The organism is Polynucleobacter necessarius, assembly GCF_900095205.1.
Lineage (GTDB): Bacteria > Pseudomonadota > Gammaproteobacteria > Burkholderiales > Burkholderiaceae > Polynucleobacter > Polynucleobacter necessarius_E.
This window is the reverse complement of record NZ_LT606951.1, coordinates 1,598,987-1,653,572: the sequence shown is the minus strand read 5'-3', so window position 1 is coordinate 1,653,572 and position 54,586 is coordinate 1,598,987. Positions and strand designations below refer to the sequence as shown.

Annotated in this window: 63 protein-coding genes and 18 pseudogenes; 40 read left to right on the top strand and 41 right to left on the bottom strand. The window is 43.9% G+C overall.

From position 1 onward, the window contains the following. Positions 1-523: 523 nt before the first annotated feature. Complete coding sequence (locus tag DXE37_RS09140; RefSeq protein WP_114637266.1) at positions 524-814, top strand: NAD-dependent epimerase/dehydratase family protein; 291 nt, start codon at positions 524-526, stop codon at positions 812-814. A 310-nt stretch (positions 815-1,124) separates the two neighbouring features. Here DXE37_RS09140 and DXE37_RS11800 read toward each other — a convergent pair whose 3' ends face one another. Together DXE37_RS11800 and DXE37_RS09135 are read right to left on the bottom strand one after the other, a co-directional pair. Beyond that, positions 1,125-1,367: a calcium:cation antiporter gene (locus DXE37_RS11800; protein ID WP_231971302.1), complete on the bottom strand. Its 243-nt coding sequence runs from the start codon at positions 1,365-1,367 to the stop codon at positions 1,125-1,127. A 31-nt stretch (positions 1,368-1,398) separates the two neighbouring features. Beyond that, on the bottom strand, positions 1,399-2,121 hold the full coding sequence (locus tag DXE37_RS09135) for a calcium:cation antiporter (RefSeq protein WP_197713196.1): 723 nt from the start codon (positions 2,119-2,121) through the stop codon (positions 1,399-1,401). Between the two features lie 149 nt (positions 2,122-2,270). On the opposite strand from DXE37_RS09135, the pseudogene DXE37_RS09130 reads away from it, so the two are divergent. Beyond that, positions 2,271-2,630: pseudogene (locus DXE37_RS09130) on the top strand (sirohydrochlorin chelatase); the annotation flags it as partial. Here DXE37_RS09130 and cobA read toward each other — a convergent pair. The 11 genes and pseudogenes from cobA to DXE37_RS13740 all read right to left on the bottom strand — a co-directional run bounded on the left by cobA (position 2,553) and on the right by DXE37_RS13740 (position 8,652). Then, a pseudogene (cobA, locus tag DXE37_RS09125) lies at positions 2,553-3,404 on the bottom strand (uroporphyrinogen-III C-methyltransferase). The pseudogenes DXE37_RS09130 and cobA sit on opposite strands and share 78 nt — an antisense overlap. Positions 3,405-3,429: 25 nt before the next feature. Continuing rightward, positions 3,430-3,645, bottom strand: coding sequence for a DUF934 domain-containing protein (locus DXE37_RS11795; protein WP_197713195.1), 216 nt, complete (start codon positions 3,643-3,645; stop codon positions 3,430-3,432). Then, positions 3,629-4,006, bottom strand: a complete 378-nt coding sequence (locus DXE37_RS09120) for a hypothetical protein (protein WP_197713194.1) — start codon at positions 4,004-4,006, stop codon at positions 3,629-3,631. The genes DXE37_RS11795 and DXE37_RS09120 overlap by 17 nt, the downstream gene beginning before the upstream one ends. Then, positions 4,003-5,716 (bottom strand): annotated as a pseudogene (locus DXE37_RS09115) (nitrite/sulfite reductase). The gene DXE37_RS09120 and the pseudogene DXE37_RS09115 overlap by 4 nt, the downstream one beginning before the upstream one ends. A gap of 432 nt (positions 5,717-6,148) precedes the next feature. Then, positions 6,149-6,520: a hypothetical protein gene (locus tag DXE37_RS09105; protein WP_114637265.1), complete on the bottom strand. Its 372-nt coding sequence runs from the start codon at positions 6,518-6,520 to the stop codon at positions 6,149-6,151. A gap of 20 nt (positions 6,521-6,540) precedes the next feature. Further along, positions 6,541-6,750 carry a hypothetical protein gene (locus DXE37_RS13045; protein ID WP_231971301.1) on the bottom strand — a complete coding sequence of 70 codons (210 nt, stop codon included), beginning with the start codon at positions 6,748-6,750 and terminating at the stop codon, positions 6,541-6,543. Positions 6,751-6,834: 84 nt separating this feature from the next. Further along, entirely contained in the window at positions 6,835-7,389 is a 555-nt protein-coding gene (locus DXE37_RS13755) for an amidohydrolase family protein (protein WP_114637264.1), read from the bottom strand. Further along, positions 7,347-7,745 (bottom strand): amidohydrolase family protein, encoded by a 399-nt coding sequence (locus DXE37_RS13750; RefSeq protein WP_162786256.1) that lies wholly within the window; start codon positions 7,743-7,745, stop codon positions 7,347-7,349. Before DXE37_RS13750 ends, DXE37_RS13755 begins: the two co-directional genes overlap by 43 nt. Further along, positions 7,732-8,097 (bottom strand): Bug family tripartite tricarboxylate transporter substrate binding protein, encoded by a 366-nt coding sequence (locus DXE37_RS09090; RefSeq protein WP_231971300.1) that lies wholly within the window; start codon positions 8,095-8,097, stop codon positions 7,732-7,734. Before DXE37_RS09090 ends, DXE37_RS13750 begins: the two co-directional genes overlap by 14 nt. Continuing rightward, positions 8,054-8,326, bottom strand: coding sequence for a tripartite tricarboxylate transporter substrate-binding protein (locus tag DXE37_RS13745; protein WP_269460336.1), 273 nt, complete (start codon positions 8,324-8,326; stop codon positions 8,054-8,056). The genes DXE37_RS09090 and DXE37_RS13745 overlap by 44 nt, the downstream gene beginning before the upstream one ends. A 32-nt stretch (positions 8,327-8,358) precedes the next feature. Then, positions 8,359-8,652, bottom strand: a complete 294-nt coding sequence (locus DXE37_RS13740) for a tripartite tricarboxylate transporter substrate-binding protein (protein ID WP_114637260.1) — start codon at positions 8,650-8,652, stop codon at positions 8,359-8,361. Positions 8,653-8,820: 168 nt separating this feature from the next. Between DXE37_RS13740 and DXE37_RS10905 the strand changes: the two genes are divergently transcribed. From DXE37_RS10905 to DXE37_RS10890, 7 genes are all read left to right on the top strand, one after another. Then, on the top strand, positions 8,821-9,063 hold the full coding sequence (locus DXE37_RS10905) for a hypothetical protein (protein ID WP_162786254.1): 243 nt from the start codon (positions 8,821-8,823) through the stop codon (positions 9,061-9,063). Beyond that, the gene (locus tag DXE37_RS09075) at positions 9,023-9,295 is read left to right on the top strand and encodes an alpha/beta fold hydrolase (protein WP_162786253.1); all 273 of its coding nucleotides are present in this window, start codon (positions 9,023-9,025) and stop codon (positions 9,293-9,295) included. The genes DXE37_RS10905 and DXE37_RS09075 overlap by 41 nt, the downstream gene beginning before the upstream one ends. A 206-nt stretch (positions 9,296-9,501) precedes the next feature. After that, positions 9,502-9,633 (top strand): alpha/beta fold hydrolase, encoded by a 132-nt coding sequence (locus DXE37_RS13735; protein ID WP_269460335.1) that lies wholly within the window; start codon positions 9,502-9,504, stop codon positions 9,631-9,633. Positions 9,634-9,690: 57 nt separating this feature from the next. Further along, complete coding sequence (locus tag DXE37_RS09070) at positions 9,691-10,272, top strand: HdeD family acid-resistance protein (RefSeq protein ID WP_114637258.1); 582 nt, start codon at positions 9,691-9,693, stop codon at positions 10,270-10,272. Positions 10,273-10,353: 81 nt separating this feature from the next. Beyond that, positions 10,354-10,491, top strand: coding sequence for a hypothetical protein (locus DXE37_RS10895; protein ID WP_162786251.1), 138 nt, complete (start codon positions 10,354-10,356; stop codon positions 10,489-10,491). Positions 10,492-10,786: 295 nt separating this feature from the next. Then, positions 10,787-11,344 carry a hypothetical protein gene (locus tag DXE37_RS09060; RefSeq protein ID WP_114637256.1) on the top strand — a complete coding sequence of 186 codons (558 nt, stop codon included), beginning with the start codon at positions 10,787-10,789 and terminating at the stop codon, positions 11,342-11,344. Positions 11,345-11,350: 6 nt separating this feature from the next. Next, positions 11,351-11,518 carry a hypothetical protein gene (locus DXE37_RS10890; RefSeq protein WP_162786250.1) on the top strand — a complete coding sequence of 56 codons (168 nt, stop codon included), beginning with the start codon at positions 11,351-11,353 and terminating at the stop codon, positions 11,516-11,518. 21 nt (positions 11,519-11,539) lie between these two features. On the opposite strand, the gene DXE37_RS13730 is transcribed toward DXE37_RS10890, so the two are convergent. From DXE37_RS13730 to DXE37_RS09045, 4 genes are read right to left on the bottom strand one after another with little or no spacing between them, the layout of a single operon-like run. After that, positions 11,540-11,707, bottom strand: a complete 168-nt coding sequence (locus DXE37_RS13730; protein ID WP_269460334.1) for a DUF615 domain-containing protein — start codon at positions 11,705-11,707, stop codon at positions 11,540-11,542. After that, positions 11,691-12,068, bottom strand: a complete 378-nt coding sequence (yjgA, locus tag DXE37_RS13725) for a ribosome biogenesis factor YjgA (RefSeq protein ID WP_197713193.1) — start codon at positions 12,066-12,068, stop codon at positions 11,691-11,693. The genes DXE37_RS13730 and yjgA overlap by 17 nt, the downstream gene beginning before the upstream one ends. A 32-nt stretch (positions 12,069-12,100) precedes the next feature. After that, positions 12,101-12,418 carry a helix-turn-helix domain-containing protein gene (locus DXE37_RS09050; RefSeq protein WP_114637255.1) on the bottom strand — a complete coding sequence of 106 codons (318 nt, stop codon included), beginning with the start codon at positions 12,416-12,418 and terminating at the stop codon, positions 12,101-12,103. Between the two features lie 39 nt (positions 12,419-12,457). Further along, positions 12,458-12,754 (bottom strand): type II toxin-antitoxin system RelE/ParE family toxin, encoded by a 297-nt coding sequence (locus DXE37_RS09045; protein ID WP_269460366.1) that lies wholly within the window; start codon positions 12,752-12,754, stop codon positions 12,458-12,460. A gap of 138 nt (positions 12,755-12,892) precedes the next feature. Here DXE37_RS09045 and DXE37_RS13720 point away from each other — a divergent pair. The 7 genes and pseudogenes from DXE37_RS13720 to DXE37_RS09015 all read left to right on the top strand — a co-directional run bounded on the left by DXE37_RS13720 (position 12,893) and on the right by DXE37_RS09015 (position 20,456). Next, positions 12,893-14,518: pseudogene (locus DXE37_RS13720) on the top strand (GMC family oxidoreductase). Next, positions 14,511-14,738 carry an EamA family transporter gene (locus tag DXE37_RS13010; protein ID WP_231971298.1) on the top strand — a complete coding sequence of 76 codons (228 nt, stop codon included), beginning with the start codon at positions 14,511-14,513 and terminating at the stop codon, positions 14,736-14,738. The pseudogene DXE37_RS13720 and the gene DXE37_RS13010 overlap by 8 nt, the downstream one beginning before the upstream one ends. Next, the gene (locus tag DXE37_RS09035) at positions 14,705-15,322 is read left to right on the top strand and encodes a DMT family transporter (protein ID WP_331852150.1); all 618 of its coding nucleotides are present in this window, start codon (positions 14,705-14,707) and stop codon (positions 15,320-15,322) included. Before DXE37_RS13010 ends, DXE37_RS09035 begins: the two co-directional genes overlap by 34 nt. A gap of 248 nt (positions 15,323-15,570) precedes the next feature. Continuing rightward, positions 15,571-16,755, top strand: a complete 1,185-nt coding sequence (locus tag DXE37_RS09030) for an ABC transporter substrate-binding protein (RefSeq protein WP_114637253.1) — start codon at positions 15,571-15,573, stop codon at positions 16,753-16,755. Positions 16,756-16,898: 143 nt separating this feature from the next. Continuing rightward, positions 16,899-17,783: pseudogene (locus tag DXE37_RS09025) on the top strand (branched-chain amino acid ABC transporter permease). Between the two features lie 2 nt (positions 17,784-17,785). Continuing rightward, positions 17,786-19,691: pseudogene (locus tag DXE37_RS09020) on the top strand (branched-chain amino acid ABC transporter ATP-binding protein/permease). 30 nt (positions 19,692-19,721) lie between these two features. After that, positions 19,722-20,456, top strand: a pseudogene (locus DXE37_RS09015) (ABC transporter ATP-binding protein). Positions 20,457-20,539: 83 nt separating this feature from the next. On the opposite strand, the gene DXE37_RS09010 reads toward DXE37_RS09015, so the two are convergent. The 8 genes from DXE37_RS09010 to DXE37_RS08985 all read right to left on the bottom strand — a co-directional run bounded on the left by DXE37_RS09010 (position 20,540) and on the right by DXE37_RS08985 (position 24,930). Continuing rightward, entirely contained in the window at positions 20,540-21,040 is a 501-nt protein-coding gene (locus DXE37_RS09010) for a hypothetical protein (RefSeq protein ID WP_114637584.1), read from the bottom strand. A 59-nt stretch (positions 21,041-21,099) separates the two neighbouring features. Further along, positions 21,100-21,384 carry a sulfite exporter TauE/SafE family protein gene (locus DXE37_RS13005; protein ID WP_231971297.1) on the bottom strand — a complete coding sequence of 95 codons (285 nt, stop codon included), beginning with the start codon at positions 21,382-21,384 and terminating at the stop codon, positions 21,100-21,102. Positions 21,385-21,605: 221 nt separating this feature from the next. Continuing rightward, a complete protein-coding gene (locus tag DXE37_RS13000; RefSeq protein ID WP_231971296.1) occupies positions 21,606-21,806 on the bottom strand; it encodes a hypothetical protein in 201 nt (66 codons plus the stop codon). A 140-nt stretch (positions 21,807-21,946) separates the two neighbouring features. Further along, entirely contained in the window at positions 21,947-22,390 is a 444-nt protein-coding gene (locus DXE37_RS09000; protein ID WP_197713192.1) for a hypothetical protein, read from the bottom strand. Then, the gene (locus tag DXE37_RS08995; RefSeq protein WP_114637252.1) at positions 22,387-23,208 is read right to left on the bottom strand and encodes an FAD:protein FMN transferase; all 822 of its coding nucleotides are present in this window, start codon (positions 23,206-23,208) and stop codon (positions 22,387-22,389) included. Before DXE37_RS08995 ends, DXE37_RS09000 begins: the two co-directional genes overlap by 4 nt. A 7-nt stretch (positions 23,209-23,215) precedes the next feature. Then, positions 23,216-23,773, bottom strand: a complete 558-nt coding sequence (locus tag DXE37_RS08990) for an FMN-binding protein (RefSeq protein ID WP_114637251.1) — start codon at positions 23,771-23,773, stop codon at positions 23,216-23,218. A gap of 70 nt (positions 23,774-23,843) precedes the next feature. Beyond that, positions 23,844-23,993, bottom strand: coding sequence for a hypothetical protein (locus DXE37_RS10885; RefSeq protein ID WP_162786249.1), 150 nt, complete (start codon positions 23,991-23,993; stop codon positions 23,844-23,846). A gap of 151 nt (positions 23,994-24,144) precedes the next feature. Then, a complete protein-coding gene (locus DXE37_RS08985) occupies positions 24,145-24,930 on the bottom strand; it encodes a DUF6662 family protein (RefSeq protein WP_231971295.1) in 786 nt (261 codons plus the stop codon). Between the two features lie 151 nt (positions 24,931-25,081). Between DXE37_RS08985 and DXE37_RS08980 the strand changes: the two genes are divergently transcribed. After that, the gene (locus tag DXE37_RS08980) at positions 25,082-25,324 is read left to right on the top strand and encodes a DUF3820 family protein (RefSeq protein WP_114637250.1); all 243 of its coding nucleotides are present in this window, start codon (positions 25,082-25,084) and stop codon (positions 25,322-25,324) included. On the opposite strand, the gene DXE37_RS08975 is transcribed toward DXE37_RS08980, so the two are convergent. Further along, entirely contained in the window at positions 25,316-26,341 is a 1,026-nt protein-coding gene (locus DXE37_RS08975; protein WP_114637249.1) for a DNA/RNA non-specific endonuclease, read from the bottom strand. The two genes, DXE37_RS08980 and DXE37_RS08975, sit on opposite strands and share 9 nt — an antisense overlap. 365 nt (positions 26,342-26,706) lie before the next feature. Here DXE37_RS08975 and DXE37_RS08970 point away from each other — a divergent pair, with 365 nt between their 5' ends. Beyond that, positions 26,707-27,699: a lytic transglycosylase domain-containing protein gene (locus DXE37_RS08970; RefSeq protein WP_114637248.1), complete on the top strand. Its 993-nt coding sequence runs from the start codon at positions 26,707-26,709 to the stop codon at positions 27,697-27,699. A gap of 79 nt (positions 27,700-27,778) precedes the next feature. Here DXE37_RS08970 and DXE37_RS08965 read toward each other — a convergent pair. Continuing rightward, positions 27,779-28,128 (bottom strand): annotated as a pseudogene (locus DXE37_RS08965) (FKBP-type peptidyl-prolyl cis-trans isomerase). A gap of 86 nt (positions 28,129-28,214) precedes the next feature. Between DXE37_RS08965 and DXE37_RS08960 the strand changes: the two are divergent. Both DXE37_RS08960 and DXE37_RS08955 read left to right on the top strand, forming a co-directional pair. Next, positions 28,215-28,565, top strand: coding sequence for a DUF6352 family protein (locus DXE37_RS08960; protein ID WP_114637247.1), 351 nt, complete (start codon positions 28,215-28,217; stop codon positions 28,563-28,565). Between the two features lie 198 nt (positions 28,566-28,763). Next, on the top strand, positions 28,764-29,171 hold the full coding sequence (locus tag DXE37_RS08955; protein WP_114637246.1) for a DUF6352 family protein: 408 nt from the start codon (positions 28,764-28,766) through the stop codon (positions 29,169-29,171). 59 nt (positions 29,172-29,230) lie between these two features. Here DXE37_RS08955 and DXE37_RS08950 read toward each other — a convergent pair whose 3' ends face one another. Next, on the bottom strand, positions 29,231-30,421 hold the full coding sequence (locus DXE37_RS08950; protein WP_114637245.1) for an MFS transporter: 1,191 nt from the start codon (positions 30,419-30,421) through the stop codon (positions 29,231-29,233). A 234-nt stretch (positions 30,422-30,655) separates the two neighbouring features. Here DXE37_RS08950 and DXE37_RS08945 point away from each other — a divergent pair, with 234 nt between their 5' ends. From DXE37_RS08945 to DXE37_RS08930, 4 genes and pseudogenes are all read left to right on the top strand, one after another. Next, positions 30,656-32,890, top strand: coding sequence for an NADP-dependent isocitrate dehydrogenase (locus DXE37_RS08945; protein WP_114637244.1), 2,235 nt, complete (start codon positions 30,656-30,658; stop codon positions 32,888-32,890). A gap of 76 nt (positions 32,891-32,966) precedes the next feature. Beyond that, positions 32,967-33,209: a BLUF domain-containing protein gene (locus tag DXE37_RS12995; RefSeq protein WP_231971294.1), complete on the top strand. Its 243-nt coding sequence runs from the start codon at positions 32,967-32,969 to the stop codon at positions 33,207-33,209. A gap of 225 nt (positions 33,210-33,434) precedes the next feature. Beyond that, a pseudogene (msrP, locus tag DXE37_RS08935) lies at positions 33,435-34,394 on the top strand (protein-methionine-sulfoxide reductase catalytic subunit MsrP). Between the two features lie 2 nt (positions 34,395-34,396). Beyond that, a complete protein-coding gene (locus DXE37_RS08930; RefSeq protein WP_114637243.1) occupies positions 34,397-34,954 on the top strand; it encodes a lipocalin family protein in 558 nt (185 codons plus the stop codon). Here DXE37_RS08930 and DXE37_RS08925 read toward each other — a convergent pair. Beyond that, positions 34,951-36,541 (bottom strand): annotated as a pseudogene (locus DXE37_RS08925) (4-hydroxyphenylacetate 3-hydroxylase family protein). The gene DXE37_RS08930 and the pseudogene DXE37_RS08925 overlap by 4 nt on opposite strands. Before the next feature lie 102 nt (positions 36,542-36,643). On the opposite strand from DXE37_RS08925, the gene DXE37_RS08920 reads away from it, so the two are divergent. The 3 genes and pseudogenes from DXE37_RS08920 (at position 36,644) to DXE37_RS08910 (ending at position 38,721) form a co-directional block, all read left to right on the top strand. Then, positions 36,644-37,318, top strand: coding sequence for a TetR/AcrR family transcriptional regulator (locus tag DXE37_RS08920; RefSeq protein WP_231971293.1), 675 nt, complete (start codon positions 36,644-36,646; stop codon positions 37,316-37,318). 7 nt (positions 37,319-37,325) lie between these two features. Beyond that, positions 37,326-37,925, top strand: coding sequence for an isochorismatase family protein (locus tag DXE37_RS08915; RefSeq protein ID WP_114637241.1), 600 nt, complete (start codon positions 37,326-37,328; stop codon positions 37,923-37,925). A gap of 23 nt (positions 37,926-37,948) precedes the next feature. Continuing rightward, positions 37,949-38,721, top strand: a pseudogene (locus DXE37_RS08910) (SDR family NAD(P)-dependent oxidoreductase). A gap of 117 nt (positions 38,722-38,838) precedes the next feature. Here DXE37_RS08910 and DXE37_RS08905 read toward each other — a convergent pair. Then, entirely contained in the window at positions 38,839-39,264 is a 426-nt protein-coding gene (locus tag DXE37_RS08905; protein ID WP_231971292.1) for a DUF2889 domain-containing protein, read from the bottom strand. A 102-nt stretch (positions 39,265-39,366) separates the two neighbouring features. Here DXE37_RS08905 and DXE37_RS08900 point away from each other — a divergent pair. Further along, a pseudogene (locus tag DXE37_RS08900) lies at positions 39,367-40,093 on the top strand (pseudouridine synthase). An 11-nt stretch (positions 40,094-40,104) separates the two neighbouring features. Next, positions 40,105-40,398 (top strand): 4a-hydroxytetrahydrobiopterin dehydratase, encoded by a 294-nt coding sequence (locus DXE37_RS08895; protein ID WP_114637240.1) that lies wholly within the window; start codon positions 40,105-40,107, stop codon positions 40,396-40,398. Here DXE37_RS08895 and DXE37_RS08890 read toward each other — a convergent pair. Further along, positions 40,395-40,610: a hypothetical protein gene (locus DXE37_RS08890; RefSeq protein ID WP_114637239.1), complete on the bottom strand. Its 216-nt coding sequence runs from the start codon at positions 40,608-40,610 to the stop codon at positions 40,395-40,397. The two genes, DXE37_RS08895 and DXE37_RS08890, sit on opposite strands and share 4 nt — an antisense overlap. Before the next feature lie 143 nt (positions 40,611-40,753). On the opposite strand from DXE37_RS08890, the pseudogene DXE37_RS08885 reads away from it, so the two are divergent. From DXE37_RS08885 to DXE37_RS08875, 8 genes and pseudogenes are all read left to right on the top strand, one after another. Further along, positions 40,754-41,253: pseudogene (locus DXE37_RS08885) on the top strand ((2Fe-2S)-binding protein). A 10-nt stretch (positions 41,254-41,263) separates the two neighbouring features. Further along, a complete protein-coding gene (locus tag DXE37_RS11785) occupies positions 41,264-41,401 on the top strand; it encodes a hypothetical protein (protein WP_197713190.1) in 138 nt (45 codons plus the stop codon). Then, entirely contained in the window at positions 41,371-42,291 is a 921-nt protein-coding gene (locus DXE37_RS11780) for a molybdopterin cofactor-binding domain-containing protein (protein WP_197713189.1), read from the top strand. The genes DXE37_RS11785 and DXE37_RS11780 overlap by 31 nt, the downstream gene beginning before the upstream one ends. Then, positions 42,272-42,754 (top strand): molybdopterin cofactor-binding domain-containing protein, encoded by a 483-nt coding sequence (locus DXE37_RS13715; protein WP_197713188.1) that lies wholly within the window; start codon positions 42,272-42,274, stop codon positions 42,752-42,754. The genes DXE37_RS11780 and DXE37_RS13715 overlap by 20 nt, the downstream gene beginning before the upstream one ends. Next, positions 42,702-43,112, top strand: coding sequence for a molybdopterin cofactor-binding domain-containing protein (locus DXE37_RS13710; RefSeq protein ID WP_197713187.1), 411 nt, complete (start codon positions 42,702-42,704; stop codon positions 43,110-43,112). The genes DXE37_RS13715 and DXE37_RS13710 overlap by 53 nt, the downstream gene beginning before the upstream one ends. Then, complete coding sequence (locus DXE37_RS11765; protein WP_231971291.1) at positions 43,082-43,297, top strand: molybdopterin cofactor-binding domain-containing protein; 216 nt, start codon at positions 43,082-43,084, stop codon at positions 43,295-43,297. The genes DXE37_RS13710 and DXE37_RS11765 overlap by 31 nt, the downstream gene beginning before the upstream one ends. Further along, positions 43,249-43,494, top strand: a complete 246-nt coding sequence (locus DXE37_RS11760) for a hypothetical protein (protein ID WP_197713241.1) — start codon at positions 43,249-43,251, stop codon at positions 43,492-43,494. Before DXE37_RS11765 ends, DXE37_RS11760 begins: the two co-directional genes overlap by 49 nt. 73 nt (positions 43,495-43,567) lie before the next feature. After that, complete coding sequence (locus DXE37_RS08875) at positions 43,568-44,161, top strand: protein-methionine-sulfoxide reductase heme-binding subunit MsrQ (protein WP_114637238.1); 594 nt, start codon at positions 43,568-43,570, stop codon at positions 44,159-44,161. A gap of 5 nt (positions 44,162-44,166) precedes the next feature. Here DXE37_RS08875 and DXE37_RS08870 read toward each other — a convergent pair whose 3' ends face one another. Both DXE37_RS08870 and DXE37_RS08860 read right to left on the bottom strand, forming a co-directional pair. Further along, positions 44,167-45,057: a transporter gene (locus DXE37_RS08870; RefSeq protein ID WP_114637237.1), complete on the bottom strand. Its 891-nt coding sequence runs from the start codon at positions 45,055-45,057 to the stop codon at positions 44,167-44,169. Positions 45,058-45,466: 409 nt separating this feature from the next. After that, positions 45,467-46,096 carry an SOS response-associated peptidase gene (locus tag DXE37_RS08860; protein WP_231971290.1) on the bottom strand — a complete coding sequence of 210 codons (630 nt, stop codon included), beginning with the start codon at positions 46,094-46,096 and terminating at the stop codon, positions 45,467-45,469. 91 nt (positions 46,097-46,187) lie between these two features. On the opposite strand from DXE37_RS08860, the gene DXE37_RS08855 reads away from it, so the two are divergent. Together DXE37_RS08855 and DXE37_RS12985 are read left to right on the top strand one after the other, a co-directional pair. Then, a complete protein-coding gene (locus DXE37_RS08855) occupies positions 46,188-46,715 on the top strand; it encodes a SurA N-terminal domain-containing protein (protein ID WP_231971289.1) in 528 nt (175 codons plus the stop codon). Between the two features lie 38 nt (positions 46,716-46,753). Next, positions 46,754-46,870 (top strand): annotated as a pseudogene (locus tag DXE37_RS12985) (peptidylprolyl isomerase); the annotation flags it as partial. A 183-nt stretch (positions 46,871-47,053) separates the two neighbouring features. Here the strand turns inward: DXE37_RS12985 and DXE37_RS08850 are convergent. From DXE37_RS08850 to fdxA, 4 genes are read right to left on the bottom strand one after another with little or no spacing between them, the layout of a single operon-like run. Then, positions 47,054-47,542 carry a dihydrofolate reductase gene (locus DXE37_RS08850; protein WP_114637235.1) on the bottom strand — a complete coding sequence of 163 codons (489 nt, stop codon included), beginning with the start codon at positions 47,540-47,542 and terminating at the stop codon, positions 47,054-47,056. A gap of 15 nt (positions 47,543-47,557) precedes the next feature. Continuing rightward, entirely contained in the window at positions 47,558-48,352 is a 795-nt protein-coding gene (locus DXE37_RS08845) for a thymidylate synthase (protein WP_114637234.1), read from the bottom strand. 43 nt (positions 48,353-48,395) lie between these two features. Then, positions 48,396-49,442: an NAD(P)/FAD-dependent oxidoreductase gene (locus DXE37_RS08840; protein ID WP_114637233.1), complete on the bottom strand. Its 1,047-nt coding sequence runs from the start codon at positions 49,440-49,442 to the stop codon at positions 48,396-48,398. Positions 49,443-49,462: 20 nt separating this feature from the next. Further along, the gene (fdxA, locus tag DXE37_RS08835) at positions 49,463-49,786 is read right to left on the bottom strand and encodes a ferredoxin FdxA (protein ID WP_068322070.1); all 324 of its coding nucleotides are present in this window, start codon (positions 49,784-49,786) and stop codon (positions 49,463-49,465) included. Between the two features lie 127 nt (positions 49,787-49,913). Between fdxA and DXE37_RS08830 the strand changes: the two are divergent. Continuing rightward, positions 49,914-50,907 (top strand): annotated as a pseudogene (locus DXE37_RS08830) (2-hydroxyacid dehydrogenase). 99 nt (positions 50,908-51,006) lie between these two features. On the opposite strand, the gene DXE37_RS08825 reads toward DXE37_RS08830, so the two are convergent. The 4 genes and pseudogenes from DXE37_RS08825 to moaA form a co-directional block, all read right to left on the bottom strand. Continuing rightward, positions 51,007-51,300, bottom strand: coding sequence for a hypothetical protein (locus DXE37_RS08825; protein ID WP_114637232.1), 294 nt, complete (start codon positions 51,298-51,300; stop codon positions 51,007-51,009). 12 nt (positions 51,301-51,312) lie between these two features. Further along, positions 51,313-52,624: pseudogene (gene moeA, locus DXE37_RS08820) on the bottom strand (molybdopterin molybdotransferase MoeA). Further along, positions 52,621-53,221 (bottom strand): annotated as a pseudogene (gene mobA / locus DXE37_RS08815) (molybdenum cofactor guanylyltransferase MobA). The pseudogenes moeA and mobA overlap by 4 nt, the downstream one beginning before the upstream one ends. Continuing rightward, positions 53,221-54,349: pseudogene (moaA, locus tag DXE37_RS08810) on the bottom strand (GTP 3',8-cyclase MoaA). The pseudogenes mobA and moaA overlap by 1 nt, the downstream one beginning before the upstream one ends. Positions 54,350-54,586: the final 237 nt, after the last annotated feature.

Below are 54,586 nucleotides of genomic sequence, written 5' to 3'. Positions count from 1 at the left end.
CTTTGGGTGTCCTCAGCGTGTAAACGGATTTCGATATATTCCCAGTATATTTTTGATAATTAATCACCGTACCCACTATGTTCAAAAAACTACTTAATAGCGTATAGATGTATGTCGATCAGATAGAAAAAATAGATTACATTAATACTTAATACTTAATGCGCCAAAATTTTTTATAGGCTTAAGCACTTTTATATTATCGGACCCATTGATGCTGTATTCTATGATTGCATTCTTGCCGTAATTATTTGCATTGGCTTACTTTATTGACTGCCTGCACTCATTTGCTAGATAGTAGGTTTAGTATTTAATAACCTCCCTGTAGACAATTGTTATGACTTTTTTCTTTTTTAACATGTCTATATTAATGCGTTCATTTGTGTTGAAGTACATTAATTGCATTACCTTAACAATTATCGGTAAGCTGATTTTCATGTGTATTAAACATCTACCCCATAATTTATTCAATGAAGGTATCATCCTAGTGTCAGGTAAAAAATAATTGTATGCATAGTCTAATTTTATGAATATCCTCTTAATAGGTGGCGGTGGTTTTTTAGGCTTGAATCTCGCCAAGACATTGTGTGGAGCGGAACACGTCGTTCATATTGCCGATCTCAATGACAATATTGTTTTTCAGTTAATTGGTGGTGATGGGGTATTAAGGGTCCATCAGTTAGACTGCGCTAATGTTGAATTAGTCCTTAGTCTTATTAAGGAATTTGAAATTGAATGCGTCATTAATCTTGCATCTAGCCTTATTCCATCAAGTTCTTATAATGCTTTTGTTCGGGAGAGAAATCTGGGTTGCTGAGCCAGCATTTCGGCTGATTAATGAGTTGGCCATCAAGAGGTATTAAATACATTTATTTTTCTTCTGGAGGCGAAATTTATTACGGTGAGAGCGCTCAAAATAGTGTTATTGAGACCAATCCAAAAACTTCTGTCCTCTAGCTTATCTCAAAAAGAAGGTGATTCTTTTCAAATAAATAGATTTTTTACTAAAAAATATAGCTATTTATTTACAAGATGTTATTAAAAAACTTATATTAATCAAATAGTTATAGATTAACGATCTCCGTCATTCGATTCACATCCATGAAGTTATCTTTGAATTAGTTACTTTAGGGCACTAAAGAAAGGAAAAGGTATTCAAAAAAGATAATTAAATGAACAACGCCTTGAAGTAGGGTGGTTCTACCAATGGCCAGGGTTAATGCGCCAATAAAGAAATTTAAATACATTAAGACTATATTTAAGTCGCTAATACCCAAGTTGAGGTGCAGATTGAAAAAGATCGCAATCGCAGCCACTGTGGGAATAGTTAATCCAATACTGGCCAATGTAGAACCTAAGGCTAAGTTCAAACTACTTTGCAGGCGATTGGCTTTTGCTGCTCTAGCAGCAGCAAATCCCTCGAGGCATCAATACCAAGAGTGCAATAGCGATACTAACAATCGTTTTGGGTGCACCAGCAGCATCTACCGCTTTCTCAATGGTGGGGCTTAGTAATTCTGCAAGACCTACAACAGTAATCAAGGAAAGAATCAACAGTACTGCGCTGACACCCGTTTTCAGATTGCTTGGCTTTAGAGCATGAACATTCTTATCCGTCTTCTTCTCTTTTGTTTTTGGAAGGTAATAGTCTCTGTGCGTGACAGTTTGAAAAAATAAAAATGCAATGTAGAGAGCAAATGAAGCAATGCCAGCAAAAGCTAATTGGCTTCTTGTAAAGTCAGGTCCGAGCGTACTCACGGTGACAGTTGGCATTACTAAAATAAATGTCGCTAGTGCAGTAAGTACGGCTAAAGCAGAGTTGGTTCCTTCATTGCGAAAACTCATTTCATGATGAGTGAGACCACCCAAAAAAATACATAAACCAATCACGCCATTAATCACAATCATGACGGTTGCAAACACGGCATCACGTGCAATAAATTCTGAACCTTCAGGGCCTGTAAGCATCATCGAGATAATTAATGACACTTTAATAATCGTGACGCTAATGGAAAGTACTAAAGTGCCATATGGCTCACCAGTTTTGTGGGCTATGACTTCAGCATGGTGAACGGCGGAAAGGACCCCCCAATAAGAGTTGCGCCCATCAGAATAATGAACCATGTTTGGCTAAGTAGAGTTGTCATATGTATGCTTAGAAGGGAAAGATCAGTGTGTACTAGGAATTCGGGTTAAGCTATTGTTAATCAGCACTAGGGGCAAATTTTAGCCTGTGCAAAATCTTCATAATGAGAGTGTATAGCTATCCATGAAAGCCATTATTTTTATTTGGTCACGGAGCGCGTGATCAGCGTTGGCGCGAGCCTTTTGATCGCCTAGGAGCGCTTTGGCAGGAGCAGTATCCAGATACTCCTGTGGAGTTAGCCTTTTTGGAGATGATGCAGCCTTCACTGGAGTAGGCAGTAGCAACTCTAAATACTAAAGGCGCTAGCGATGTGACGATCGCACCAGTGTTCTTTGGTCAGGGAGGACACTTAAGAAATGATTTTCCGGTGCTGCTCGAAGAGTGCCGAGCTAAGTTTCCCGGCGTGCAATTACGCGCGACGAGCGCTGTGGGCGACGACTTGGCTGTCCTGCAAGCTATTGTCGATTTCGGAGCTAGAGCTCTGTAAATTTGGTTCTTGCGTTCTGTTTCTTAAGGCTTCACCGATCATGATTAATGTGGGCGAGTTGCTATCAAACCATTGATCTGCTTGACCATTTGCCAACTCTTGTAATGTGCTCGTCCACAGGCGCTCACGTGGAGTACTTACAGCTTCCAAGATGTGTACAGGAGTGTTCTTCTTCTGATTGGGACTTTGTTTAATCAGTTGCTGGGCGATGCGGGCAGCATCTTTGCGGCCCATGTAGTAGACCAAGGTATCTGCACTAGGATGAGACAATGGCGTGCCTTGGTTTACATTCTCGGTGCCTTAAGCTAGCGTAATAAATGCCACGCTACGAGAAATGCCACGCAAGGTTAAAGATTGTTGCAAACTCGCTGCGCCTGCTAAGGCTGCAGTAATGCCAGGCACCACTTCTACTGCAATGCCATGTTGCTGAAGCGTGCTAATTTCTTCATCGGCACGCCTAAACAGTATTGGGTCACCACCTTTGAGGCGCACAATCACTTGATGTTTTTGGGCGGCATCTAATAGACGCTTATTAATGAACTGCTGGGCGGAAGAAAGTTTGCCGCAACGTTTGCCAACTTCAACCAGAATAGCCTGAGGACAGAGTGTCAGCATTTCTGGGTCAACTAAGGCGTCATAAAACACAATATCTGCTTGTCCTAAAAGCTCGGCACCACGCACAGTAATGAGATCTACCGCACCAGGACCAGCGCCTATCAAATACACTTTTCCAAGTGTAGGGTTAGTAGTAGAGTTGGCGGTGTTGTTATGAATCACGATGATAATTTGTGCTGACTTATTAGGCTGCTTCAGCACTTAAGGTGGTTCGTTTACCGCGCCAGCTGTTTTGGGTGGTGACGGTATATAGATCAAATTGCTTTAATGCCACATCGAGAAGTTGATCTGAACGTAGAGCAAAACTATCAAAGCCAACACGTGCGCCTTGCAATAGTTGATCGATCAAGACGTCACCGATTGCTCGGATTTCACCTTGCCAGTCAAAGCGGTCGCGCAAGAGGGCTTACTGTACTAAAGCTTCTACCATCTCTAAAGATTGGGAAATGGGCTGCCACCAATAGCCATATTGTTTTGCCAGCTTCAATCACATCTGCATGTTTTAGGATGTCATCATCGGCCGCAAACCAAACGCCAATCTGACCATTCTGAGCCTTGGTAATCACATCAGTTTCATGATGATGTTCCAGCCACCAAGTAAATAGCACCAAGACTTTATGAGCGCCATGATCTAAATCTGGCAATCCACCCTCATCTTGGCTACCGCTCCATGCTTGCCATGCATTGTCAGCAAGTGATGGCTTGCCATCTTTTGGAAAATGCAAAATGGATTGATGTGAAGTGGTGTTGGTTAAGCTCACGTCGTCTCTCTTTGGGCTTCTTTATCTTTTTTCTTGGCGTTCTTGTATGCCGCCTCTTTAAATGGAATAACGCCTAAGCGACGATATGCCTCAATAAAAGACTCTTCTGGATTGCGTTGTGAAACGTAAGTATTGATGATGTTGGTCATCACATCAGGAATTTCATCTGCATAGAAAGAAGGCCCAATGACTTTGCCAATCGACGCATCATTGCCTTGTTCGCCCCCGAGCGTAATTTGATACCACTCTTCACCGTCTTTATCGACTCCTAAAACACCAATATTGCCAACGTGGTGGTGACCACAAGAGTTAATGCAGCCAGAGATATTCAAGCTAATGTCGCCTAGATCAAATAAGTAATCGAGGTCATCAAAGCGCTCTTGAATAGCCTTAGCAATCGGCAATGATTTTGCATTCGCGAGTGAGCAGAAGTCACCACCTGGGCAAGCAATGATGTCGGTGAGTAGTCCGACATTGGGTAATGCAACTTTTTGCTTTTTGGCTTCTTGCCAAAGCTCATAAAGCTTTACTTGCTCAACATCAGCCAGTACTAAGCTTTGTTCGTGTGTGGCGCGTAATTCACCGAAACTATATTGATCTGCTAAGTCAGCTATGGCATACATCCGTGTAGTCGTGGCATCACCAGGGGCTACCGTACCATGAGGCTTGGGTGACAGAATGACGCTGGCATAGCCGGAAACTTGATGAGGTTTCACATTGCGTTCTAACCACCGTGTAAAAGCAGCTTTCTCAGTCTCATTTGCCTGGTTGATAACCTGCTTAGATGTGAGAGCCGGTAAATTTTTATAAGCTGGTTTTGTAAAGTGTTTTGCTACACGTTCCCACTCTGCTGGTATGAAATTGTCCTGATCATTTTTAATGTGAGCCCATTCACCTTCTACTTGGCGAGCAAACTCTTCTGGGCCTAATGCCTTTACCAAAATCTTGATACGAACCTTATAGAGATTGTCTCTCCTGCCAAAGCGGTTATAGACACGCAGTAATGCAGTGAGATAGCTTGGCAATACTTGCCAAGGTAAATCTTGCTTAATGAGTGCGCCTAGTATTGGTGTGCGACCCATGCCACCACCAGCATAGATATCCGCTGTGAGCTCGCCATTATTAATATTGGGGTTTTTCTTAAGCTCGATACCTACATCGTGACAGAGTAATACGGTGCGATCTTCTTTAGCGCCATTGACTACAAATTTAAATTTGCGTGGCAAGTGTGCGAATTCTGGATGCAAAGTAGACCATTGGCGTAACAGCTCGCAAATCGGATGTGTATCCACATATTCATCCGCAGCAACGCCTGCAAAGGCATCACTCGTAATATTGCGAATACAGTTGCCTGAAGTTTGAATTGCATGCATTTCTACTTTGGCAAGCTCAGCCAAAATATCGGGAGTGTCCTCGAGTATTACCCGGTTGTACTGAATGTTTTGACGCGTTGTGAAATGACCATAACCACGGTCATACTTTTCAGAAATGAGTGCGAGTGTGCGCAATTGTTTTGAATTAAACAATCCATAAGGAATGGCAACACGCAACATATACGCATGGCGTTAGGTGGTACAGACCATTTTGTAAACGTAATGGGCGGAATTCTTCTTCGGCTAAGCTGCCGTTCAAGCGTCTGGCAACTTGGTCCCGGAATTGGGCAACCCGTTGATCTACAAGGGTTTGGTCAATAGCATCGCATTTATACATAGTCCGCTATTGTCATATTTCGTAGATATTTCCACAAATAATTAAAAGTTGATTCTATATAGCTAAAAACATATATAGACATGAAAATCCCTGAATATGCCCAAAAATCTGCTTCAATAGCCTCAGAGGGGTAAAAGTCCCCCAGTATTGCAACAAATAAAACAATAAAACTACAGAGACCGGAGACACAAAATGAAAAAATTACAGGCGTTCAGCCTAATTGCGGGCTTTTTGACGAGCCCGACCTATTACCGCTGATACAGCATTGCGTTTAGGATTGTTTTTTCTATGGAGCCACGCTTTTGGCTTAATTTGCAATCAGAATTTGATATGCGTGTAGCTAAAAGAAATTGAGCCAAGGATACGAGTTTTTAAAATGGCAGCATGATGTGATAAAAAAGCCCCTTTTGTTGGGGCTTTTTTATTTGACGATTACAGTCCAAACTCTCGATAGTGCCTGTAAAGATTAGCAATAGAGGCAAAGCCTAGAATCACGATCAGCACTGCAAATACATATTCAGTGGTGAGATAAGTAAATACGCCCAACCGAATCAATATGGCCGTGCCAATAAAGGCGACAATCGATCCGAAAGCAACGAGTTTGAAATTCGGAATAAAAGCGCCCAAGGTGATCGCAATAAATACTATGTAAAGATCCGACACTAACTGATCAGCTGTTATAAAAATGCTATTGGTCAATTCTGGATTAATAAATTTACCCAGAACGGCAATGATCAGAATGGCTCCCAAAATCGCAAAGTTCAACTTTGCTTTGAGAAGCATTGTTTTTAATTGATCGTTCATGTGTTTACGAGCCGTTGCCGTTAAAAACTAGGCTCATACCAATCCAAAGAATAATGAAAGCAATTAAAACGGTGGAGCCAATTTTTTTCAGAAAGTATTCCAAGCGTATCCATATACGCTTCATCGTTTCTTCCAAAATAATGATCAAAGCATTTCCAAAAAAGGCGACCCACAATAAGGGGTAGCAACATGGCAACAATGCCTAAAATCACTGTGAGAGTGGTATCCATATCTTTTTCTACTCTGTTTTCTTAATCTTGATTGCTAAATTAATTGAATTGCGATCCGTAGCCCGTGATGTATTGATTCATTGGCTACTGATAAGCCGGAAAGTCATACAGAATACAGGGGTTATCAACCAGTATGGATTTTCGCAAATTGGCATCCTGTACCCATGCCCCTAGAAGGTCGCACAGATCCGCATCGTGTGGCATTTGCTTCTTCACCATGACATGAGGCCAATCGCTGCCCCAGATTAAACGATTGGGGTTTACCTTAAGAACGGCATCGTTGAATGGGTGCATATCTTGGTACGGAAGATTGCCATCACAAATACGATAAGGACCCGTCATTTTGACCCAAGCACGCTCGATTTTCATGAGCTCTAGTAGTCCCTGAAATCCTTTATCGGCAATCCCATGTTTGGCATGGCTATAGCCAAAGTGACCAAATACCAGTTCTACAGGAAAATCTTCAAAAGTCTTAGCAAGATTGAGGTATTCATTTACATGCATGAGTAGCTCGAGATGCCAACCGAATGGTTGAATACGCTTTGCTAAATTGCGTAGTTGCTCAAGCGGGAGTCCGGCGGATTTATTGGCGATATCTACAATATTGCAACGTAGCCCTCGAACACCTGCCGCATGCAAAAGTCGGCGAGCTCTTGATCGCTAGTTGCCTTGGGATCGTTAGAGATTACCGCTACACCCCGAAATTGCTGCGGACTTAAATGCAGTGCGGATAAGAGTGCTCGGTTATCAGTGCCGTATACGCTGGGTTGAACTAGGACCGCGCGATCAATTCCGAGCATCTGTAAGAGCGATTGATAGCTTTCGAGAGTGGCATCGGGTGGTGTATAGATGCGCTCTTGAGCGTAGGGAAATTGACTAGTGGGTCCGCATACGTGCGCATGACGGTCAACTGACCCTGCAGGAAGGGTCAGTAGTGGTGGGCGTACTTCAGCGTTCGGCGCTTGGCACAACGGTGCAAAGTTATTGCGGCTCAATCGCTGCTTCCTTGGCAATCTTCTGATATTTGCCCATTTCTTCACGAACAAATTTTGAGAATTCTGCAGGGCTCATGGGCGTTGTTTTGATCCCCTTGCCTTCATAGGCGGTTTTGACTTCAGGATCTTGCATTGCTTGATTAATATCTTGATTAATCTTTTTAACTATAGCGCTTGGAGTGGCGGCTGGAGCCCACACCCCAAACCACAAACCAATTTCAAAATTGGCATAGCCCTGTTCTGCAACGCTCGGAATCTCTGGAACAGCAGGGTTACGCATTTTGCTGGTTACTCCAAGGGCGCGCAATTTACCGCCTTTTAGTTGTCCAATAGCAGTATCTAAGGGCGCCATATAAAAAGCGGTGCGACCAAGACATAGCGTCCTGAATAGCTTCGGGTGATCCTTTATAGGGAACATGAATGAGCTTGATGCCCATCGTTTGATTAAAGTACTCAGTCGCAAGGTGAGTTGAGCTGCCAACACCAGCAGATGCAAAAGTAATTTCATCTGGCTTGGCTTTGGCGGCAATCACCAAATCCCGAATCGTTTGATAAGGACCATCGGCTGAAGTGACTATCACGTAAGGTGTTTGCCCCAATATGGCAACATCAACTAAGCTTTTGAGGGGGTCAAATAAGGCAGCTTCTTATAAATTGCAGGATTTGTTGCATATGAAGCTGACTGAACTAATAAGGTGTATCCATCAGGATCGGCGTTCACTACGACACCAGTGCCAATCAAGCCGCCAGCACCAGGACGGTTTTCAATAATGACCGATTGTTTCCAGGTTTCTGAAGGGCTTTTAGTCGCCACGCGTCCCGCAATATCAGCACCGGACCCAGTAGTTAAGGGAACAATCATTTTAACTGTGCGATTGGGATAGTTTTGCGCAAAACTACATGCCATGTCAAAAGATAGACCTACACGGCCAGAATAATTTTGCTGAGCTTGCGGCTAGGCAATCCCAAATTGAGGGATGTGAACATGGTGTCTCCTTAGTATTTTTATAGTTTCGTTAGATAATCTAACATGCTCTGAAAAATACATAAATAATGAGAAATAGGGTGGAGATTAATGACGCAATTGCATGACGTAAAGACGGTGAAGGTTAATGGGGTAGATGTTGCTTATCGTTTTGATGGTCCTGAAAACGGCCCTGTTTTATTGGTGGCAAACAGTTTGATGGCTAATGGCAGCATGTGGGATGGCAATGTGGCTGCACTAGCAGATCGTTACCGCATATTGCGCTATGACAAGAGGTCATGGTGCATCCGGCGTGAACGATGGTCCTTACACTATTGCTCAATTGACAGATGATGCGATTGGATTACTAGACGCCCTGAAGATTGAGAAGGTTCACTTTATGGGCTTATCTATTGGCGGTATGATTGGTCAGCAATTAGGTGCATGCTATCCCGAGCGTATCCTTTCTTTATCGCTTTGTAATACTGCTTCAGAAATGCCGCCACGAAGTTTATGGGAAGAGCGTTTTGAAATTGCCCGCGCCCAAGGCATTGCTGGTTTAGTCGACGGCACGATCAAGCGTTGATTTACTGCTGCTTTTATTGAGCGCGCTCCACAAGAGATCGAAAAAGTACGCCAAATGATCTTAGACACCAATCTCAATGGCTATATCGCTTATGGAAGGGCCGTCCGAGATATGGCGCAAAGTACAATGTTGTTAAAGATTAAGATGCCAACACTGGTCTTATCAGGATGCGATGATCCGCGTGTACCGTGGATCAAGGCATTGTTTTGCATCGCCTCATAGATCACTCCAAGATGGTGATTATTGAACAAGCTGCTCATTTATCGAATATTGAACAATCAGAAATATTTAATCGTACGGTACGTGAATTTATAGACTCCGTTGCTGACGCCTTGTAATCTGTCAGCAAGCATTAGATTTAATTAATTGCATTCATTAAACAAGAAAGTATTTTTATGACCGAATTATCAAATGCTCAAATCGAAGAGATCCGCACAAAAGTATTAGGTGCGGCCGCCAAAATTCCTGGAGCATTAATTGGTCTGGGAATTTTATTTATTGTGCTTGGCATGATTGGTATTGCAGGCCAAACTTTATTTTCTTTTATTTCTGTCAATGTCTTAGGTATCTTCTTATTCGCTGCCGGTGTATTGCAGGGCGCTCATGCGCTGAAATCTCAAGGTTGGAAAAGCATAGGTGTGCAATTGGCTTTAGCGGCTATTTATATCGTGGCTGCAATCTTTACTTGGGCATTTACAATACCGGCACTTGAAGCCATTACTTTGTGGCTGGCAGCGATCTTTTTTGTGACCGGAGTATTGCGCCTGATTTCCGCATTTCAGCATCGTCACTTTCGCGAATGGTTTTGGATGGTTTTATCATCAGCGATTTCTATCTTGATGGGTGTGCTGATCATGAATGGTTACCCAGAATCTAGCCTCTGGCTACTAGGCATGTTGATTGCGATCGAGCTATTGTTGCTGCAGGGTTGGTCATTGTTATTCATGGGCTTAGCAGTACGCTCATTGACTAAGTAATCCAGTCATTGAATTCGTAATATCAGAACAAAGAGCCTTCATCATGGCAATGAAAAAACCGATCTTTATAAGAATTTAGCTTTGAAAACTGCGCAGGGAATGAAAAATGCTGCAAAAGCGCCAAAGCTCGGAGTTGCTGAGAAGGCAAAATCCAAAAAAGAACTAGCAAGTGCCAACCCCTTGCTAGCATCTTTAATGGGCAAGACTAAATCGAAGTAATCAAAAACATTTTTTGAAGCAAGCACAGCCACTTTTTCTGATTGATTTTTTGAAGGTCCTAGCGGCCTTATTGATCATCCTGCATCATCTCTCCAGTTATGGGCAAATTGCTGAAGATGCCAGACTGGTCTTACCAAGCTTGATGACTTGGCTATTTGAATACGGCCGCTATGCGGTCCAGATTTTTTAGTCATGGCTGGATATCTCGCTGCACAGTCTTTGAGTCGATATGCTAATACTAAATTTAGTGCTCACGGCTTACTAAAGCTGATATTGAATCGTTACCTACGCTTATTTGGGCCCTTATGCTGCCGCACTTATTTTTACGATCGCGTGTGCTTATATTGCTCGTTTTTGGGTAAACGATGAATTTGTAGGCCAGTCAGAAACTCTCGGACAATTTTTAGCGCACCTCTTTTTTATTCAGGGGATTTTAGGTCTCGATTCGATTTCAGCGGGCGCTTGGTATGTAGCCATAGATTGGCAACTTTATTCAGTATTGGCCATCTTATTTATTTCTTTTCCAGGATATCAAGCATTGATTTGGCTGATTGGAATTTTGGTAGTGAGCTCCTTGTTATTTTTTAACCGCTTAAGTAGCTATGAGGCATATTTCATTTACTTTATTGGCTCTTGTGGTTTAGGTGTTTTAGCGTATTTAGCTAGCCAATTTGAGGATACAAGAGTGAAGCGTTTGGCAAAGGCTGCATTAATCTTGATTGGATTCGTGATTGCGGCTGCTTCACTTCAGCAAATTTGGTTAAGAAATTTCTTAGCTTGGTTTGTAGCGCTTGCCTTATTTTTATGGGGCAATACTCAATACCCGAAGGGCTTTGAACAGAAGAGCTTATAAAAGTCATTGCCTGGGGAAGTAAGCGATCATTTTGCCTTCATTCTGCTGGCAAACACACTCTATATTGCGTTTGGCTGGCGTGCCCACGAAAGTGGCCTATTGGCAATAGCGATCATGTGTGGTGTGGTAGTTAGCAGCATTATTGTTGCTAACTATTTTTCTATCGCTGGATAGAAATTCCTTCTAGCTCAAGGTTTATAGACCCATATCCTTCAGAACGCGGAAGATTTCTCGATAAGCTTTAGGCGGTTTGTTTTGTTCTTTTTCACGACGAGCATTTCGGATCAAAGTGCGCATATTCTGAATATCCATCTCTGGATACTGTTCAATCATCTTAGTAAATGCTTCATCGTTCGCAATCAAACGATCGCGATAGCTTTCTAGAAAATGGAGTTTGGTGGTCTCCGCTTTGCTGACACCCTGAAATAGTATCTAAGCGTTTCTGAATTGCCTCGAGTTCTTCTTCGTCTAAAAAGCGCATCAACTTGCCAAGGTATTGTTTACGGCGACGAATGGCTTCAAAACTTTTAATTTTGTTCGTTTCTGCAATAGCGGCTTTGATTGCCTCATCTAGCGGAATCGTTTTTAAGGCGTCGCTACTGAGAGCAGCTAAAACTTCTGCCAATTTCTGGCGTTCAGTCATTTGGCGCTTTAGCTCGGACTTGCTTGGCCCCTCATCAGCATCGACAAGCTTAGGAGTGCGATTCTTCTCATTAATATGCACTCCCTCATTTTAGAGGGTATTACATTAACAGGCTATTCCTTATTCAGTTTTTGCTTAAATAAACGCAACTCTGAGCTGGAGAATAGTTGGTTGCGCCCAATGATTGAGGAGGGCTTTAATCTTCCTGCTTGTACATGGCGTCGCAGAGTGGAAATAGAAATTTCTAAGTACTCAGCAGCTTCGTTTGCGGAGAAGGTATCCTCTTTCAAGTGCCCAAATACCTGCTCATGACCGAGGTCTGGTTCCTTAAATGCATTCATAGCAATGAGGGAGAAAAACTTCACCCTCTCCTTGGAAGACATTTTTTTAACTTGAGCAAATGCTTCCTCTGCTGTTATGGATTGATTCATGATTAGACTCTTATTTTTCTTTACGGTTATTGCAAAAACTCAACTAATTCGAATAAGTTTTTTAAGCTGTGTATAAAAATTTTCATGGCTGCCAATTTGATAAAAGTCAATCCAAACTAGTTTGAGCTCATTTGCATCGTATTCAAATTGGTAGGCCATCAAATATTGCTGCTTATTGAAGTAAAACTTATGTACGTAGACATCGTTTAAATCTCCTTCTTTTTTTACCCCTAGTTCCGGTGCGTTGCAAATTTCCTCAACTTTGTCTTCAATGGCCAGTTGAAGTGGTTTTCTAGATTTTTTAACAAACTGAGCAAATGGTCTTTTAAAGGTAATTCTTATAATCTAATATTAGATCAAATATGACTCTATAACAAATCAATAAAAATGACAAGAAATACCTGAAATTTTGTATTGGTAAATAATGGAGTGCAAATAAGCAATAACAAAGCGACAGATTTCTGGATGCAATATATGACTCAAGCAAACACTTACGACTACATCATCATTGGGGCAGGTAGCGCTGGCTGTATGTTGGCTAAGCGTTTAACAGAAAATCCCAAGAAGAAAGTCCTATTAATTGAGGCTGGCAAAAACGATAACTACATCTGGATTCATGTTCCAGTAGGATATTTATATTGCATAGATAACCCGAGAGCCGATTGGCGCTTTAAGACGGCAACTGAAAAAGGTCTGAATGGTCGTTCTTTGTTATATCCCCGTGGGCGCGTCCTAGGTGGATGTTCATCCATTAACGGCATGATTTATATGCGTGGCCAAGCAGGTGATTACGATTCTTGGGTTCAAGCTACTGGCGATGATTCTTGGTCTTGGGAAAACGCACTTAAACGTTACAAGACATTCGAGGACTATCACAGTGCTGCCAATGAGTGGCATAGCAAAGGTGGAGGGTGGGACGGTTTCAAAGTAGCGTCTTCGCTGGCCAATTATGGATCGCTTTAAAGAGGCTGCTGTTGAGGCGGGGATACCAGCTTCCGATGACTTTAATCGTGGAGATAACTTTGGAGTAGGGTATTTTGATGTGAGTCAGCGAGCAGGCTGACGCCTAAATACTTCTAAGGCATTTTTAAGGGATGCAGCTAAACGAGACAATCTCACTATTCCGACCGAAGCGATAGTGATCAAGCTAAAGATCGATCCACAAACTAAAAAATGTTTTGGTGTTGAGTACAAAAAAATGGCGTTGTAGCAGAAGCACTCTGTGCAGTTGAGCAAGGTGGAGAAGTTTTACTGTGCGCAGGTGCAATTGGTAGTGTGCAAATTTTAGAGCGTTCCGGTGTTGGATCTGCTGGACATTTAAATCGGCTCGGTATTCCAGTGATAGCTGATCTGCCTGGTATTGGCGAAAACCTGCAAGACCATTTACAACTCCGCATGGTTTATAAAGTCAGCGGCATTAAGACCTTAAATACCAAAGCCAATACGTTTTGGGGCAAGATGATGATTGGCTTGGAGTATGTATTGAAACGCTCTGGGCCCATGTCAATGGCGCCTTCACAGCTCGGAGCATTTGCATATAGCTCGCCAGAGCAAAAGAGCGCCAATGTGGAATATCACGTACAACCTTTGTCATTAGAAAAGTTTGGTGAAGACCTGCGTTCGTTTAATGCATTTACTGCAAGCGTTTGTAATTTGCGCCCCACTTCCCGTGGAAGTGTACACATTACCTCAACTGATCCAGAAGCGCCACCAGTCATTAGCCCAAATTATTTGTTAACCGATGAGGATCGGAGGGTTGCAGTAGAGTCCTTGCGTTTAACTCGTCGTATTGTGGATCAAGCTGCTCTGCAGTCATGCTCTCCTGAAGAATATAAGCCAGGCGTGCAATATCAAACAGATGATGAGTTAGTTAAAGCTGCGGGCGGTGTTGATACTACTATTTTCCACCCAGTAGGTACTTGTAAGATGGGTCGCGACGATGATCCGATGGCTGTGTTCGACTCTGAGTTGCGTGTGCGGGGCATACATCATTTGCGTGTGGTAGATGCATCTGCGATGCCAACCATTACATCGGGTAATAGCGCAGCTCCTACGATGATGATTGCTGAGCGCGTGGCGGAATTGCTCACCTGTGAATAAAGCGCCGCAGAAAAGTTACACATTACCTACTAGTCATTTATTGCTGGCACTAGCTATCGTGGCAGTGTGGGGTACAAACTTTGTAGTGATTAAGTTATCGCTTGAAGCTTTTCCGCCATTTTTATTTGCAGCGCTACGCTATACATTTACTTTGCTGCCATTGGTATTTTTTTACCAAAACCTAAAGTGTCCCGGGTCAATCTCTGCATTTATGGCCTAGCAGTGGGAGTGGGGCAGTTCGGGATTTTGTATTTTGCGATTAATGGACGCATCTCCCTTGGTCTAGCTTCTCTTGTGATTCAGACACAGGTGTTTTTCACGATTGGCTTTGCGATGCTGTTTGCTAAAGAGCGCTTGCGCCTCTATCAAGCTTTGGCAGTGTTGATTGCAATGGCTGGTTTAGTCATTATTGCGTTGCACACCAATGCGACAACTACTTTTATGGGCCTGATATTGGTCGTCTTTTGTGGTTTTTCTTGGGGGATTGCTAATACAGTTAGCCGCAGGGCCGATTTTATTAATATGCTTTCTTATGTGGTTTGGGCTAGTGCATTCGCCATTCCCCTTTTGTTTGCCATCTCTTTTGTGTTTGAGGGCGGTTTGGACAATATGAGTACCGCCATAACATCTGCGCCGGTAGGGGCATGGGCATGGGCAGGGGTTTTATGGCAATCATGGGCTAATACCATTTTTGGCTATGCAGCTTGGGCCTGGTTGCTTTCTAAGCATTCAGCAGCGGTAGTGGGGCCTGCACCATTACTAGTGCCCATTTTTGGTATGGGGGGGCAGCAGCCTATTTTTTAAGCGAGCCACTACCGCTTTGGAAGATTCTGGCAGCTAGTCTAGTGATTGCTGGGTTAATCATTAACCTTTTTTGGCCAAATATTGAGCGCAGTCTGAAAAGGTAGGCCCCCATGGTTTCCAGGCCTAATGTAAAATCCTAATATAAAGTCTTTTTTTTGCCTTTGTGTTAACAGTAAGATAACTGTTCGATTCAGTTTTACCTATAAAAAAGCATTTATTAATTAGTAATTTTTAGTCATGGAGACTTTATGAATATTCGTCGTCACATTTTTGCAGTAGCTGCTACTGCAATGCTCTCAACTGGCGCTTACGCTGCCGATATCAAACTTGGTGTTGCAGGCCCCTTCACTGGTGGATCATCCTCAATGGGCGTGAGTATGCGTGATGGTGTGCGTCTTGCTACAAAAGAAATCAATGCTGCCGGTGGTATTAATGGCAACAAGATTGTCTTGGTAGAGCTCGATGATGAAGCAAAAAATGAGCGTGGTGTGCAAATTGCGCAAGAGTTGATTAACAACGAAAAAGTGGTTGCAACTTTGGGTTACATCAATACTGGTGTTGCATTGGCATCCCAACGTTTCTATCAAGACGCAAAGATTCCAGTAATGAATAACGTTGCTACTGGTTCTATTTTGACTAAGCAGCTCCCAAATGCAGCTGAAAACTATGTTTTCCGTAATGCTGCGCCTGACAATATTCAAGCGCCATTGGTCGCTAAAGAAACGGTTGAGAAGCGCGGCTTGAAGAAGGTAGCCATTTTGGCTGACTCTACAAACTACGGCCAGTTGGGTCGTGAGGACTTAGAGAAGGCGCTTAAGACCTATGGCGTAACACCAGTAGCAGTTGAGAAATTCAACATTGGTGACGTTGATATGACTTCACAATTGCTTAAGGCAAAAAATGCTGGCGCTGAGGTAATTTTGACTTATGCAATTGGACCGGAGTTAGCTCAAATTGCTAACGGTATGGCTAAGTTAGGTTGGAAAAAACCTATGATCGGTAGCTGGACATTGTCTATGGCTAGCTTTATTGATACTGCAGGTAAGAACGGTGACGGCGCAACAATGCCACAAACTTACATTCAGTCTCCATCTACAACGCCAAAGCGTAAGGCTTTCCAAGAGGCTTACTTAAAAGAGTTCAAGCCAAAAAATAACAACATTGCTTCCCCAGTTTCTGCTGCTCAAGGTTACGACTCTGTTTACCTCTTGGCTGCAGCGATCAAGCAAGCAAACAGCACTGAAGGACCAAAGATCTTGGCTGCTTTGCAAGATCTGAAGACGCCAGTTGATGGCGTTGTTATTACCTATAACAAACCATTCTCTGCCTCTGATCACGACGCTATCAAAATGAAAGATGTGGTGATGGGCGTAGTTGAAAATGGTCGTGTTGAGTTCTTGAACGCTGAAGATGCAATAGCGAAAAAGAAGTAATTTAATTTAATTAAGCGGGCAAAATAATTATTTATTTTGCACTGCAACAATTGAAAAAACAAAGCGCCGCCCAAAAAGCGGCATTTTGCTTACAATGTTGGATTCGTTAATAAAACAGTTTTAAGAATAATTAGGCCAATAACATGGACATGTTTGCACAAATCCTCTCAAGCGGCATAGCGGTGGGGAGGGGATGATCTACGCGGTCATCGCTTTCGGCTTTCAGCTCACATTTGCTACATCTGGCACATTAAACTTCGGTCAAGGTGAGGGCCCTCATGTTAGGCGCGTTGGTCGGTCTGACCTGCGTGGATATCTTTGGTATGAACTATTGAGTAATGATTCCTGTAGTTTGTTTGTTCGGTATGTTGCAAGGAAGTTTCGTCGAGCTCATTGGCGTGCGTCCTGCAATCAAAATTAAATCTGAGTTCGGTTGGGTTATATCTACGATCGCTCTCGGCATTATCTTTAAGAACGTAGCTGAAAACATCTGGGGACGTGATGCTTTGCCATTCCCATCTCCATTACCAATGGAACTAATGAATTTCTTGGGCGCGAATATCCTGCCAATGGAAATCTTGGTGGTTGTTGGTGCATTAGTCATGATGTTATTGGTGGAATTTTTCAACCGTAAAACAATTTACGGCAAAGCAGTGGTTGCTACTGCAAATGATCGCGATGCTGCCGGTTTGATGGGTATTAATACCAGCGTAGTAATTACTTTCTCTTATGCACTTTCCTCTTTAACGGCTGCATTTGCGGGAGTTCTCATTGCGCCTTTGGCTTTGACTGGTGCAACGATGGGTGGCGCACTGGGCTTGAAAGCCTTTGCTGTAGCGATTATTGGCGGCCTTTCTAGCGATCTTGGAATTATTGTGGGTGATTTGATCCTGGGTATTGTCGAAACTGCTACCGGTTTCTATATCTCGACTGGTTACAAAGATGTGCCAGGTTTAATTTTGTTATTGTTCGTATTGGCATACAAACCCTCTGGTCTCTTTGGCAAATCTGCAATTAAGAAAGTTTAATGATGAAATTGAAGTCTCTATTACCTATATTAATTGCTATAGCGGCGCTTTTTTGCCTGCCGTTGTTTATTCATAACCCGTATTACATTCACTTAGTTGAAACGATTCTGATCTACACCATCTTGTTATGTGGTTTGGATATCGTGGTGGGTTATGTTGGTCAGGTTTCTTTAGGCCATGCCGCTCTTTTCGGAATTGGTTCCTACACAGCCGGTGTTTTGTATTTCCATTTCGGATGGACTATCTGGGGAACCATTCCTGCATCCATCATCGTGATCTTTATCTTCGGTGGCATCTTGGCCTTGCCTGCTCTAAAGGTTATCGGTCCTTATTTGGCGATGGTGACCTTGGCTTTTGGAACGATGCACAGATTCTGATTAATGAGATGACTTGGATGACCGAAGGTCCTTGGGTATTAAGATTCCAAAGTCAGACCTTATGGGCGTGCCAATGACTAAGGCAGAGTATTTCTGGATGGTATGCATCATCTTGATTCTTTCTTTGATTGTTGTTGATCGTTTTGTGAAGTCACAAATTGGTCGTGCGTTCGAAGCGTTGCGTGATAGCCCAATTGCTTGTGACTGTATGGGAGTCTCTGTTTATTGCTTTAAGGTCATTGCATTCGTGATCAGTGCTGGTTTTGCTGGTTTAGCGGGTTGCTTATATGCATACTCAGAGCAATATATTTCACCAAACACCTATAACAATGAATTAGCTGTGCTCTTCTTGCTCGGCATCATTATAGGTCCGCAAGTCACGTCTGGGCGCAGTGATTGGTGCGGCCATTATCGTGTTGTTACCAAAGCTTTTGGACGATATCAACCTGTTCCGAATCGTGGCTTCGATTATTGCAATCGTTGTGGTGGCTGGTGCCGCTCTAGCCCTTTCCAAGAAAATTACCACCCCAAGACGTGTGGCAATCCCTATTGCTAGCGTAGTTGGTTTAGCAGCATTTTCATTCTGGTTGAACACTGTCTCCCGACTGGCGCCTCAGTATTTTTAGCTTCATGATTTTGCTGGTGGTTTATTACTTGCAAAACGGTATTGTTGGTTTTGCGAAAAGCTAAAACAACCCGTGGTGGCGAGCATGAGGAAGTGGATAGCTCGATCAGCTTCATCAGCACCGTTGCCAATCAAAATACTGGCGAAGAACTCTTAAAAGTTGATTCCGTATTAATGCAGTTCGGTGGTTTGAAAGCCTTGAACAACGTTGATCTCAGCATTAAGCGTGGCACGATTCATGGCTTGATCGGTCCTAACGGTTCCGGTAAGAGCACCATGATGAACGTCTTGACAGGTATCTATGTGCCAACTGCTGGTAACGTTTTGTATTCTGGCGAAAGTGTTGTTGGCAAGACGTCTTCTGACATTGCTTTGTCTGGCATTGCGCGTACCTTCCAAAACGTACAACTTTTCGGCGAAATGACCGCCATCCAAAATATTTTAGTTGGTTTGCATCACACCTTCAAATCCAATATGTTGGAGATTGCTTTGCATCTTCCACGCTATAAGAAGGAAGAGGCTGATGCGCATGCGTATGCGCGTGCTTTGGCGCTTCTCAAATTCGTGGGTTTGGATGATTTGGCTAATGAAGAAGCGCGTAATTTGCCATATGATAAGCAACGTTTGCTCGAGATTGCACGTGCCTTGGCATTGGATCCCGAGTTGCTCTTATTGGACGAGCCGGCTGCAGGTTTAACGGCGCCCGATATCAAAGAGCTTTTGCGCATCATTCGTAAGATCCGCGATAGCGGTATTACTTTCATCCTGATTGAACACCATATGGATGTGGTGATGTCAGTTTGCGATACCGTTTCTGTATTGGACTTCGATCAAAAGATTGCAGAAGGTAAACCAGCTGAAGTTCAGGCAGACGAGAAGGTGATTCATGCCTACTTGGGTACTTAATCACTAGAACATATTGAATCGGTAAATACCATGTTATCTATTAAGAATTTTGAAGCAGGCTACGGTAAGGTAAAAGTCCTCCACGGCATCAATATTGATGTTCCTAAGGGTCAAGTCATTACCTTGATTGGTGCTCACAAACGGTGCAGGCAAAACGACTACTATGCGTGCCATCACTGGCATGATCAAGCCCACTGCGGGTGAAGTCACTCTAGGTGGCGAAAAAATTGATGGTTACGACTCTCATAAAATCGCTCGCTTGGGTTTAGCGCATAGTCCAGAAGGTCGCCGCGTATTTACGACGATGTCTGTGACCGACAATTTACTCTTGGGCGCGTTTCCGCGTTTTACGGGAAGTCGCTCTAAGGGCGACATCACAAGAATGACTTGGAAAAGTCTTTAGAAATGTTCCTGCGTCTTAAAGAGCGTCGCAATCAATTAGCTGGAACGCTATCTGGTGGTGAGCAGCAAATGTTGGCAATGGCCCGTGCTGTGATGTTAAATCCAGAGATTATTCTCTTGGATGAGCCATCAATGGGTCTCGCACCAATCTTGGTGGAGGAAGTATTTAAGATTATTTCCAATTTGAAGTCGCAAGGTGTAACTATGTTGTTGGTTGAGCAGTTTGCTGCTGCGGCGTTAAATGTGGCGGATTACGGCTATGTGCTTGAGAACGGCAAGATTGCTACTCATGGACCTGCGGATAAGTTGATGCACGACCCTGCTGTGAAAGCAGCATATTTGGGTGGTGCTACTGGTCACTAATTAGTGATCTGAGCGGTAGGTAATAAAAAAGCCCTAAGAAATAAGGGCTTTTTGCATATATGGGACTTTGATTACGATGCAGGCTAACTAGACAGGAGTTTGATTGCCTCACGAATCAGTAACGCACGGTAACCCATATACAGCGCAACTAGGGTGAATCCAAATAAAAAGAGTTTTGGAATGATTGCACCCTCAAGCACCAGTTCGCTATTGAGTAAGCCAATTGCTACTGCAAAGAAAAAGAGGGCGCCAAAACACAGAACGATCCAGCTTTCATTGTTGATGACGTCTTGTGTTTGGTTGCTGTAGGCTAGAACCTGAAAAGCGTTGTCCTTTTGATATCCCGATACCGTGATCTGGTCCCCTTCGGCAATCTTCATGGGGGATGAAAACTTCGCCTCAATGACTTTATTCTCTAAATTAAATTTTGAGATGAAAAAGCGTTTGTAATATACCGATGAATGATCGTGGGTTGGCTTTTCTGGATTGACGTATTCCAGAATTTCATTATTGAAATTGCTGACCGTTCCTGAGATAGCGCTGACAGAGCTAGAGAGAAAAGTATTTGGCTTGGTAATAGACATCAGCAGAACTCCTAAAAAACTGAATATAAGAATATAGACCAATGATGCTAAAGGCTTTTTCATAAGTTATTAAATCCTTTAATGATCAAGCTGATGGCAACGCTAAATGTCAGTACCGAGAAAATTTGTTGCAATCTTGGCCCACTTAATCTTTTACCTAAGCCTCTTCCTATGATTAAGCCAAATAAGAATCCTATTGCGTAAGGTGCTGCAATAGCGATATTCAGATTTCCTGAGATGGCAGAAAAAATAGTGCCTCCACCGGCAATAATGGTTAGAACGCCTAGAGAGGTGGCAATAATAGAGCTCACCGGTAAATCGGTGTAGCGCTTCAGTGCTGGCACGATCACAAAACCTCCACCCTACCCCCAGGAGTCCAGAAAGAAAACCCGCTAATCCGCCGGAGAGCATAAGCGCTCTGGCACAGGGGATATTCCAGGTGAGCTTATCTCTAGAAGCATCTAGCAAACACGGTGGTGGGGGCATATCTTCAAAATCGGATATGCCGCGCAATTCCTTGTACGCTTGTCGATATAAGCGAATAGACACATAAAAGAGGGTGAGGCTAAAGAGAATCAATAGAGGCGCATTTGGAATACATTGCGATACCCATAAGCCCAATTGGCGAGAGTACCAGCCCAAATATCGCCATGAGTACAGCTGCTTTATAGCGAAGAATCTTATTCTTTAACCCTAGCAATGCACCCACTCCTGATGCTAGGGTAATTGCTGCAAGAGAGATGGGGGCAGCTTCTGCAACATTCAAATGAAGAGCAAATACTAGAGCAGCACAGAAAGAATTCCGCCGCCAGCGCCAGTGAGCCCCATTACTAGGCCCACCATTAGTCCTAAAGAAGGGCTCAGCAATAATGAAAAATCCATTATTTATTTTATATTAAGACGGATTTAATAAGTTCTTTGACCTCTCCTTAGGGGAAGACTAGTTTCATCATTTTTCATTACATGAATTAAAAATATAACGAAGAAAATTAAACCTGCAATCCAGTGTGTGTCTATGACGCAATCGCGTATTTCTTCAGGGCCATAGTAAAGTAGGGTGCCTGAAATGAGCAACACAGCTAAAAAGCTTAGCTGACTAAAGCCGCTGATCCACCGGCGCTTTGACTGATATCCTGCTTTGATATGAAAAGTCAGGACCGAACCGAGTGCTAGGGAGGCAAGCATTACTGCAACACCATGTGCAACCAAAATGTGATGCTTACCAAGAATAGCTCGTTGAATATGAAATTGATGCCCTAGTAGATAGAGTAGCCCAGCAATGGAGCAGGTAAGCATGCCGCATATTACGAAGGATTTTTGCCAGTTGGACATTTTTCCAAGTCGGCTCACGCAGTAATCCTTAACGCTTGCGCTGAGAAGTATTTGAAGCAAGGGTGATGCGCATTGTTGGATAGAGCCAAAACCTTAGTAAGTGCATCAGCATAGACGCATTCTTTTGCAAGAATGGAAAAGGAACCATTCACATCAACGTGTATCCCGGTGGCGTCTTGCGCAAAGGGGTTAATGATGTGGCTTTGCAATCGATCTCTTTTTGCAAAGTAAAGACTGCTAGTTGCAATTGCACCATTTTTCAACGAACCAATTTCAAGCGTTGTATTTGGTAAGAAGGGGTTACGAATCTGAATGGGTCGAGAAGTATTGCCAAATACTCGTAGATCTCCACCTGCATTGACTATGCCTGACTGAACACCCTCTGATATCAGCACTCTGACGGCCATATCTACTGCAAAGCCCTTGGCAATTCCACCAAGGTCTAAGCAGACTGGACGCAAAGACCTTATCAGATCAGGCGCTAAAAATTGGATATCTGCAATGCCACCTAAATGATGATTTTGGAAAGTGATATGACTTGGCAATAGGCCTGCTGCAACTAAGCGATGTCCGATGTCGCAATCAAAGAGTCCTTGAGATTTCTGGTGGATTTTTTTAGCAATCTTTAGAACTTGCACAGTCCAGGCATGAATTTCTATTGCCTCAATATGAGCCTGGCGATTGATTCGGCTCAATTCGCTCTGTGGGTTACGAAACCCCATGAGCTCATGAACAATCTGAATAGCCCTAAAGGCGTTATCAACCGCCATCTGTCTATCGGATTCATCAATCGATACCTCTACGTAGGTGTCAAGCAATGGCTTGCAACGAACCATATAAAACTTATTTCCCGCCGATGAATTTGGTAGACATATTTTTTAGCGCCAAGTCATATAGGACTGTTACACGTTTCACGCCATCAGTAATGTGCTTGCAGGAGAGTGTTGCCCCACCAATATTTTGAATATCCTGATTGAGCTTAATGGGGTTGCTGACTGTTTTGCCAATAAATTGCCTACGCCACTGCGGTTCTGCGACCTCGTACCCATAAGATTCGACGTATTCCAGAATTTCAATTCCTAAGATGGCGCCAGTTGGGCTGAGAGCTACTGCATAAGTAACCATTTCATGCTTGCCAATGACTTCGTCAATGACGAGCCAGCTACCATCCGATGTTTTCCAGATGCGTTCACCTTGAAATGCATGGCGAATACTGGATGCAGCTCGCATTTTGTCTTGTAGATCTTCTGTAATGATGATGGGATTCTTGCTTAGGGTCTTATTTGGGAAAAGAATTTTTTGGGCCTGTTCCGCTGAAACATAAATTTTTGCTTGAGCAATGATGGGCGCGCTCATCATTGCCAGACCAAGAATGGCGAGTGGATTGGGTTTCCAGTTCATATTTTTAAAATAAAGTAATGAGTATCAATTGATGTGGCGAGTGTATTAGGTGGCGAGTAAGTCATTCGCCTCATAGCAAATTTTGAATATTGGGATCCAAGTCTTGTTGTTCAGCTAATACATCAAACATCAGCAATGCTCTTCCTCTTGCTGATGGACATTGCGTGGATTGAAACTTCACCAAATATAGGGCACCAACTAATAAATTTTGAATTTCCATAGTTGCTCTCCAATTAATTACTCTCCAATTAATTTAAGGGGCAGCCAACTTTGACAATAAATTCATTCACCGAGTGACTATCCCATACACGCGTGTTCGAGCACTCTGCTTCACCTCCGTCCATACAGGTTCCACCGGCAAGTTGGTAGCGTCAAGCACCAGTTACCCACCAATTTTTTGCAGCGTAGTGGATATTGAGGCCTACAAAGGTAGCTCGTTGAACCTGATTGCGTAAATTCAACTCGGAATAGTCGTTATGAAATCGAGCCTCCACCCCAGCAGACCATTTGGGAGCAAATCGATAACTTGCGCCTACTAGAAAATCCAGCATCGATTCAGGTACATTGTCGTTTTCAATAAACTTCAAACGCTCATTGGCGGCCACAACGTTACCCGCCAAAATGAGTCGATCATCAATAAAGTTTGACTGCAGTATAGCCTCAAGCTCATCCTTATTTCTTCCCCAGGTAGGCTCAAGATAGAGCCCTACTCCAACTGGTGAAGTCACCGGGTTAGTGATGCGATAGATTGCTTCTAGTGATCCACCCTCGATCCCACCCCTTTTATAGGCTGTAGCGGGATCATGAGAAGAGGGGACTCCATAGCCACCTGTACAGGTAGGAGCATCGCCACATGCCTCTTGGTTGGTGTAATTTTGATTTGCGCTGGTGTAGTAAGAGTTGATGTATCCAGCAATTTGTAAATCATTGGTCAATCCATATTCGAGCTCAGTTCGTGCCGTCCATGCGTCATATGATCCTGACGCCTGGATTTGGTTCAGTTGTAGGCGTTGCTCAAATTCAAGCTTACCTTTGGGTTGTAAGTCGAGGGTATAGATCCAGCCAAACACCCCTTCTCCAGCATGTGCAAAAGAGAGATGAAGGGCGGTAACAAGAAAGATGCTAAAGGCTACAAGTCTTTTAATAGTCAATTTCATAGTCATTTAAAATGGATTGAAAAAATCTCTAATTGAGAACGATTCTCAATATAACATCAAATGAGAATGATTCTCAATTGAAGAAAATGACCATTACTTAAATAATGGCGAAATTGGTAGGCCTTTTATTTTTTACTTGTAAGATTTCTAAATAGACCCCGAATCTTTAGAAAAACTAGTCTTAATGAAAATGCTCTTCGGGAAGCACGCAGGACGTGCATTAGCGGACTTACCGGGAAATTACTTGGCTTGGTTTGCTCGCGAAGGTTTTCCAAAGGGTGAGCTCGGCCAATTACTGGAGCTAATGCATACCCTTGATCACAATAGCTTGCGTGGCCTATTGGCACCGATACAGCATGCTCATGGATTGCAAGCGAAATCTAAATTACTTTGAGCGAACGATGAGAGTAACTCGATTGTGTTCGTAGCTTACCGTTGTAGATTCTGGCGGGCTACTTTGCAAGAGGTTTGCCTGAAGTTTGGTTTGAGATTCAATTTGTGACGCAATCTGTTTTGCCAAATTTTCATTACGGTCGTATTGAACCTGAATACTTTCGACTTTGCCTACTTTGATGTTACTGATGACGCTATTGAGCTTATTAGTGGAATGCTCATCAAAAAATACTGGGTACCAACCTCCTATCAGAGTCCTTGGCTCCTTTGATTTTGGGGGTTCTAATGTTTTGTTGAGCGCTACATTCGCTTCTTCGCCAACTAGCAGGTGGAAGTCGATCCCTGTTTTTTGGACTAATTTAGCGTAGGAAATCGGTGGCGACATCCTTGCTTCATTCGTATTTTCTATCCAATACGCCCAAGCATGATTCTTGATGGGGTCGTACACCAGCTTATATAGGTGGCTTGGAATGGTGACTTGACCTCTGCCTATGCTGCCACTTTTTCCGCTTGATCCAGTAAAGACATAAACATCACCGGTTGCTCTTTTGACATATGCCCGCGTTGGTTTTTCTACATTCTTCGCCCAGATACCCTGATTGTTTTGTCTTGCCTGAGGCATCATATTGGCCAAAGAGAATGATTGAGCCATTGAGCGTTCATTGCTCATGTCTCCAGCGGGCGCATTGTGGCCACGGTCATAGCCACTTCCTCGGTAATCGGAGAGTAGAGATCTTTCCGAAAAAGGAAGTCTGGCCTCTTCATAGAATTGATTGCTTCTGCGAGGGTGTGGGGCGGAAAGCTGATCTTTATTGAGCTTCTCAACTGTATATATTGGCTTCTTATCGTTCGGGGAGTAAAAGACAGCGAAGCCATCAAAGCAAAGGTCGCGACCTGCTTGGCTACTGCTAGGGATCGTCTGGCTGGGAAAGAGATTTTTGCAGTCATCAAAAAGTGCAAATGCATTTAAAGACAGTGTTAGTGCTACGAGAGCAAAGAGTTTGCGAAGGATTCTCATGGTTTTAGGGTAGGACTTGTCGGAGATATCTGGTACTACTAGTTAAAGCTCTTCAAAACACTAGATGTATGGTTGTTGAGACGCAATTTTTATTTCAAATCGTAAAAAAGTCATGTTTCAGGGATTTTTTTATAGAGTGAAATTAGTGGCTCTTAACCTCTATAAGTAATTGATTTAATTGAACTATATAGCAAGCAGGATGTCCATATTAGGGATCTCCCGAATTTATAGATTAAAAAGTTATGGATTTTTATTCTTATATTCTTGACTTGATATAAAAAACTTCTTAGGATGACCCATGTTTTTAAATATTGCGATGCAATATAGATCTAAATTTTAGTTATATGTGGTCTCGCAAAAAATGAATGAGTAAATGTCTATCTAACAATTTGAACGAAATGCAGGGCGTCCAGCCGAATGTGCTGACAGCCAAAGAACTGCTTTCTCACGCTATGGCTCCGATTTATCGAGTCATCAATGGCTTACTTGTTGTTACTGTTTTCATGGTGGTTGGACTTTGGTTGTCTGGCAATGGTACGGGTGCTGGGGCTTTTGATCTTGCTCGCATTTTGGTTCCTGATGAAGCGCGTCACATTGTTTGGAGTAATGGCTTTGGAATGCTCAATCAAACTATAGAAGCACACGAAGCGGTTGTAGCCCAAACTGCCGACAACAATATTGCTGCCGTCATCTACAACAAGTCTAAACCCGCTAATGCCCCAGGCTTTGAGAGGGCTAAGCCGCAAACGGTTGCCTTGTTAATGCCATCAGTTGCGCAATTGCAGGTTAAATCCATCTCGCATTTGTCTGATCGCATCCCGACTTCAAAGATAGATCCTCAAGCTTTGGATAGTAATTTAATGGGCTCTATTCAAAATCAACGCGCTGTCGCTGATTTCTACGAGAAAAAATACAACCTCGATCGCGCCAAGATAGAGGAATATGTTTCTAAAACTATCTTGATTGCTAAAGAAGTCAACATTGATCCAGTGCTTTTATTGGCGGTGATAGCGATAGAGTCAAATTTCAATCCGAATACCAAGAGCCATGCAGGTGCTGAAGGACTCATGCAAGTGATGACTTCTGTGCATAAAGATAAATATGCAATCTTTGGTGGAACTACTGAGGCTACTAAGCCTGAAGTGAATATTCGTGTTGGCGCTTATATCTTGAAATACCTGATTGCCACAGCCGGTTCTTTGCGCAATGGTTTGAAGTACTATGTTGGCGCAGCGAATGCAGATGATGATGGCGGCTATTCCGATAAGGTAATGGCTGAAAGAAATCGTCTGATTGGCTTATGTCAAAACCGTTCTACTAATCGTCTGACATTGAACGGCAAGGATTTGCGTTCTTAAGATTTAGTTCAGAGCTTACTTAGCTAATTGAAAAAGCCACCCAAGGGTGGCTTTTGTATCCCCGCCATCACTAGCGTGATTAGTTAACGCCGTATAACTCCACATCAAACACTAGAGTGGCATTAGGGGGAATTACGCCTCTAGCTCCACGTGGACCATAACCCATTTCTGAGGGGATAATGAGCGTACGCTTCCCACCAATCTTCATACCAGCTACGCCTTCGTCCCAGCCCTTGATAACATGTCCAGCGCCTAAGGGGAAGCTAAAGAGTTGGCCACGATCTAATGAGCTGTCAAACTTCTGGCCTTTGTGGTTAGGAGCGTTTTCGTCATAGAGCCACCCTGTGTGTAATGGACATCTACATGATTTCCGGCTGCCGCTTCTTTGCCATCACCTACAACGGTATCGATTTTCTTAAGTTCGCTCATGATGTTTTCCTATTTCACGCAAATTGAGAGGCTAGCATATTCTGAGCCCTGAAACACTGATGGCAATCTAACTGAAGCTAAAGCACATGACAAATTATTGGGTAAATTCTGGATTTAGCACTCTGGATGTAAGTCCTGACAACCAATTGTTGGTGACAGACGACTTTTTGCGAACCTATTTGTCAAGACCCGAGTTAAAGCTGGTGCCTGAGTCTTGTCCGGTGGAGCGTACCTTACACCAACGTCTAACTACAAATTCCCGATCTGATGTGACTGAGAGTGAGATTGTCACTATGGCTGACGAGGACATTCAGGAGAACTACCGCGTCTGGTTGCGTTATCGATCACGCTTGTTATCGGCGAGCTCATTGGAAGCTTTTTACATGAGCCTGTTTATAGGGGATGGTGTTGATGTCCCGCCATTATTTGTATCTTAGTTAGCCCAAATTTTTGTAAGGCATATCCTTGGGGATGAGGCACATCCCTTAGATGTCCATATGGGCGAGCTTTTTTAGAGCTCAGAAGATTAGTGTCATCGAAGATGGCATAGTGATGGGTGCAGATGATGAGGTGGTTGCGCGCAATGTGCAAGCTGGGGATACTGAAATATTATGGATTTGCTCAAGGGTAAACCTATGATGATGCGATCTGCTGATTTAGATGTCCTTCATGAGGACAATGCCAATGAGTATTGGAATCGAAACGAAGATTTTGATTTGGCTGTGCAATTGAATTTTGGCCATGAGCTCATTAATCGTTTTTGTCGCATCTTAGAGAAATGGATAAACCATTTTTTAGGTGTTGTCGTGCGCATTACGCCAATGCAGCAAATTACTGATCCTAAGTGGTCATGGCATGTCGGTCTTAATGCAGCTGCTACTGAAATACTGAATAAGCTATACAATAAAGAGCTAGTTGAGCAAGAAGAATTGGAAAAGGTGATTTGTTTATTTCGCTTAGACTTTGTTGATGAGGCGGCGGCGACACAATCGCAAAGCGGAAAGCCGGTATATATGGCAATCGCCATGAATGATCAAAACTAGCTGAAGTTAAAGCCTCAAAACATATTGTTTAACTTGCCGCTATCAAAAGCTTCTTAGTTCTATATTCGTGACTTTTTGCGCTGCTGTGCGAGCCAGAAAATGGCTATTCCACTGATTGCTACAGGAATGAGTGAGCCCCAATTTAGGATGCTCCAACCATGAGTAGTCACTAGTGCTCCTGAGCCAAAGGAGGTAAAGGCCATCGTTGCAAAGACGAAAAAGTTAATGGCAGCCTGTGCTTTATCGCGCTCATTCGGGTTATAGGCGGTGATTGCTAATGAAGTGGCTCCTGTAAACAAGAAGTTCCAGCCGACCCCGAGTAAAAATAGGGCCATAAAGAATTGATGCAGATCAGTACCAGTAAGTGCGATTGCAATACACATGAAGTTCAGCAAAACTCCGACGGACATGATTTTCAAGGCGCCAAACCTCTGAATCAATAATCCCGTAAAAAATCCTGGGGCAAACATCCCAATCACATGCCATTCGAGCACTAAGGCAGTATCGGAAAATGGTAGCCCACAAACCTGCATTGCTAGAGGTGTGGCGGCCATTAGAAGATTCATGACCCCGTACCCCAAGGCGGCACCAATAATCGCCACCATGAATACGGGCTGCTTCAGGATCTCCTTTAGAGGGCGCCCATCTGTCAGCGAGTGCTTCGTTTTTGACTCACGGGGAAAGTGGATGAACTGCATCACAAAGATACCAATCAATGCGGCAATCGATAGGGTGAGATAGGCCCCCAAAAAGGCGGTTTCGAATAGATTTCTTGTCCAGGACGCCAGATTGGGTCCAATTACCGCTCCTAAGATGCCTCCAGCTAAAACCCAAGATATGGCCTTATCGCTTTGCTTGAGCTCTGTGAGTTCCCCAGCAGCAAAGCGATAAAGCTGACCATTGGCGCTGTAATAGCCCGCAATGAAAGTGCCTGCAATCAAAAGCCAAAAGTTATGACTCACAGCAGCATATGCGCATAAGAGGGCAGAAAGCATTGCAACGACTAAGCCAAGCTGAAAAGAGATCTTGCGTCCAAAATAGTTTTGGGATTTAGCCACAATCGAGGTTGAAAAGGCACCTCCAACAACATAGCCCATCACGGGGAGGGTGGCCATCCAGCTGGCCGGTGCTAGGCTGAGACCCACCAAACCATTAATAGCAATAAATGTGACGTTATTGGTTAGGAATAGACCTTGGCAAACGATTAGCAGAACCAAATTTTTATTGAGTAAAGGATGTCTGCTAGTCATGACTTGCAGTTTACGGTGTATTTGTGAGTTCGGCTGTCTTGGTGGATTCCCTTAAATTGGCCTTTATTGGGGTCTTTCAGGTGCAAAACCATCATTTTTGCCAAGCTCGATGATTTAAAATGGTGGTCTCGCCATAGGCAATTGGTGCGCTAAAAGCGACTTGCTAAATGTGGATTTGAGAGCGACAGGGTAAAAACCTGACCCTGTAATTTTTTCAATATTGAGGAAACATTCATGGCTTCAGAGAAATCAAAGATTATTTACACGCTGACAGATGAAGCGCCGCTTTTGGCGACTTGCACATTTCTGCCAATCATTCGTACTTTTACGGCACCTGCCGGCGTAGAGATTGTGAAGAGTGACATTTCTGTTGCTGCACGTATCTTGGCTGAGTTTTCTGATTGCCTCACACCAGAGCAACAAGTTCCCGATAACTTGGCTGCACTCGGTAAGATGACCTTGTTGCCTGACACCAATATTATTAAATTGCCAAACATCAGTGTCTCCGTCCCACAGTTACTTGCAGCCATTAAAGAATTGCAAACTAAGGGCTATAAGATCCCGAATTTTCCTGAAGATCCAAAAACAGACGAAGAAAAATCTATTCGTGCCCGTTATTTCAATTGCTTAGGTAGTTCTGTAAACCCAGTATTGCGCGAAGGTAACTCTGACCGCCGAGTCCCTCCTGCAGTAAAGCGCTACGCTCGTAAAAACCCACACTCTATGGGTGAGTGGAGCCAGGCTTCCCGCACGCACGTATCTCACATGCATGGTGGCGACTTCTACTCTAGCGAAAAGTCGATGACGATGACTAAGGCTTGCGATGTGAAGATGGACTTGGTCACTAAGAGTGGCAAGACGATTGTCCTCAAGCCTAAGGTCTCATTGCTAGCTGGTGAAATTATCGACAGCATGTATATGAGTAAAAAAGCACTTTGTGAGTTCTACGAAAAAGAAATCGAAGACGCGTACAAAACCGGCATGATGTTGTCCTTGCACGTTAAGGCTACGATGATGAAGGTTTCTCATCCCATTGTATTTGGACACGCAGTTAAGATTTTCTACAAAGACGCTTTTGAAAAGCACGCAAAGTTGTTTAAAGAATTGGGTGTGAACGCCAATAACGGTATGAGTAGCCTGTATGAAAAAATCAAGACCTTGCCAGAATCTAAACGCGAAGAAATCATTCAAGATTTACATGCCTGCCATGAGCATCGCCCAGCATTGGCCATGGTTGACTCTGCCAAAGGTATTACCAATCTCCATTCACCAAGTGATGTGATTGTGGATGCTTCTATGCCAGCGATGATTCGTGTTGGCGGCAAGATGTGGGGGGCAGATGGTCGTTTGCATGACACCAAAGCAGTGATTCCAGAAAGTACTTTTGCTCGCATCTATCAAGAAATGATTAATTTCTGTAAGACTCACGGCAATTTTGATCCAACTACGATGGGTACAGTGCCTAACGTAGGTTTGATGGCTCAACAAGCTGAAGAGTATGGTTCACATGATAAGACTTTTGAGATTCCTGAGGCGGGTGCAGCTCGTATCGTTGCGGATGATGGCACGGTGTTACTCGAGCAAAATGTTGAAGAGGGTGATATCTGGCGTATGTGTCAATGTAAAGATGCTCCAATTCGTGACTGGGTGAAGTTGGCCGTCAATCGCGCGCGCCTCTCTAATACGCCAGCGGTATTTTGGCTTGATGAGTACCGTCCACACGAAGCTGAATTGATTAAGAAGGTGAAGACCTACCTCAAAGATTACGATCTTGAAGGTGTGGATATTCAGATCATGTCCCAGACTCGCGCAATGCGTTACACTTTAGAGCGTGTGATTCGCGGCAAAGATACGATCTCTGTGACAGGTAATATTTTGCGTGATTATCTCACTGACTTATTCCCAATCATGGAACTTGGTACTAGTGCGAAGATGCTCTCTATCGTTCCATTGATGGCTGGCGGCGGTCTATTTGAAACTGGTGCCGGTGGTTCTGCTCCTAAGCATGTGCAGCAGCTGGTAGAAGAAAATCACCTACGTTGGGATTCACTTGGCGAGTTCTTGGCTTTAGCTGTTTCTCTGGAGGATATCGGCAATAAGACCGGCAACCAAAAAGTCAAGATTTTGGCTCGCACTTTGGATGAGGCGACTGGCAAATTGTTAGATAACAATAAGTCACCTTCACCACGTACTGGTGAGCTGGATAACCGCGGCAGCCAGTTCTACTTGGCCATGTACTGGGCTGAGGCTTTGGCCGCTCAAACCGAAGATAAAGAGTTGCAGGCTTACTTTGCACCTTTAGCTAAATCTTTGATTGAAAATGAGCAGAAGATTACAACTGAACTCAAGGCAGTTCAAGGCAAGCATGCTGATATTGGTGGTTACTATGTAGCAGACCCTGAGAAGTGCAAGGCGGTAATGCGTCCTAGCGCTACTTTCAATGCAGCCTTGAAAGCAGCGCGAGGCTAAGAACGGTAATTTAGTCTAGTATTGAAAAGGCAAACTCTCGGGTTTGTCTTTTTTATGACATATACCTTCCAGAATCATGGCTAAACAGAAAGACCTTATAGAGTTGAGTTATCTGAGCGAAGCAGTCTCGGACTTTTCTTTTCTTGGTTTAATGCAACTCTTGGATCCAGCTCGTACATTTAATAAGAAGAACGGCATTACCGGCATTCTCTTGTATGACAACCAGCAATTTGGACAAGTTATTGAGGGTGAGTGGGCTGATGTAATGAAGGCCTGGAGGCGCGCATCCAAGACGATAAGCGGGGTCATCATCGCGTAGAGCTCTTGGAGATCGTGAGAGCGCAGAGCGCAGTTACCCTAATTGCGCTATTACGCTTTTATGGTGGGGAAGCGCTTACTCGAGACTATCCTCCCCTGATTGAAGTCGTCGGTGGCATGGATAAATATAGCCTAGATTTGATGAATAAAATACGCTCTCATCAATCGTAAGCAAGAAATTCTTATTGGCAGCACAATAGATTCATTACATTTACGAGAGGTGCTTATGCGTTTTATTGATAAGACCATTCTTGCTAGCGACATCACTCCTCAAGCTGTATTTGAAAACCGCCGAAGCATTATTAAGACTGCTGCCGCAGGCGGTTTTGGTATGGCCTTTGCACCATGGTTCTCTAGGCAGACGCTGGCTGCTACTCCAGATAAGTTGGCTGCCACTCTCAATCCCGCATTTGCGAATAAAGATGGCTTAACTTCATACAAACACGTTACGAGCTATAATAATTTTTACGAGTTTGGGACTGATAAGGCAGATCCGGCAGCCAATGCCGAGAGTTTGCAAACTCGTCCGTGGACTATCTCGATAGAGGGTTTGGTAAAAAGCCAATGACCCTCGATATGGATGCGCTCCTCAAGTTGGCGCCAATGGAAGAGCGAATCTACCGCATGCGTTGCGTAGAGGGTTGGTCAATGGTAATTCCGTGGGACGGCTATTCCTTATCAACGCTCATTAATAAAGTAGAGCCCCTTGGTTCGGCAAAGTATGTGGAGTTTATTTCGCTAGCTGATCCCAAGCAAATGCCCGGGGTAAAAAGCAATATTATTAATTGGCTCTATCGAGAAGGCTTACGCATGGATGAGGCCATGAATCTATTAACCTTGCTTACTTTTGGCTTATACGGTGAGGTCTTGCCAAAACCGAATGGAGCCCCGTTCGAATCGTGGTTCCATGGAAGTATGGTTTCAAGAGCGCTAAGTCGATAGTCAAATCCGGTTTACAGAAGAAATGCCAAAAACCAGCTGGAATCAATTTGATGCGCGTGAATATGGGTTCTATTCCAACGTAAATCCAGAGGTGGATCACCCACGTTGGAGTCAGGCTACCGAAAGACGTATCGGAGATCCCAAGGGAATATTTGCTCCTAAGATTAAAACGCAAATGTTTAATGGCTATGGTGAGCAAGTTGCCAGCATGTATAGCGGTATGGATTTAAAGAAATACTATTAGTGATGAGCAAAATATATCTGGCACTTTTTAGTGCTTGCATATTTATTTTTAGCTTTTCTGCTCATGCACAAGGATCAGATGTTCCTGTAAAAACGATTCCTACTTTGGATGTGCAGCGGTATTTGGGTACTTGGTACGAGATTGCTAAATATCTCAATTGGTTTCAAAAGAAATGTGCCAGCAATACCAAGGCAGTCTATACAGTCAGACCTGATGGTAATTTAAAAGTACTCAATAGCTGTAAAATCGCTGATGGCACTGTGTCTGAAGCGGAGGGTGTAGCGCGTCAGGTTGGAGCGAAAGATTCTCCAAAATTAGAAGTCAGATTTGCACCAGCTTGGCTATCTTTTATCCCTATGGTGTGGGGTGATTATTGGATCATTGATCTAGATAGCCAATATCAACGGGCGGTTGTTAGTGACCCACGTCGTGAATACCTCTGGATTTTGTCTAGAACTCCGCAAATCAATCAGCGAGCTTACGATGACATACTGCAGCGATTGCAAAGTCAACAGTTTGATATTCGTAAGCTCGAATTAACTTCCCAAACAGTCAATTAAGTTCTTCGCCCTGGTTCTGGTAGCGGAACCATGACGGCTTGACCCGGTGCGCTACAGCCCTGATCACAGCAGCGTCCAGGCTGTTTATTTTTGGTGATGGCGCGTTCTTCGCTACTAGTCAGTACGCCACGATCTAATAGACGTTCAACGAGTTCCACTTTATTGCCAATGGGGGTACTGTCGATAAATCTCTTGCTTCATTGCTGTAGGAGATCTGCCCTCATGAAGGCTGATGACTGAATACCATCCACCCTGATATGAGGCTGTGAGATCTTCAATAAATCTTGCTACCTCGATACGTTTGTCATAGGGTATGGCTGGATTGGCGCGCAATACCTCTCTTCTGCCAAAGTAGCGCGGCCGTTGCAGGATTGTGATCCTCATCAGGTCCCGGTAGGGCTACGATTAACCCACTAGATACCTCATGAGCTAAACGGTGCATGTCATAAATTTGGGTAGCTAGTAAAAGTTTGCCAATGTTAGAAAATACTGGTTCAGGCATAAAAGATTTACTGTAAGGATCTTGTGTGCCATAAACACTAGCGGCAACACCACAAGCATAAAATCCTTCGGTGATCTTGATTAACTCAACCATGGGATCGCGGAGATTGGATTTGGTTTCTGGATCCAAGCCATTGGCTTCACACATCAAGACTCCTGCGCCGATTAAAAGATTTCCAAAGCCAGCTCGTGCGGCAATACAGCTATGACGATGCATAGCTATATGTCAATACGCTGGAATGCTCCCAATCACCAGCATAAAAAACACGCTCCCAGGCTACAAATACGTTATCGAAAATTACCGCGCCAGTGGATTGGCCATACTTGCTGGAGAACAAGGGTTTACCGTGCTCTACCTTATCGCCTGGCCGACCTGCTGGCCGCGCGACAATCGTAATCCCTTTGGCATCGACTGGAACGGCACAACAGATTGCAAAAGCTGCATCTTCCTTCGTCATATTGCGTCCAGGCATTACCAAGAACTCATGCATATAGGGGGCCCGCCAGTCACAATGGCTTTTGTACCAGAGATGACTACCCCTTTTGCATCTTGAGAAACGATATGAACATAAGTATCCGGGTTTGCTTGCTCGTGCGACCTGCGTGAGCGATCACCTTTCGCGTCTGTCATGGCAATCCCTAAAGCGAGATCATTTTTTTGCACATGAGAGAGGTATTCATAAAACTTCGCTCGATGTTCGTTGCTGCCTTTTGCATCATCAATACGAGCGCTTACTTGCCCCGGCGCATTCAAAGCATCATGCGCTAAGTAGCGTTGTGCGCAGCCTGTTTCTTGGCACAGCACACGTACCGCTTCTAACTTATTCAGTAGATCGCCGGATGATTGATTAATGTGTAGCATGCGTGGCACGGATTTTCCATCTTGATCTGCCAACATTAACGGTGCTAACGCAGCATCATGAACCATGGCATAGGTGACGCCTAATGCTTGAACCCCAGGCTTAAGAGAAGGCTCGTCTGCAACGGAATCGATGAGTCGGCCATCGCATAAACAGTCGGTTTTAGTGCCCGCAAAGACTCTTGATAGTCCTTGCTGTTCATAAATTGGGAGGTGCTTTGACTCATGTGGATACCTACAAAGAAATTGGCGTAAAAATGGGATTTAAGGCAAATCATACACATAAATTGAACGCTGTTCAATAATATAAACATATGTATAATTCAAGTATGAATCAGCCCTCCGTTTCAGCACAGGATCTTCGTCGACAGGCCCTTGTCGAGGTGAAGCGCAGTCACATATTGAGCGCTGCTAGATCTGTATTCATTGAGCTCGGTTTGGAAGCCGTCAGCATGCGAGAGATTGCTAAGCGCGCGGGCTATACGGCTGGTGCTATTTACAGTTACTTCGGAAGCAAGGAAGAGATTTATGGTGCTTTACTTGCTGAGTCATTAGAACGTCTAAACGACTTTATCCAACAGGCCGATGTTGCTATTTCGTTGGATGATGTGGGCGCATCGAAAAATCACTTTCATGAGCTGCAAAAAAGTGTCTTAGCCTTTCATCAATTTTATCGAGACAATCCTCGTGATTTAGATTTAGGTTTTTACCTTTTTCAGGGTATGAAACCGCGTGGTTTGACAAACGAATGGGACTCAGAGCTAAATGCTCGACTGAAAGATGCAATGCGTCCTCAAGAGTTGGCACTAAGTAACTTAGGTTTCACTGATAAAGAGATAGATGTTGAAGTTACTGCTATCTTTGCTCATATAGTGGGGGTGTTACTTCTAAACCATACCGGCCGCATTCGCATATTCGGCAAAAGTGCAGACGAATTAATTGCGCATTACCTTAATAATTTAGCTCTTCGTTTACCCAAGACCGCTAAGAAAATAGAACTTTAACAGTCCCATGTTTAATTCTGCTACTAGTGCGCTCATCTTAGTTGATTATCAGACCCATTTACTTCCTAGCATTGATGAGGGAAATGCTGTGCTGGGTGGTGCAATATTTTTGGCAGAGCTCACAAGACTTTTGGATATACCTATTTTGGGGACTGAGCAAAATCCTGAAGGTCTCGGCCCAAATGATGAGCGAATTAAGAATTACTGTAATCAAACAGTATTGAAGCATTCATTTAATGCAGTAGAGAGCGGTTTGGTGGGGGCAATTCAAAAAGCTAATCCTCTCATTAATCAGATAGTGCTAGCTGGCTGCGAAACCCATGTTTGCCTAATGCAAACTGCATTGGGGTTAAAGGAAAATGGGTATGAGGTAGCAGTAATACCTAATGCTTGCGGAAGTAGAGCGCCTAGCGATAAGTTTCTGGCTATAGAGCGCATGAGAGCGCAGAGTATTCCGATGCTCAGCATAGAGATGATTATTTTTGAGTGGTTGAAGAATTCTAATCACCCTCAATTTAAAAATATCTTGCAGTTAATTAAAAATATCTTGCAGTTAATTAAAAATGTCTTGCAGTTAATTAAAAATGGAATTGAAAAGATTAAATAATGAATGCAGACCAAAGAGAGTATATGGAACATACGGTTTTAGTTACGGGTGCAACTGCAGGATTTGGGAAGGCAACTGCTAGACGATTTTTAGCTCATGGTCATCGTGTGGTTGCTTGTTGGTAGAAGGGCAGAAAAATTGGAGTCTCTAAAATTGTCATTGCCGCCTGAACAGCAAAACAGACTCCTCTTGCTGGTACTCGATGTTTGCGATAAGCGCTCAAGTGGACGGACTTGTGAGTGCGCTACCAGCAGAATTTTCAGGGGTGACAGTTTTAGTGAATAACGCGGGCCTTGCTTTGGGTTTTGGAGCCCGCATATCAAGCGAATATCTCTGATTAGGATCGCATGATTGATACTAATATTGAGGTTTGGTGCATATGACCCGCGCTTTCTTGCCTGGAATGGTCGAGCGCAAGAGAGGGCATATCATTAATGTGGGGTCTGTAGCGGGACACTATCCCTATCCCGGTAGCAATGTATATGGATCAACGAAAGCATTTGTAAAACAGTTCAGCCTGAATTTACGTGCTGACTTGATTGGCACCCCTATAAGGATAACTTGCGCTGAGCCTGGCTTAAGTTCGGGCACCGAATATTCCAATGTTCGCTTTAAAGGTGATGATGCGAAAGTAGAGAAAGTCTACGAAGGCGTGCACGCCTTAAGTGCTGATGATATTGCCGAGGCAATTTACTGGTCTGCTACATTACCTGCGCACATGAATATCAATGCTCTTGAAGTGATGCCGGTACAACAGTTGTTTGCCGGTATGACAATACATCGAGGCGCCTTGTAAGCTTAAGGCTTGTCTTTCCACTGATAAAACTGTGGATAAACACGCATCACTACTGGGCCATTGAAGTTCCAAGATTTACAGGTTCCAAGATAGGCCGGCGGCTTTTTGCCTTCTGGGTCAAAGAAGGCTCCAGGAATGGATTGATAAGCTGCGGTTGCTAGGGCTAACCAATAGTTCACGCAAGTGAGTGCAGCCTTTAATTCCGCCCAAATGAGTATCAATCGTTTTGCGCCAACCTCTGCCTAGACGATCTCCAATCAGGCCCTCCATCGGAGGAATGACTTCAGTACATTCCGCATGAGGATGCCTATCCATTACCACCTCTATATCTTGGATAACAAAATCTTGGTCTAGCGTTACGCGAACCCACATATCGTGAAAAGCTTCCCCTGGTTGCCAAACTTTTGCACTGGTTTGGAGGGGGGTTGTTTTGAAATCTTTTAAATGACCTTCTATATCCCATAAGCCATCTTCTCTCGCGTAACCCTGAAAAGTAATTTCTCGGGCGTGAAGGAGGAAGCGTGGTTTTGGCTTAGAGAGCATGGCTGTAGTGTCTTGGGGTCGCGTTAGTGCCCTATGATAATGAATTCAAAAATTCAAGGGCAGACCACACTTGAATGAGCTCTGTAGTATGCTTTTTCACGTATGGCAAAATCAATTTCTCTAGAAAAAATTCTCTTTAGCCAAGGCTTCGGTACGCGTCGCTATTGCAGTGACTTGGTGTATGCAGAGCTAGTTAAAGTAAATGGAAAATTGGCTGAAGACCCAGAAGAAAAAATTGCTACTGAAGGGCTTATCCTGAATGTAGAGGGTAAGGATTGGGAGTATCACGAGAAGGCCTATCTCGCATTTAATAAGCCAGCAAATTATGAGTGTTCCCATAAAACGACCCATCATCCAAGCGTTTATAGTTTACTTTCCAGCCCATTTGTTGAGCGAGGCTTGCAGTGTGTGGGGCGTTTAGCCTATGACGCCACGGGATTGCTCTTGATTTCTGACGATGGACAGTTCATTCATAAGATGACCACTCCTAAGAAAAATATAGGGAAGGTTTATGAAATTACTACACCAGAACCTATTACTCAGAAGCAAATAGATCACTTGCTCAATGGCGTTGTGCTTGATGACGACCCTAAGCCTTGTTTTGCTACCGTATGCGACATCATCTCAGAGCACGTGTTGGCAATGACTATCGTTGAAGGGCGTTATCACCAAGTCAAGCGCATGATGGCTGCGGTCGGGAAACCATGTAGATAAGTTGCACCGCACGGAAATTGGAGCCTACCGCATGCCTATTGATTTGGCTGAGGGTGAGTGGCGGTGGCTTTATCCGGAAGATTTAAAGCAGCTATCACAAAGTAACGCTACTTAAGGGCTTAGATCTTGAAGATTGAAGAATTGAACGTAGTAGCAGAGCTTCCCTTGTGGTCACTATTGGCTGAGGGAAAGGCGATTACGCGTGAATTTGTTTTTGTAGATTTTAAGCAAGCCTTTGAATTTATGACTTTAAGTGCGCAATACGCTGAACAAATTAATCATCATCCTGATTGGTCAAATTCTTGGAACAAGGTAACTGTTCAACTAAGCACCCATTCAGTCGCTGCTTTGACTACATTGGATGTTCAGTTGGCAAAAGCAATGGATGCTTTTGCCGATAAAGTAATGAATGCCAATTAGTGCTCATCGCCCTCATGTTCTTCTTCGTTCATGCTCATTAAGATGGTGGCGAGTAAGCCATAAACTACCTCGGTGGAAATCATGCCCTCCTCATCAAGTTCATCAATTAAGTCATTGAGTCGATCTTCCGTAGGCTCATTGAGTAAGGTCATTGCGCACTCACACCCAAAGTCAAAATCTTCGTCGTTCTGGGTTTGGTTTTCTTCAGTCATATTTATCCTTAAATGAGCTTTTAGGATAGCAAATTACCGCCCAATTCGATAGGGCTTTGGCTTGGCTAAAGGCGTTTTATGTGCAAGCGCAAAAAGATCAGAATGATTTATAGTCATTTGAAAAGAAAAACATGGGAGGCAATATGCAGTTAGATATTAACGGGCAGATTCAAAATATCGATGTGGAACCCAATATGCCCTTGTTATGGGCTATTCGGGAGGTGGTAGGGTTAACGGGAACTAAGTACGGTTGTGGCGTAGCGCAATGTGGCGCCTGTACCCGTTTACCTCAATGGAGAGCCTGTTCGTTCTTGCTCTATTCCGGTATCTGCAGTCGGTAAGGCCAAAATCACTACTATTGAAGCCTTATCTAAAAATTCTATGCATCCAGTGCAGCAAGCTTGGATTGCTCCAGATGTACCTCAGTGTGGTTATTGTCAGCCTGGTCAAATAATGGCTGCGGGCAGCCCTCTTAAAAAGAAATCCAAAGCCTACCGATGCCGACATTGATAATGCGATGGGAAATTTATGCCATTGCGGTACTTACCAAAAGATTCGCGATGGAATCCATGTGGCTTCTGGTCAAAAGAAGTTGGTGGATGTTTTAGCGCAATACGGCGCCACTCCAGCGACTCGCGGGTAAGGGGGTAAATATGACTACTTATAAACCGTTTATTCGTTTAGAAAACTCTTCCCGTCGTGAATTTATTATCAAGGGCACCATGATTGGTGGTGGCTTGATGTTGAGGGTAGAGGCTCATTGCCTGAGGATGCTTATGCACAGGCTCTAGCTATATATGATCCCAATACGCCTATTCAAGTTGGAGAGTCCGAAGTAAATGCTTGGGTTAGCATCAAACCTGATGACACAGTTCTCATCAGAATTGCCCGCTCTGAGATGGGGCAGGGTACTCGTGCTGGATTAGCTCAGTTGGTAGCAGAAGAGTTGGAATGCAATTGGAAGAAAGTTAAAACTCAATCCGCTACTCCTGGTCAAAGCTTGGCGCGGAAGCGTGTTTGGGGAGAGCATGGTACAGGCGGTAGCCGTGGTATTCGTATTTCTGAGGACTATGTTCGTCGGGGAGCAGCAGCAGCGCGAATGATGTTGATGCAGGCTGCAGCCAATCAGTGGAATGTGCCCGTTAATGAACTGGTGGTGGATAAAGGCATCATTGTTCATGTGCCAACGGGGCGTAAAATAACTTATGGCAAGGTGGCTGAATTAGCTTCGACCCTAACTCCGTCTGATCCAAAATCAATTACCCTCAGAGATCCACGAAAGTGGAAAGTAGCAGGGCAGCCCTATGCTCGGATTGATACAGCTAACAAAGTCAATGGATCCAAGGTATATGGCATTGACTTGCAACTCCCGGGGATGCTTTGTGCCTCTGTCAAGGCTTGCCCAGTATTTGGCGGCAAATTAGTGAGCTATGACGAAGCCAAGATTAAAGAGATGCGTGGCGTTAAGGGCGTTGTCAAAATTAAGGACAGCACAGTTGCTGTAGTGGCTGATACTTGGTGGTATGCCAACGCCGCGCTGAATGCAATGCCTATTGTTTGGGATGAAGGCAAAGCTGCTACCGTTTCACAAGATGGCATTAATAAAATGTTGCGTGAAGGTCTGGATGAGCAAAGTGATTTTTGGCAGCGCAAAGTAGGAGATGCGCCTGCTGCTATTTAATAGTGCCGCAAAAAAAGTAGAAACCATTTATTACACACCTTATCGTGCTCACGTCACGATGGAGCCAATGAATGCTACCGTTAAAATCACAGGCGATCGAGCAGAGGCATGGGTGCCAACTCAAAATGGAGAGGGTTCATTAGCTGCATTATCTGAAGCCACTGGATTTCCGCTTACCAATTGTGAAGTTTATAAATTAGATTCTGGCTGTGGTTTAGGTCGTTGTGGATCAACGCAGGATTTCACAACCTTAGCCGCTAAAGTGGCGCAAAAATTCCCAGGCATCCCAGTCAAAGTAGTTTGGAGTCGTGAAGAAGATATGACTCATGATTACTATTATCCAATCGCAATGGCAAAGATGACTGCGGGTATTGATGGTTCTGGAAATGTCACTGGCATGCATATTAAGGTTGCTGGCCAATCAATTAGCAACCCTAGCCCCACAAAGCATCAAGAATGGTAAGGATGAGCGTCAACTTCAGGGTTTTTATGAGAATGGACCAGATGCACAACTTGGCTACACTTTTCCAACACTCTTAACCGAATACGTTATGAAAAATACCCACGTACCTGTTGGTCCATGGCGTGGTGTGAATACAAATCAAAATGGCATTTTTATGGAATGCTTCATGGATGAGTGTGCAAAGGCGGCTGGAAAGGACCCAGTGCAATTTAGGCAAGCGCTGATGCAGAGTCATCCAAAGCATTTAGGCGTACTAAATGCTGCCACTAAAAAGCAGAGTGGGATAAGCCTTTGCCCGCAGGAACGTTTCGCAGTATTGCACAGTTCATGGGTTACGCCAGTTACTCTGCTTGTGTAGCAGAGGTGACGGTTCAGAATAATGTAGTGAAAGTAACTCGTTTAGTCTTTGCTTTAAATTCTGGGCATGTAGTTAATCCTTACTTAACTCGTGAGCAAATTGAAGGTTCTATAGCGATGGCATTGGGGGCTATTTCTTGCCTGAGATCTCCGTGGAAAATGGCCGCATTAAGCAGCAGAATTTAGATACTTATCCACTACTGAAATTGGCCTCTACCCCTAGAATTGAAACCGTTCTCGTACCTAGTTATGATTTCTGGGGTGGGGTAGGTGAACCCACGATCTGTGTCGTTGGTCCAGCAGTTGCGAATGCAGTTTTTGCTGCAATTGGTGGGTCCGTTCGCAATTTTCCGCTGAGCAAAGAAGGGTTGAGTTTGGCTTAGATATCAATTCAGGCTATTTTTGATGAATCGACCCTATTAGTTTGATAATGAATAGGGTCGTTTAATATGGCTTATGAATTCAGTTAAGGCAATCGTCTTTTTGCTATCCCTAATACCGCTAGCCCGTTTGATCTGGCTTGGTGTTCATGAAGACCAAGGAGCCAATCCCATCGAATTCATTATTCGTTCAACTGGCACTTGGGCACTAATCTTTTTATGCATCACGCTTGCGATGACTCCATTGCGCTTGCTTACTAATCATGTTGCATGGGTAAAGTTGCGACGTATGTTAGGCCTGTTTTGCTTCTTTTATGCCTGTATTCATTTTTCAATTTGGTTTTGGTTAGATCAAAACTTAGATATTCAGTCGATGTGGGGCGATGTCTTGAAGAGACCATTTATTACTATGGGATTTTTGACTTTAGTATTGCTAACTCCTTTAGCTCTGACATCAAATCAATGGGCTGTTCGAAAATTAGGAAGACGCTGGAGTTTATTACACAAGCTTATTTATGTAGTTGCCTGTACTGCCATCGCTCACTACTGGTGGCATAAGGCTGGTAAAAATGATTTAGAGGTAGTTTCTATTTATGGCGCAGTCTTACTGATGCTGCTTGCCTGCCGACTGCCGATGATTAAACATCTTATCCAGCGCAAGCGAGTATAAAAAACTTAAAACTCGGTTGTGTAGCGAACGATCAAGCGACGGGTTTCAATGAAGCCATTTTTAATTTCCATGTCACGTCCGTATTGAAGGCTGATTCTGCCAAATGGGTAATGTGCCAAAGCGCTCAGCAACAAGCGCTGTGTATTCACAACATTGTTTTGATAGGTGTTACCAATTGTGGTGGCGCCACTTGCCACATAGAAATAGGAGGCACCTAGAGTGTAGGTTTGATTAATCTTATAAATAGGCCCAAGCTGTGTGGTGGTGAGTATTTTCTGATTTAGCGAGGTATTGTTTGTTGAGAAACACGCGGCAGCGCACTGACTATTGCCTCCAAACCACATCGTGTCGACGGCAATCATCCCATCCAAATTTTCAATAATGGGTTGCTGATAGCCCATTTGAATATCTGTTTTATAGCGGTTCTCGCTAACATTAAAAACTTGCTGACTGTTATAACTTCCTGTCGGTGCAGTTAGATAGCCAGCTATGCCAAAGTACCGCCTTTTTTCTCTGTCCGCATAAGGCCATACTGCGGTAGCAAAGGTGAGGTCGCCAAAGCCAGTAGTTGCAGAATATTCTGCAAGAGATCCAGTGGGCTTAATCGATCCATAGGGGATCTGGAGATAAGAAATCCCTGGCAAATCCATGATGGAATAACTCGTACTGATACGAGCTATAGCGCTTTGAGTATTGATATCGGGGCTGACAAAGGGTTTGGACGAGATAGCCGAACCATTTTTGTAGAAAGTGCCGCTCCCTGTATTGAGATAACTAAACATCGCATGACTTTTGCCTGGTAGTGGCGCGACGATATCATTGGGCTGCAAATCTACCGCCAAGCAAATAGATGGAAGCAGCAATAAGGCTAGCGCAAGGACTCGATATAAATACATCTTGGCATTGTAATTAATTGAAGGGAAAGTAAATGACCCACCTCACCTACAATGGTGCCTATGTCTAAATACCTTATCGGATTAATCCCTTGCCCGTTATTCATGAGCTTCTGCGCATGGGCTCAAAGCCCTTCGCCGAACGCAGGAATGCAGACATACTCTCCATACTCCGCAAGAGATCAACGAGTTTAATAGTCAGCCTCTTACTCCTGTTGAGGGTCCATTTTGACCGGTTGCTCCGAATGCAAAACAAATGGATCCTTCCAAGAAGCCTTCAATAGATTCGAAATACTATAGTCAATCGAAGGGTGAGGAAGAGGCTGAGGCTCTAGAAGCGGAATCAGCTGAACCCTATCAGCCTATGAGTCCCGTCATTAGTTTTTAGAGTCTTTAGAAGAAACTCAATTCCCTAGCTAGACAGTATAATTAACTCAGGCATTGAATTTAAATGAAGTAAGGCGCGTGCTTCTTCTGGTGTTGCATTAAGCCATGCATCGAATAGTTCGGGCTTTAATGGAACTACTGTGCGTTTCTCATCTTCAGGTTTATGCATGCGTTGCATTACTGGGTGAGCACTTGCATCAATTGTTAGCATTGAAAACGAGGCTATGAGTTCCCCGGTTTCTGGCTCGGTCCAGGTATCCCAGATAGAAGCAATTGCCATGGGCTCTTGATTCGCTTGTTTGATTGCAGTGCGTATTGCTTTACCTGATTTATAGCAGGGTTCGTAAAAAGCATCCGCTAAAGTTAACGCGTAATGACGTTGCGACCAAGCATGTCTATAGGATGGTTTTTGATCTACCGTCTCCACCCTAGTGTTATAGGTTTTTCTACCAAAGGTCTCCTCTTTTGCCCATGAAGGTATCAGGCCAAAACGCGCTAAACCTATGGCGGTTCGGTTGGTGTTGTGGCTTTTGAGAATGATGGGGCCGGGGTAGGTTGGAAATACTTCAAGTACGCTGCTCATTGGCAGGTCAAGATCAAAGTGGGACTTAACCCAACCAATATTGACAGTAGTGATGTATTGAACGCACATCATGGCATTTTAGCTTGGTGTATTAGGGTGCGCAGAATGTCTGCTGTTAATATTGAGGCTAATTATTAGAAAGACTAAATCCTTATGAAACCTTTTGTATTCAATCTCTTGTTCATTCGCATTTATTGCTGTTGGAGTATTGACCAGCGCATTTGTATGTGGCGCTTATGCTCAACAAAGTGGGTTACCAATCAATGCTGCAGCCTCTGTGAATGGAACCATTATTACCAATGACATGGTGGAGCAGGGTATTAAGGTTGCCATTTCCCAGGGGCAAAAAGATTCCCCAGAGTTGCGTAAGGCTGTAATTCAAAAGTTCATTGAAGTGTTATTGCTTGCTCAACAGGCTGAAAAGGATGGTCTGGCGAATTCTGAAAGAGCCAGTACACAATTGCTGATGATTCGTCAGAATTATTTGGCGGATTTAGAGCTCTCTATATACATGGCAAAAAATCCAGTTACAGACGCCGATGTTGAAGCTCAATACAAAAATGAGATTGCATCCCTCGGCCCTCAGGGAATGATTAATGAATACAAGGTGAGTGATATTGCAGTTGCCTCAGAAGCGGATGCTCAGGCTGCATTGGCTCGTATTAAAAAAGGGAGTCATTTGATAAGGTAGCAAAAAGTGTTTCTTTAGCACCCAATAAGGCTCAAGGGGGAGCGGTAGGATGGATTCAAGCTGGGCAAGTTACCCCTCAGTTAGCGAGCGTCTTAACTAGTCTTGCTAAGGGCCAGGTTTCACAGACCCCAATCCAAATGCAACAAGGTTGGTATTTGATCAAGCTCGAAGATAAAAGATCGACTAAGCCACCTGCGCTAGAGCAAGCAAAGCCTGCTATTCGTGCTGCGTTGACTCAAAGAAAGCAATATGAATTTTTAAGTTAGATTGCTAAGGATGCAAAGATTGTTGTTCAGTGATTTAATGTGGCTTAAAAAAGGACTCCTCGGAGTCCTTTTTTATTTCCGCTCTAGCGTAATGAAATTGAATGTGATATCACCCTCAGATCCTGGAGTACGCTCCACCTCTTTCCATTCGGATGCATCCGGAACCTCGAAGAAAGTATCTCCGCCGTCAATGTCTAAATCAATCTCGGTGATGTAAAGCCGATCTGCAATATCAAAAGCTTGATTAAAGAGCTGCTTGCCACCAATGACAAACACACGAGAAAAATCGCTTAAGCGATTTAATGCCTCTTCTAATGAGCTAGCTAACTCTGCTCCGGCCAGTTGAAAATTGGCATTGCGACTCACGACGATATTGCGACGTCCAGGCAGGGGGCGCCCAATAGATTCCCAAGTCTTACGACCCATGATGACAGGATGCCCCATAGTGACGCGTTTGAAAAACTGTAAATCAGCAGATATCTTCCAAGGCATTTGATTGTCACGACCAATCACGTGTTTGCGCGAGCGCGCGACAATCATAGAAATAGCAGGTTGCGTCATAAGGGGGCTAGATTCTTAAATAGCTACAGGAGCTTTGATGTGTGGATGGGATTCATATCCGACGATTTCAAAATCTTCAAACTCGTAATCAAAAATTGAAGCAGGTTTGCGCAAAATATTGAGCTTGGGTAATGGGAAGAAGTCCCTTGAGAGCTGGAGCTCTACCCGTTCTAAATGATTGCTATACAAATGGCAATCTCCGCCAGTCCAAATAAAGTCACCTACCTCCAGATCACATTGTTGAGCCATCATGTGCGTCAGCAGGGCGTAGCTAGCAATATTAAACGGTACGCCCAAAAAGATATCTGCACTGCGTTGATAGAGTTGACATGACAGCTTCCCATCAGCAACATAAAACTGAAAGAACGCATGGCATGGTGCCAAGGCCATACGAGGTATGTCTGCGACGTTCCATGCAGAAACAATAATGCGACGTGAGTCTGGATTCTTCTTAATTGTCTCTACTACTTCGGAGATTTGATCGATGTGTTGACCATTAGGGGCTGGCCATGAGCGCCATTGATAACCATAGATAGGCCCCAGATCGCCGTCGGGTGCGGCCCACTCATTCCAAACGGATACGCCACGCTCTTTCAGCCAGTTATTGTCTGTACTGCCCTTGAGAAACCAGAGCAATTCATAAATGATAGATTTGAGATGGAGTTTTTTAGTGGTCACCATCGGAAAGCCTTCAGCCAAATTAAAGCGCATCTGATGTCCAAATACAGAAACCGTGCCAGTCCCAGTTCTATCGGATTTCTGGACGCCTTTGGCAAGGACTTCTTTCATGAGATCGTGGTATTGACGCATATATAGGCTAAAAGTGGTTATGTATGAACAAATAAAGGATAGCTTACTCGAATGTGGGTGGCTTGACTCCCAAGGCTTTGTGGAGCTTGGGTGAGGTGGTCGTATATTGGAGCTGAACCTGTTTTTCGGGGTTTAGATATTCTGCTGCCGCGAAGGCAGCTAGTGCAGCCTCATGAAATCCTGACAGGATGAGTTTTTTCTTGCCGGGATAAACATTAATATCGCCTACTGCATAAATTCTCGGAATGCTGGTTTCAAATTTAGCGGTATCAACACATATTTGTTTGCGATCGATATCAAGACCCCATTCTGCAATGGGCCCCAACTTAGGTGAGAGTCCGTAGAGCACCAGAAGATCATCAAGGGGAATATTTTTAGATTCGCCATCAATATTAGTGAAGACAACTTCTATCAGTCGATCATTCTTCACTTCGTACCCAGATACTTGTCCGATCAAAAGTTCCATTCGATGGTTTGCGCAAAGCTCACGCATTCTGGCAATAGATTTAGGCGCAGCTTTAAAGTCATCACGACGGTGTATTAAAGTAACACTGGCTGCAATTTCAGAAAAATGAACGGCCCAGTCCAGAGCTGCATCACCACCTCCGCAAATAACCACCCTCTTGTTTGCAAACTGTTCTGGGTTTTTAATGTGATAAAACAACTGCTGCCCTACAAAAGCATCTATACCTTCAAGGTTGATGGTGCGGGGTTGGAAAGCGCCAACTCCGGCAGCAATAAATACAGTTTTGCTCAGAAAGTGATTGTCTTGTGAGGTACTAATTAGAAAGCGACCATCTGATTGTGACTCTAGCTTCGTGACCTCTTGACCAAGATGAAATTGAGCGTCAAAGGGTTCAATTTGCCTTAATAAATTATTAGTGAGCTCACGTCCAGTGCAAACTGGAATTGCTGGGATATCGTAAATTGGTTTATCTGGATACAGCTCAATGCATTGACCGCCTGGCTCGGTGAGTGAGTCAATCACATGCGCTTTAATTTCTAGCAGACCTAATTCAAAGATCTGAAAAAGACCCACTGGACCGGCGCCAATGATGACGGCATTGGTTTGTGTGGGTGAGTACAACACAAATTTCTTTTGCTAGTAAATTACTTTACGAGCTGGTCAAGTTTATTTTTAACATCTTTCCATTCCTCAGCATCTGGAAGAGCTGCTTTGGACTTGGTAATCGAGGTCCATGAAGGAGAGAGTTCAGCATTGAGTTTGATGAAGGCTTGCTGATCACCAGGAACATCATCTTCAGCATAAATGGCATTTACCGGGCATTCAGGTACGCATACTGCGCAGTCAATACACTCATCCGGATCAATGACCAAAAAATTAGGACCTTCGCGGAAGCAGTCAACTGGGCAAACATCAACGCAGTCGGTGTATTTGCAGCGGATACAAGATTCAGTAACAACGTAAGTCATGGTGGTTTTGTTTCAAGAGCCCCAAAAGATGGGTGCTAGGTTATAAAAGTTTAATTTTAGCCGAAATGGCCTATTTTTAAGGCGAAAGGGTCTAAAGGGTCTATTTAGTTGAGGTAAAGTTCCTCCTATGAATACACAGTCAAATTCTCTGCCTAGTAACTCAAAACCCAAAATTTTGGTGGCAAGAGCCATATTTCCAGAGGCTTTAGCAAAACTCGAGGAAACTTTTGCGGTGCGATCCAATTAAGAAGATCGGATTTTTAGTCCAGAAGAGTTGCAAAAAGAACTCTCAGGGGTTGTAGGGGCTTTAGAGTTGCAGGTAGCGAAAGAATTGATGCAAATCATTAGCTCACGCTGAAAATCTAAAGATTGTGGCTAATATTTCTGTGGGATATAACAATTTTGATGTCCCAGCAATCACTGCTGCAGGCGTAATGGCTACCAATGCTCCAGATGTATTAACAGACACTACACAGCCGATTTCGGTTTTGCTCTATTGATGGCAACTGCAAGACGTATTACTGAATCTGAGCATTGGGTAAGAGCAGGTCTATGGGACAAGTGGTCAATTGTGAATAATCCACTTGGCATGGATTTACATCACAGTACTCTTGGCATTATTGGCATGGGGCGCATTGGTCAAGGAATTGCTAAGCGCGCATTGGGATTTGGAATGAATGTGATTTATCACAATCGCAGTCATCTATCAGATACTGATGAAAAGGCCTATGGTGCCAAGTATGTTTCCAAAGAAGAATTACTTCGTACTGTTGAGCATGTGATGCTCGTATTGCCTTATAGCGCTCGGAGTCATCATACGATTGGCGCTAAAGAAATTGCACTCATGAAACCGACTGCAACCTTGATAAACATTGCCCGTGGTGGCATTGTGGATGATGCTGCACTGGCTTCAGGCGCTCAAAGAAAAAAGAATATTTGCGGCTGGTCTAGATGTATTTGAGGGTGAGCCATCCGTCCATCCTGAATTATTAAAGTTGAGTAATGTGGTGCTTGCTCCGCATATTGCCAGCGCTACAGAAGCTACTCGCAGAGTAATGGTTGATTTAGCGATTGAAAATTTACGCTCAGCCCTTGAGGGAAAAACCTCCGAGCTTGATTAATGCTGAAGTCTATCGGGGCTAAAAGTTTGGTCGTGATAAAAAATAAAGCCAAGTACTTGCTCAGCTTTATTGATGAGATGAACTTTGAATTAGGATGGATTACTCCGCGTCAATTTCTTCTGGTAGTTCACGCATTGCTAATTCGATACCGCCAAATTTTCCTGCTACCCAGTTGTAAACTTTGCAGGCAATCCACAGCAAACCAAATCCAAGAAGTGCATTCAGAATGAGTGCGGATAACACCGTAAACCCTGGAATCGCTCCATCACGGATGAAGGCCACAAACAGTGCTAATAAAACGATTGGTACGGAAAAACATAGGTAAACCAAAACTAAGGTTTTGGCAGTGTGCATCGGGTCTAGAAAGGCTAGTTCTTTTTTGGTTAGTTTCATGATGACGCAATCTTAAAGCAGTCCATCAAAAAGCGCTACATCTACCCAGTCTCCAGCGGCTATGTTGCCCTGATTGTGGGTGAGGATGACAAAGCAATTTGCCTCGCTCATCGATCTCAAAATGCCGGCACCTTGACTCCCAGTCAGCCTGACGGTTGGTTTCCCATCGGCTCCACGCCCCAAGATGGCGCGTTGAAACTCGGTGCGTCCAGGCTTTTCCGAATGGATGCCTCAGCAATTGCCTGCGTCAGCGGTGGCTCTGTTTGGTTTGCGCCATTCAGTTGTAGCAAGGCAGATCGAACGAATTGATAAAACGTCACCATGACTGCTACTGGGTTTCCGGGTAAGCCAAAGAAGAGGGTCTTGCGTGTATTTCCGGATACTGGCTTGAAGACCCCAAAAGCCATGGGGCGGCCAGGGCGCATCGCAATTTTCCAAAAGCCGACATCCCCAAGCTCTTCCATGATTTGTTTAGTGAAGTCTGCTTCACCAACCGAAACACCCCCAGAAGAAATGAGTACATCCGCTTTGCCTGCAGCCTCAATGAAGGCTTGCTTCAAGGCAGTAGGATCATCACGCACAATCCCACAGTCGATGATGTCTAAATTAAGTCGATTAAGTAAGCCAGTCAGACTGTAGCGATTTCTGTCATAAATACTGCCAGCATCTAATTCTTGGCCCAGGCCACGAAGCTCATCGCCCGAAGACAGAATGGCTACCTTAAGTTTGCGCTTCACAAAAAGCGAGGCTACGCCTAAGGATGCGGCTAAGCCAAGGTCAGAAGAGGGCGCAGTAGTCTGCCAGTCGCAATTGCTGGTTTTCCTTTTTGAAGATCCTCGCCACGTAAGCGTCGGTTCTCACCAGGCTTTAATTGATCGTCTTTGAACTCAATGCTGCTCTCATGTATCGCGCTGGTAAATTCTTGAGGAATGACGGTGTCGCAACCTACAGGCATAACAGCGCCAGTCATTATTTTGAGGCAGTCACCAGGAGCAACCGTGCCTTCATAAGGCTTCCCAGCAAAGGCAGTGCCCACAATCCGCAAGGAAATAACCGCGCTATCTGTATCGAGACATTTGCCATCAAATGCAAAGCCATCCATGGCAGAGTTATCTGCTGCTGGTACGTCGATTGGTGAGAGTAAATCTACCGCCAAAATACGATCAATCGCTTGATTCAAAGGAACCATTTCCATAGCAGTCGAATCCTGAAGGGCTGTTGATTCTTGAATGAGGTCGTTTACCAATCCTGCAATAGCTTTGCGAGCATCATCCACATGAAGTGACGAAGTTAATAGGATGGGTGCGTTTGGGGAATGGTTCATATGGATGTGTCTTCTAGTGCTTGCAATTCTTCAGGTGTATTCACATTAGCGAAAGCTTGGGAATCATCAAAGATTACAGTGCTGCTACGTAAATCTTTAAACCAACGATCAATTTTGAGATTGCCATTTTCGAGAAATTGATTCAATGAATCTTCTAGCTACGCATTAAGCAAAAAACAGGTTGCGCCCAAACTTTGCCATCAAGCTCTTTGCTGGAGGCGTATACCAATTGAAAATCTCCGCGCTCCATTTCAGCAATTAATAACTCAGCCAAGTTTTTGGGAAGTAGAGGGGAGTCGCAAGGGGGGTCAGTAGATATGGGGTCTTACAGGTCTTTAGGCCGACCGAAAATCCGGCCAAAGGGCCAGAGAAATCTGGCGCCTCATCCATGATGACGGGATAACCATAAGCAGCATATTTCGTAATGGTACGGTTTGCATTAATGAGAATGGTTTGGGTCTGAGGTTTTAGTCTAGCGATGGTGGATTCTATGAGCGGTTGCCCATGAAAGGGAATTAAACCTTTATCAATACCACCCATCCGTTGTGCGCGTCCGCCCGCTAGAATGAGTCCCGTAATCTCTTTAGTGGAAAGCATTAGCCGCCAATATATGATATTTCAACCTTGCGGTCATTGGATAATTGGGTTGCTGTGTTTGAACCCCGAATTTCTGAATAGTGATCGTCGCGTGTTGACCAAGTATTCATTACGGCATTGGCTATCTCAAGATCACTTTTTCCAGAGCGCAACAAGGTTTTAAAATCAAATCCTTCGTTAGCAAAAAGGCAGAGATACATCTGCCCATCGGTGGAAATGCGTGCTCTAGTGCATTCATGACAGAAAGTTTGAGTGACACTAGAAATAACACCAATTTCTCCCGTGCCATCAAGATAGCGCCAGCGCTGTGCGACTTCACCTGTGTAGTTCGCTTCAATTGGTTCTAGAGGGAATGCTTCGTTAATTCTGGCGATGACTTCTTTAGACGGATGCACTTGCTCCATATTCCAACCATTAGAACTGCCGACAGCCATAAATTCTATAAAGCGCAGAATGACGCCGCTGCCTTTAAAGTGTTTGGCCATTGAAACAATCTCGTGATCGTTTGTGCCTTTTTTAACCACCATATTGACTTTGATATTTTCAAAGCCAACTTCTTGAGCTGCGGCAATTCCGTCGAGCACATCGGCTACCGGAAAATCGACATCATTCATTTTCTTGAAGATAGCATCGTTTAGACCATCTGGGCTGACGGTTAACCTTTGCAGTCCTGCAGCTTTTAATGCTGCAGCTTTTTTACGCAAGATGCTGCCGTTAGTCGTTAGGGTGAGATCAAGGGGCTTACCATCAGATGTCTGAATTTTTGCAAGCATTTCAATCAGCACTTCTAAGTTTTTGCGCAATAGAGGCTCACCACCCAGTTAGTCTAATTTTTTCCACACCCAAGGTAGTGAAAATCGAGGTCAGCCGAGCGATTTCTTCAAAGCTCAGCAATTTTTTATGAGCTAAATAAGGGTAGTTTTGATCGAATACTTCCTTTGGCATGCAATAGGTGCAGCGGAAATTACAACGATCAGTTACAGATATGCGGAGATCTCTTAAGGCACGCCCGCGAGTATCTTTGGTTTGACCATGTGGTTGAAGCAGATGAGTGCCAACAGACGGAGTTAGACCTCTGCCTTCGTCGGTGCGTATAGGAATCACTTTGGGAATTGCTTTTTCAACCATATTCTCAATTATGGCTGTGAAACAGGGTTTCTGCCAAACCGCCAAATATCCTTTTGGGATAAATGGCGGTCTGGAGAAAAAGCTTTAGATAGCTTAAACCGTTTTTTCTTGGCCGCCGGTTTCAACTAAAACCATTGGCCCGTCAGGAAGTTGGGCAGCGGGTTTAGGCGCTCTGCCAAGGTTGTGGACCACAGGTTCTGCCTGAATCTGGCTTTGCGCTTCAGCATGCTTAGATGA

What these genes read in the sequence shown, in the direction of transcription:
- DXE37_RS13045 (WP_231971301.1), bottom strand. Translation starts at nt 6,750, where the DNA reads ATGGATACCACTCTCACAGTGATTTTAGGCATTGTTGCCATGTTGCTA.
- DXE37_RS08825 (WP_114637232.1), bottom strand. Translation starts at nt 51,300, where the DNA reads ATGAAACTAACCAAAAAAGAACTAGCCTTTCTAGACCCGATGCACACT.
- DXE37_RS09070 (WP_114637258.1), top strand. Translation starts at nt 9,691, where the DNA reads ATGACCGAATTATCAAATGCTCAAATCGAAGAGATCCGCACAAAAGTA.
- DXE37_RS08890 (WP_114637239.1), bottom strand. Translation starts at nt 40,610, where the DNA reads ATGACTGAAGAAAACCAAACCCAGAACGACGAAGATTTTGACTTTGGG.
- DXE37_RS08860 (WP_231971290.1), bottom strand. Translation starts at nt 46,096, where the DNA reads ATGATGTGCGTTCAATACATCACTACTGTCAATATTGGTTGGGTTAAG.
- DXE37_RS08945 (WP_114637244.1), top strand. Translation starts at nt 30,656, where the DNA reads ATGGCTTCAGAGAAATCAAAGATTATTTACACGCTGACAGATGAAGCG.
- DXE37_RS08915 (WP_114637241.1), top strand. Translation starts at nt 37,326, where the DNA reads ATGTTTAATTCTGCTACTAGTGCGCTCATCTTAGTTGATTATCAGACC.
- DXE37_RS11765 (WP_231971291.1), top strand. Translation starts at nt 43,082, where the DNA reads ATGGGTTACGCCAGTTACTCTGCTTGTGTAGCAGAGGTGACGGTTCAG.
- DXE37_RS09050 (WP_114637255.1), bottom strand. Translation starts at nt 12,418, where the DNA reads ATGAATCAATCCATAACAGCAGAGGAAGCATTTGCTCAAGTTAAAAAA.
- DXE37_RS08850 (WP_114637235.1), bottom strand. Translation starts at nt 47,542, where the DNA reads ATGACGCAACCTGCTATTTCTATGATTGTCGCGCGCTCGCGCAAACAC.
- DXE37_RS08930 (WP_114637243.1), top strand. Translation starts at nt 34,397, where the DNA reads ATGAGCAAAATATATCTGGCACTTTTTAGTGCTTGCATATTTATTTTT.
- DXE37_RS08960 (WP_114637247.1), top strand. Translation starts at nt 28,215, where the DNA reads ATGACAAATTATTGGGTAAATTCTGGATTTAGCACTCTGGATGTAAGT.
- DXE37_RS13715 (WP_197713188.1), top strand. Translation starts at nt 42,272, where the DNA reads ATGCGCCTGCTGCTATTTAATAGTGCCGCAAAAAAAGTAGAAACCATT.
- DXE37_RS08985 (WP_231971295.1), bottom strand. Translation starts at nt 24,930, where the DNA reads ATGAAATTGACTATTAAAAGACTTGTAGCCTTTAGCATCTTTCTTGTT.
- DXE37_RS10885 (WP_162786249.1), bottom strand. Translation starts at nt 23,993, where the DNA reads ATGGAAATTCAAAATTTATTAGTTGGTGCCCTATATTTGGTGAAGTTT.
- DXE37_RS08920 (WP_231971293.1), top strand. Translation starts at nt 36,644, where the DNA reads ATGAATCAGCCCTCCGTTTCAGCACAGGATCTTCGTCGACAGGCCCTT.
- DXE37_RS08990 (WP_114637251.1), bottom strand. Translation starts at nt 23,773, where the DNA reads ATGAACTGGAAACCCAATCCACTCGCCATTCTTGGTCTGGCAATGATG.
- DXE37_RS08870 (WP_114637237.1), bottom strand. Translation starts at nt 45,057, where the DNA reads ATGTATTTATATCGAGTCCTTGCGCTAGCCTTATTGCTGCTTCCATCT.
- DXE37_RS08845 (WP_114637234.1), bottom strand. Translation starts at nt 48,352, where the DNA reads ATGCGTCAATACCACGATCTCATGAAAGAAGTCCTTGCCAAAGGCGTC.
- DXE37_RS08975 (WP_114637249.1), bottom strand. Translation starts at nt 26,341, where the DNA reads ATGAGAATCCTTCGCAAACTCTTTGCTCTCGTAGCACTAACACTGTCT.
- DXE37_RS09010 (WP_114637584.1), bottom strand. Translation starts at nt 21,040, where the DNA reads ATGTCTATTACCAAGCCAAATACTTTTCTCTCTAGCTCTGTCAGCGCT.
- DXE37_RS10905 (WP_162786254.1), top strand. Translation starts at nt 8,821, where the DNA reads ATGACGCAATTGCATGACGTAAAGACGGTGAAGGTTAATGGGGTAGAT.
- DXE37_RS08970 (WP_114637248.1), top strand. Translation starts at nt 26,707, where the DNA reads ATGAGTAAATGTCTATCTAACAATTTGAACGAAATGCAGGGCGTCCAG.
- DXE37_RS09090 (WP_231971300.1), bottom strand. Translation starts at nt 8,097, where the DNA reads ATGGCGCCCTTAGATACTGCTATTGGACAACTAAAAGGCGGTAAATTG.
- DXE37_RS09140 (WP_114637266.1), top strand. Translation starts at nt 524, where the DNA reads ATGAATATCCTCTTAATAGGTGGCGGTGGTTTTTTAGGCTTGAATCTC.
- DXE37_RS13740 (WP_114637260.1), bottom strand. Translation starts at nt 8,652, where the DNA reads ATGGCATGTAGTTTTGCGCAAAACTATCCCAATCGCACAGTTAAAATG.
- DXE37_RS08995 (WP_114637252.1), bottom strand. Translation starts at nt 23,208, where the DNA reads ATGGTTCGTTGCAAGCCATTGCTTGACACCTACGTAGAGGTATCGATT.
- DXE37_RS08905 (WP_231971292.1), bottom strand. Translation starts at nt 39,264, where the DNA reads ATGCTCTCTAAGCCAAAACCACGCTTCCTCCTTCACGCCCGAGAAATT.
- DXE37_RS08875 (WP_114637238.1), top strand. Translation starts at nt 43,568, where the DNA reads ATGAATTCAGTTAAGGCAATCGTCTTTTTGCTATCCCTAATACCGCTA.
- DXE37_RS09030 (WP_114637253.1), top strand. Translation starts at nt 15,571, where the DNA reads ATGAATATTCGTCGTCACATTTTTGCAGTAGCTGCTACTGCAATGCTC.
- DXE37_RS09135 (WP_197713196.1), bottom strand. Translation starts at nt 2,121, where the DNA reads ATGGTTCATTATTCTGATGGGCGCAACTCTTATTGGGGGGTCCTTTCC.
- DXE37_RS08950 (WP_114637245.1), bottom strand. Translation starts at nt 30,421, where the DNA reads ATGACTAGCAGACATCCTTTACTCAATAAAAATTTGGTTCTGCTAATC.
- DXE37_RS08955 (WP_114637246.1), top strand. Translation starts at nt 28,764, where the DNA reads ATGATGATGCGATCTGCTGATTTAGATGTCCTTCATGAGGACAATGCC.
- DXE37_RS12995 (WP_231971294.1), top strand. Translation starts at nt 32,967, where the DNA reads ATGGCTAAACAGAAAGACCTTATAGAGTTGAGTTATCTGAGCGAAGCA.
- DXE37_RS09105 (WP_114637265.1), bottom strand. Translation starts at nt 6,520, where the DNA reads ATGAACGATCAATTAAAAACAATGCTTCTCAAAGCAAAGTTGAACTTT.
- DXE37_RS11785 (WP_197713190.1), top strand. Translation starts at nt 41,264, where the DNA reads ATGACTACTTATAAACCGTTTATTCGTTTAGAAAACTCTTCCCGTCGT.
- fdxA (WP_068322070.1), bottom strand. Translation starts at nt 49,786, where the DNA reads ATGACTTACGTTGTTACTGAATCTTGTATCCGCTGCAAATACACCGAC.